Annotated in this window: 43 protein-coding genes and 1 pseudogene (2 of these 44 running past the window's edge); 23 read left to right on the top strand and 21 right to left on the bottom strand. The window is 73.9% G+C overall.

The genetic code is table 11. The annotated features are described in order from the left end of the window. Together AC067U_RS33720 and AC067U_RS33715 are read right to left on the bottom strand one after the other, a co-directional pair. Nucleotides 1-1,385, bottom strand: the 5' portion of a protein-coding gene (locus AC067U_RS33720) for a phospholipase D family protein (protein ID WP_478833635.1). 355 nt of this gene lie to the left of the window's left edge; the window shows 1,385 of its 1,740 coding nt (coding positions 1-1,385); it begins with the start codon at nucleotides 1,383-1,385; its stop codon lies beyond the left edge, outside the window. A 103-nt stretch (nucleotides 1,386-1,488) separates the two neighbouring features. Then, the gene (locus tag AC067U_RS33715) at nucleotides 1,489-2,052 is read right to left on the bottom strand and encodes a TetR/AcrR family transcriptional regulator (RefSeq protein ID WP_478833634.1); all 564 of its coding nucleotides are present in this window, start codon (nucleotides 2,050-2,052) and stop codon (nucleotides 1,489-1,491) included. A 139-nt stretch (nucleotides 2,053-2,191) separates the two neighbouring features. Between AC067U_RS33715 and AC067U_RS33710 the strand changes: the two genes are divergently transcribed. Next, nucleotides 2,192-3,004 carry an SDR family NAD(P)-dependent oxidoreductase gene (locus tag AC067U_RS33710; protein ID WP_478833633.1) on the top strand — a complete coding sequence of 271 codons (813 nt, stop codon included), beginning with the start codon at nucleotides 2,192-2,194 and terminating at the stop codon, nucleotides 3,002-3,004. 128 nt (nucleotides 3,005-3,132) lie between these two features. Here the strand turns inward: AC067U_RS33710 and AC067U_RS33705 are convergent, their stop codons facing one another. Continuing rightward, the gene (locus tag AC067U_RS33705) at nucleotides 3,133-6,621 is read right to left on the bottom strand and encodes a CehA/McbA family metallohydrolase (protein ID WP_478833632.1); all 3,489 of its coding nucleotides are present in this window, start codon (nucleotides 6,619-6,621) and stop codon (nucleotides 3,133-3,135) included. 567 nt (nucleotides 6,622-7,188) lie between these two features. On the opposite strand from AC067U_RS33705, the gene AC067U_RS33700 reads away from it, so the two are divergent. The 4 genes from AC067U_RS33700 to AC067U_RS33685 all read left to right on the top strand — a co-directional run bounded on the left by AC067U_RS33700 (nucleotide 7,189) and on the right by AC067U_RS33685 (nucleotide 12,850). After that, nucleotides 7,189-7,737: a hypothetical protein gene (locus AC067U_RS33700; protein WP_478833631.1), complete on the top strand. Its 549-nt coding sequence runs from the start codon at nucleotides 7,189-7,191 to the stop codon at nucleotides 7,735-7,737. A 467-nt stretch (nucleotides 7,738-8,204) separates the two neighbouring features. Continuing rightward, entirely contained in the window at nucleotides 8,205-10,436 is a 2,232-nt protein-coding gene (locus AC067U_RS33695) for a PIG-L family deacetylase (protein ID WP_478833630.1), read from the top strand. Nucleotides 10,437-10,634: 198 nt separating this feature from the next. Continuing rightward, complete coding sequence (locus AC067U_RS33690) at nucleotides 10,635-11,102, top strand: hypothetical protein (RefSeq protein WP_478833629.1); 468 nt, start codon at nucleotides 10,635-10,637, stop codon at nucleotides 11,100-11,102. A gap of 155 nt (nucleotides 11,103-11,257) precedes the next feature. Next, nucleotides 11,258-12,850 carry a DUF6056 family protein gene (locus AC067U_RS33685; protein WP_478833628.1) on the top strand — a complete coding sequence of 531 codons (1,593 nt, stop codon included), beginning with the start codon at nucleotides 11,258-11,260 and terminating at the stop codon, nucleotides 12,848-12,850. A gap of 7 nt (nucleotides 12,851-12,857) precedes the next feature. On the opposite strand, the gene AC067U_RS33680 is transcribed toward AC067U_RS33685, so the two are convergent. Continuing rightward, the gene (locus AC067U_RS33680) at nucleotides 12,858-13,508 is read right to left on the bottom strand and encodes a DinB family protein (protein WP_478833627.1); all 651 of its coding nucleotides are present in this window, start codon (nucleotides 13,506-13,508) and stop codon (nucleotides 12,858-12,860) included. A gap of 74 nt (nucleotides 13,509-13,582) precedes the next feature. Then, nucleotides 13,583-13,930 carry a cupin domain-containing protein gene (locus tag AC067U_RS33675; protein WP_478833626.1) on the bottom strand — a complete coding sequence of 116 codons (348 nt, stop codon included), beginning with the start codon at nucleotides 13,928-13,930 and terminating at the stop codon, nucleotides 13,583-13,585. A gap of 71 nt (nucleotides 13,931-14,001) precedes the next feature. Between AC067U_RS33675 and AC067U_RS33670 the strand changes: the two genes are divergently transcribed. Then, complete coding sequence (locus tag AC067U_RS33670) at nucleotides 14,002-15,009, top strand: helix-turn-helix domain-containing protein (RefSeq protein ID WP_478833625.1); 1,008 nt, start codon at nucleotides 14,002-14,004, stop codon at nucleotides 15,007-15,009. Between the two features lie 121 nt (nucleotides 15,010-15,130). Here AC067U_RS33670 and AC067U_RS33665 read toward each other — a convergent pair whose 3' ends face one another. After that, nucleotides 15,131-19,921: a hypothetical protein gene (locus AC067U_RS33665; protein ID WP_478833624.1), complete on the bottom strand. Its 4,791-nt coding sequence runs from the start codon at nucleotides 19,919-19,921 to the stop codon at nucleotides 15,131-15,133. 214 nt (nucleotides 19,922-20,135) lie between these two features. Between AC067U_RS33665 and AC067U_RS33660 the strand changes: the two genes are divergently transcribed. After that, a complete protein-coding gene (locus AC067U_RS33660; RefSeq protein ID WP_478833623.1) occupies nucleotides 20,136-20,351 on the top strand; it encodes a hypothetical protein in 216 nt (71 codons plus the stop codon). 193 nt (nucleotides 20,352-20,544) lie between these two features. Further along, entirely contained in the window at nucleotides 20,545-22,527 is a 1,983-nt protein-coding gene (locus tag AC067U_RS33655) for an APC family permease (protein WP_478833622.1), read from the top strand. Nucleotides 22,528-22,605: 78 nt separating this feature from the next. Here the strand turns inward: AC067U_RS33655 and AC067U_RS33650 are convergent, their stop codons facing one another. Genes AC067U_RS33650 through AC067U_RS33630 form a run of 5 tightly spaced genes read right to left on the bottom strand, consistent with a single transcriptional unit; the run spans nucleotide 22,606 to nucleotide 30,122 of the window. Next, nucleotides 22,606-25,182 (bottom strand): acyl-CoA reductase, encoded by a 2,577-nt coding sequence (locus AC067U_RS33650; protein ID WP_478833621.1) that lies wholly within the window; start codon nucleotides 25,180-25,182, stop codon nucleotides 22,606-22,608. Beyond that, complete coding sequence (locus tag AC067U_RS33645; RefSeq protein ID WP_478833620.1) at nucleotides 25,182-26,369, bottom strand: LuxE/PaaK family acyltransferase; 1,188 nt, start codon at nucleotides 26,367-26,369, stop codon at nucleotides 25,182-25,184. The genes AC067U_RS33650 and AC067U_RS33645 overlap by 1 nt, the downstream gene beginning before the upstream one ends. Beyond that, a complete protein-coding gene (locus tag AC067U_RS33640; RefSeq protein WP_478833619.1) occupies nucleotides 26,366-27,535 on the bottom strand; it encodes a GNAT family N-acetyltransferase in 1,170 nt (389 codons plus the stop codon). Before AC067U_RS33640 ends, AC067U_RS33645 begins: the two co-directional genes overlap by 4 nt. Continuing rightward, a complete protein-coding gene (locus tag AC067U_RS33635) occupies nucleotides 27,532-28,854 on the bottom strand; it encodes an MFS transporter (RefSeq protein ID WP_478833618.1) in 1,323 nt (440 codons plus the stop codon). The genes AC067U_RS33640 and AC067U_RS33635 overlap by 4 nt, the downstream gene beginning before the upstream one ends. Then, complete coding sequence (locus AC067U_RS33630) at nucleotides 28,851-30,122, bottom strand: phenylacetate--CoA ligase family protein (RefSeq protein ID WP_478833617.1); 1,272 nt, start codon at nucleotides 30,120-30,122, stop codon at nucleotides 28,851-28,853. The genes AC067U_RS33635 and AC067U_RS33630 overlap by 4 nt, the downstream gene beginning before the upstream one ends. A 251-nt stretch (nucleotides 30,123-30,373) precedes the next feature. Here AC067U_RS33630 and AC067U_RS33625 point away from each other — a divergent pair, with 251 nt between their 5' ends. Together AC067U_RS33625 and AC067U_RS33620 are read left to right on the top strand one after the other, a co-directional pair. Further along, nucleotides 30,374-30,739 (top strand): hypothetical protein, encoded by a 366-nt coding sequence (locus AC067U_RS33625; protein WP_478833616.1) that lies wholly within the window; start codon nucleotides 30,374-30,376, stop codon nucleotides 30,737-30,739. Between the two features lie 64 nt (nucleotides 30,740-30,803). After that, on the top strand, nucleotides 30,804-32,258 hold the full coding sequence (locus AC067U_RS33620) for an amino acid permease (RefSeq protein WP_478833615.1): 1,455 nt from the start codon (nucleotides 30,804-30,806) through the stop codon (nucleotides 32,256-32,258). Between the two features lie 88 nt (nucleotides 32,259-32,346). Here the strand turns inward: AC067U_RS33620 and AC067U_RS33615 are convergent, their stop codons facing one another. The 3 genes from AC067U_RS33615 to AC067U_RS33605 form a co-directional block, all read right to left on the bottom strand. Next, a complete protein-coding gene (locus tag AC067U_RS33615) occupies nucleotides 32,347-32,949 on the bottom strand; it encodes a hypothetical protein (protein ID WP_478833614.1) in 603 nt (200 codons plus the stop codon). 77 nt (nucleotides 32,950-33,026) lie between these two features. Further along, nucleotides 33,027-33,260, bottom strand: a complete 234-nt coding sequence (locus AC067U_RS33610) for a DUF6296 family protein (protein WP_478833613.1) — start codon at nucleotides 33,258-33,260, stop codon at nucleotides 33,027-33,029. Between the two features lie 64 nt (nucleotides 33,261-33,324). Further along, entirely contained in the window at nucleotides 33,325-33,888 is a 564-nt protein-coding gene (locus AC067U_RS33605; protein WP_478833612.1) for a metallophosphoesterase family protein, read from the bottom strand. A 228-nt stretch (nucleotides 33,889-34,116) separates the two neighbouring features. On the opposite strand from AC067U_RS33605, the gene AC067U_RS33600 reads away from it, so the two are divergent. The 4 genes from AC067U_RS33600 to AC067U_RS33585 all read left to right on the top strand — a co-directional run bounded on the left by AC067U_RS33600 (nucleotide 34,117) and on the right by AC067U_RS33585 (nucleotide 37,437). Further along, the gene (locus AC067U_RS33600) at nucleotides 34,117-35,385 is read left to right on the top strand and encodes an MFS transporter (protein ID WP_478833611.1); all 1,269 of its coding nucleotides are present in this window, start codon (nucleotides 34,117-34,119) and stop codon (nucleotides 35,383-35,385) included. A gap of 32 nt (nucleotides 35,386-35,417) precedes the next feature. Next, on the top strand, nucleotides 35,418-35,693 hold the full coding sequence (locus AC067U_RS33595; protein ID WP_478833610.1) for a DUF6400 family protein: 276 nt from the start codon (nucleotides 35,418-35,420) through the stop codon (nucleotides 35,691-35,693). Then, nucleotides 35,680-35,922, top strand: coding sequence for a hypothetical protein (locus AC067U_RS33590; RefSeq protein WP_478833609.1), 243 nt, complete (start codon nucleotides 35,680-35,682; stop codon nucleotides 35,920-35,922). Before AC067U_RS33595 ends, AC067U_RS33590 begins: the two co-directional genes overlap by 14 nt. Nucleotides 35,923-36,516: 594 nt before the next feature. Further along, entirely contained in the window at nucleotides 36,517-37,437 is a 921-nt protein-coding gene (locus AC067U_RS33585) for a DUF4344 domain-containing metallopeptidase (protein ID WP_478833649.1), read from the top strand. 49 nt (nucleotides 37,438-37,486) lie between these two features. On the opposite strand, the gene helR is transcribed toward AC067U_RS33585, so the two are convergent. Next, on the bottom strand, nucleotides 37,487-39,634 hold the full coding sequence (gene helR / locus AC067U_RS33580; RefSeq protein ID WP_478833608.1) for an RNA polymerase recycling motor ATPase HelR: 2,148 nt from the start codon (nucleotides 39,632-39,634) through the stop codon (nucleotides 37,487-37,489). Between the two features lie 247 nt (nucleotides 39,635-39,881). Beyond that, complete coding sequence (locus tag AC067U_RS33575) at nucleotides 39,882-41,510, bottom strand: ADP-ribosyltransferase domain-containing protein (RefSeq protein ID WP_478833607.1); 1,629 nt, start codon at nucleotides 41,508-41,510, stop codon at nucleotides 39,882-39,884. A 307-nt stretch (nucleotides 41,511-41,817) separates the two neighbouring features. Between AC067U_RS33575 and AC067U_RS33570 the strand changes: the two genes are divergently transcribed. Continuing rightward, entirely contained in the window at nucleotides 41,818-42,495 is a 678-nt protein-coding gene (locus AC067U_RS33570; protein WP_478833606.1) for a macro domain-containing protein, read from the top strand. Nucleotides 42,496-42,536: 41 nt separating this feature from the next. Here the strand turns inward: AC067U_RS33570 and AC067U_RS33565 are convergent, their stop codons facing one another. Further along, the gene (locus AC067U_RS33565) at nucleotides 42,537-43,898 is read right to left on the bottom strand and encodes an FAD-dependent oxidoreductase (RefSeq protein ID WP_478833605.1); all 1,362 of its coding nucleotides are present in this window, start codon (nucleotides 43,896-43,898) and stop codon (nucleotides 42,537-42,539) included. A 353-nt stretch (nucleotides 43,899-44,251) separates the two neighbouring features. On the opposite strand from AC067U_RS33565, the gene AC067U_RS33560 reads away from it, so the two are divergent. The 8 genes and pseudogenes from AC067U_RS33560 to AC067U_RS33525 all read left to right on the top strand — a co-directional run bounded on the left by AC067U_RS33560 (nucleotide 44,252) and on the right by AC067U_RS33525 (nucleotide 53,026). Then, nucleotides 44,252-45,190 (top strand): amidohydrolase family protein, encoded by a 939-nt coding sequence (locus AC067U_RS33560; protein WP_478833604.1) that lies wholly within the window; start codon nucleotides 44,252-44,254, stop codon nucleotides 45,188-45,190. A 299-nt stretch (nucleotides 45,191-45,489) separates the two neighbouring features. Then, complete coding sequence (locus tag AC067U_RS33555; protein WP_478833603.1) at nucleotides 45,490-46,302, top strand: CPBP family intramembrane glutamic endopeptidase; 813 nt, start codon at nucleotides 45,490-45,492, stop codon at nucleotides 46,300-46,302. After that, nucleotides 46,292-47,647, top strand: coding sequence for a sensor histidine kinase (locus AC067U_RS33550; RefSeq protein WP_478833602.1), 1,356 nt, complete (start codon nucleotides 46,292-46,294; stop codon nucleotides 47,645-47,647). Before AC067U_RS33555 ends, AC067U_RS33550 begins: the two co-directional genes overlap by 11 nt. Next, nucleotides 47,611-48,261 (top strand): response regulator transcription factor, encoded by a 651-nt coding sequence (locus AC067U_RS33545; RefSeq protein WP_478833601.1) that lies wholly within the window; start codon nucleotides 47,611-47,613, stop codon nucleotides 48,259-48,261. Before AC067U_RS33550 ends, AC067U_RS33545 begins: the two co-directional genes overlap by 37 nt. A gap of 66 nt (nucleotides 48,262-48,327) precedes the next feature. Next, a pseudogene (locus tag AC067U_RS33540) lies at nucleotides 48,328-48,894 on the top strand (class I SAM-dependent methyltransferase); the annotation flags it as partial. A 319-nt stretch (nucleotides 48,895-49,213) separates the two neighbouring features. Continuing rightward, entirely contained in the window at nucleotides 49,214-49,606 is a 393-nt protein-coding gene (locus AC067U_RS33535; protein WP_478833650.1) for a hypothetical protein, read from the top strand. Further along, nucleotides 49,603-51,933 carry a tetratricopeptide repeat protein gene (locus AC067U_RS33530; protein ID WP_478833648.1) on the top strand — a complete coding sequence of 777 codons (2,331 nt, stop codon included), beginning with the start codon at nucleotides 49,603-49,605 and terminating at the stop codon, nucleotides 51,931-51,933. The genes AC067U_RS33535 and AC067U_RS33530 overlap by 4 nt, the downstream gene beginning before the upstream one ends. A gap of 85 nt (nucleotides 51,934-52,018) precedes the next feature. Next, nucleotides 52,019-53,026 carry a WG repeat-containing protein gene (locus tag AC067U_RS33525; RefSeq protein ID WP_478833600.1) on the top strand — a complete coding sequence of 336 codons (1,008 nt, stop codon included), beginning with the start codon at nucleotides 52,019-52,021 and terminating at the stop codon, nucleotides 53,024-53,026. Nucleotides 53,027-53,033: 7 nt separating this feature from the next. Here the strand turns inward: AC067U_RS33525 and AC067U_RS33520 are convergent, their stop codons facing one another. The 4 genes from AC067U_RS33520 to AC067U_RS33505 form a co-directional block, all read right to left on the bottom strand. Beyond that, entirely contained in the window at nucleotides 53,034-53,849 is an 816-nt protein-coding gene (locus AC067U_RS33520) for an ABC transporter permease (protein WP_478833599.1), read from the bottom strand. Next, nucleotides 53,846-54,922 (bottom strand): ATP-binding cassette domain-containing protein, encoded by a 1,077-nt coding sequence (locus tag AC067U_RS33515; protein ID WP_478833598.1) that lies wholly within the window; start codon nucleotides 54,920-54,922, stop codon nucleotides 53,846-53,848. The genes AC067U_RS33520 and AC067U_RS33515 overlap by 4 nt, the downstream gene beginning before the upstream one ends. A gap of 142 nt (nucleotides 54,923-55,064) precedes the next feature. Next, nucleotides 55,065-56,234, bottom strand: coding sequence for a PP2C family protein-serine/threonine phosphatase (locus AC067U_RS33510; protein ID WP_478833597.1), 1,170 nt, complete (start codon nucleotides 56,232-56,234; stop codon nucleotides 55,065-55,067). A gap of 261 nt (nucleotides 56,235-56,495) precedes the next feature. Further along, a protein-coding gene (locus AC067U_RS33505) for a hypothetical protein (RefSeq protein ID WP_478833596.1) crosses the window boundary here: on the bottom strand, nucleotides 56,496-57,671 show its 3' portion. 303 nt of this gene lie beyond the right edge of the window; only the last 1,176 of its 1,479 coding nucleotides appear in the window; its start codon lies off the right edge, out of view; the stop codon is at nucleotides 56,496-56,498.

The raw sequence follows: 57,671 nt of genomic DNA, 5'->3' as shown, positions 1-57,671 counted from the left end.
CGGGCGCCGTCGCCGAGTCCGCCCGGGTCGAGCGGTCCGCGCGGGTCCCGGGTCCGGTCCAGGACGGCGCAACTGAGTTCCGAATCGTGAGTCCAGGAGCGGAGGTTGACGTTGTCGGAGCCGACGGACGCCCACACGTCGTCGATGACGCACACCTTGGCGTGCACGTACACCGGCGTGCCTGCATGGTTCTCCAGCCCGTAGACCGCGACCCGGGAGCCCGCCGCCCGGCGCAGTGCCTCCAGGGCGGTGATCCGTCCGATCAGGTTCATGGGCAGGGTCAGCCGGCCGTCCTGCTCGGGGACGGACGGGATGACGGCGATCAACCGGAGCTCCTCGTTGGCGCGCAGGGCGTCCGCGAACGCCTCCACGACCCGCGGCGACCACAGGTACTGGTCCTCCAGGTAGACGAGCGAGCGGGCCCGCCGCAGGGCCTTGAGGTAGCCGCGGGCGATGCTCCGCTCGCCGTCGGGGGCGAACGGGTAGCCGTGCAGCAGGCGGTTCGGGTACGTACGCAGCACCTGGACGGTGTGCGTGCCGCAGGACGCCGGGTTCAGGCCCTGCGGAGGCAGGGGGTCCGCGTGGGTGTCCTCGTGGTGCAGGAGGGCCCGGAGACGGTTCAGCGGACTCCGGCTCAGCGGCGCGGGATCCTGCCAGCGCTCGCGGAAGACGGCCTCGACGTCGCCGACCACCGGGCCGCGGAGCGCGAGCTGTACGTCGTGCCAGGGCGGGTGCGGACCGTAGGCCCCGGCCATCGGCAGCGACTGGGGATCGCCGAGATGGCGGCGGTCGTCCCTGCGGTTGTGGCACAGGTCGATTCCGCCGACGTAGGCGATGTCGAGCCAGGGACGGCCGCGGTGGCGCAGGACGACCAGCTTCTGGTGGTGCGCGCCGCCGGGCCGGATCCGCATGTCGAGCAGGCACTCGCCGCCGGCCTCCTCGATCTCCTCGCCGAGGTGCCGGTTCTCACTCTCGCTGAACCGGAGGCTGTCCAGGTGGGACCGCCACACCAGTCCCTTGACGACGACACCGCGCTCGGCGGCACGGCTCAGCACGGCGCCGATCGCGGTGCCGTCCGGGTCTCCGGCGTCCAGCTCCCCGGCGTTCCGGTCTCCGGTGTCGCGGTCCCCGGCGTCCCGGTCGGGAGGGCGCCGGCCCAGGCGTTCGTCGGGGTCGCCGCGCCAGTCGGTGAACAGGAACAGGTCACCCGGCCGCTGGTCCTCGATCCGTTCGAGGAGCTCGGCGAAATAGGCGGCACCGTGCACCACGGGTCGGGCGTCGTTCCCTTCCGACCATGCCGCGCCGCGCGGGCGGCGGCGGTCGAGGCGGGTGGCGGGGTTGCCGCGCTCCGGTGAGGTCAGCAACCAGTCGTCGGTCCGGTCCATGACACGGGTCCTCCGCCCCGCTTCTACCCCGGCACCCCGCCCCACTACCCCTCACCGCCGGTGACCGGCCGGTCACCGGGGCCCCGAGGCCTGCGCCGCTCCCTCAGTCGGCGACGCGCTGCGTCAGGACCAGCAGGGCGTCGACGAGGTCCTCCATGGGCGCGCCGGTGGCCAGGCGCCGCAGCTGCTGGCCGAAGACCACGGCCACGGCGACGCCGGCCAGGCGCTCGGCGTCCGGCAGGCCGAGCCGGGCGAGGATGCGCGCCGCCAGGCGGTCGTAGGCGGCGAAGCACTCGGCCGCGGCGGCGCGCAGCCGTTCGTCCCGCCCCGCCTGGACGTAGAGTTCGAAGGGGGCTATGTGGCGGCTGTCGAAACCGTCGACGCCCGCGACCGACCCCACCACCTCCGCCGCCTGCCGGATGTCGAGCCATTCGTCGTCGCACTCGTTGGCGAGCGAGGTGAAGTGTCGGGTCTCCTCGGCCACGAACAACAGCAGGCTCTCCCGCAGGAGTTCGTGCTGGGTGGCGAAGTGGTAGGTGATGGAGCCGAGGGAGACCCCGGCCTCCTTCGCGATGCGGCGATTGGACACCGCGGCGATCCCGTCCTGCCCGATGATCCGCAGCACGGCGTCGATGATGTTCTGGCGGGTGTCGGAGGCACTGGGCATGACGGCATTCTGCCTCAGCTCCCGACGGCGCCACCGCCGCCCCTGTGGCCCCCGCGGACGACCGTCGAAATGGAGGTCGACCGTTCCGCGCTATGGACAGACCTCCGCCCTCTCCCTACTGTTCGTTCGAACGACCAAGATGAGAAGGGGAGTTGTCGTGGACGTACGCGGATCGAAGGTTCTGCTCACGGGCGCCACCGGAGGGATCGGGATGGCATTGGCCGCGGCCATGGCCGCGCACGGCGCCGACCTCGTGGTCACCGGACGGCGGGAGGGCGCGCTGAAGGCTGCCGCGGACGCGTACGGCGCGCGCACCGTGCTCGCCGATCTCGCCGACCGGGACGACGTCGCCCGCCTCGCCCGGGCGTGCGCCGACACGGACCTGCTGATCGCGAACGCGGCCCTGCCGGCGAGCGGTGAACTCCTCGACTACACCGAGGACCAGATCGACCGCGCCCTCGACGTCAACCTGCGCGCCCCCGTGATGCTGTGCCGCCTGCTCGCGGAGCCGATGGTGGCGCGCGGCCGGGGCCACATCGTGCTGGTCGGCTCCATAAGCGGCAAGGCCGCGACCCGTTCCTCCTCCCTGTACAACGCCACGAAGTTCGGGCTGCGCGGCTTCGCCCTGGCGTTGCGCCAGGATCTCGCCGGCACCGGCGTCGGGGTGTCCCTGGTCCAGCCCGGATTCGTCCGCGACGCGGGCATGTTCGCCGCGACCGGCGCCGCCACGCCGAACCGCATCCGCACCGTCAGCCCCGCGCAGGTGGCCGAAGGTGTCGTCGCGGCCGTCCGGCGTGACCTGTGCGAGGTCAACGTGGCACCGCTGGAACTCCGGCTGCTGAGCGCGATCGCCGGGCAGTTCCCCCGCTTCGCGGAGTGGGTCCAGGGCCGGGCGTCCGGTGCGGACGGCACGGTCCGGCAGCTCGTCGAGGCACAGCGCGGCCTTCGCTAGCAGCCGGACGGTCGCACACCCCCCACGGCCGCCCGGCCCTCCCCGTCGCCGGGCCGCGGCTCCGAAGGGCCTCGACGCTCCCACCCGTCGACGTGCCCTCCGGAGCCGCACACATGCCGGCCGACGGGTCAGCGGATCCGCCACAGCCCGCTCTCGGAGCCGTGTCCGGCGGACTGCGTGATCCCGGCGCCGTCCGCGGTCGAATCCCCTTCCACCTCCAGCGCCTCGCCGGAGTCGGCGTCGACGAGGCGGAAGCAGCCGGCACCGGCGTGGAGGAGCCGCCATCGGTGCGCGCCCGGGCCGTCGTCCGTGAACTGGGCCGCTCGGGCGCCCTCGGCGGCGGACGCCGCCTGGACGCCGAGCGCCTTGCCGGAGCGCGCGTTGCGGATGCCGAACCGGCCCTCCTCGTCCGCCAGGAACGTCCACAGCCGGTCCTCGCCGACGTCGCCCCCGCTGCCGCTGCCGCTGCCGCTGCCGCCCCCGCCTTCGCGCCCGTCGCCGTCCCGGTCGGCGTACTGCACGACCCGGACGCCATCCGCGGTGGACGTCCCCTCCAGGCCGAGCACCTTCCCGGAGCGGCGGTTCTCGACGCGCACCGCGCCGTCGGGGTGGAGCAGCCACAGCCGGTCGTCGGCTCCGCCGTCCGCCCGCTGCACGACGCGGGCGCCGTCGGCCGTGGACCGGCCGTCCACGGCGAGCACCTTGCCGGAGTGCTTGTTGCGGAGCCGGTACCAGCCGTCGTCCCCGCCGACCGGCTGCCACAACTGGTCGTCCGTACCGACGGAGCGGTCGCCGCGCTGGACGACCCGGGCGCCCTCGGCGGTGGACATCCCGTCGACGCCCAGGACCTTCCCGGAGTGCCGATTGCGCAGCACGTACCAGCCCTCGCCGCGGTCAACCAGCTCCCAGCGGTGGTCCCCGGTGCCGTGGTCGGTGCACTGGACGACCCCCGCCCGGTCCGCCCTGGACATGCCCGCGAGCCCGAGGACCTTGCCGGAACGGCGGTTGCGGAGCCGGAACGCCGGGAGGGCGGGACGGGCGGTGTCCCCGGCGGCGACCGTGGCGGCGGGCGCCGCGCCCTGACCGGCCGAAATCCCGACGACGCGCGCGCTGTTGTCGGACATGCCGGCGATGCGGACCTGCCGGGCGGGGAACGGGTCCCGGCCGTTCGGGCCCTTCACCTGGCCCCACGGGGTCCAGCCGTGCGGGTAGCGGATCCGGTGCCACGCGTTCCCGTCCAGTCCCACCGCCACCACCTGCGCGCCGCCGTCCGGCATCCCGGCGATATCGACGGAACTCGCCCCCATCACGGCGGTGGTGACCCCGGTCGGGGGCTGGAACCCGTCCCAGGCGCCGTTCGGGTGGCGGACCTGGTGGTACACCACCCCGTCGAGGCCGATCGCCAGGACCTGCGAGGAGCCGTCGGGCAGCCCGGTGATCCGCAGCGCCGGCCCGGAGAAGGACGCGGCTCCGTGCGCCCCGCCGAGCCGGCCCCAGGCGGTCCAGTTCCCGCGGGCGTCCCGGACGCAGTGGTACGCGGCTCCGTCCGAGCCGTAACTCACCACCTGCGCGCTGCCGTCCCGCATCCCGGCGATCGAGGCCTTCGTCGCACCCCAGCGGGCGGCCCCGCCGTTGCCCGGCACGGGACGGAACCCCGTCAGGGTGCCGTCCGCGCGGCGCTGCTGGTGGTACAGGGTGCTGTCCGCGCCGATGGCGAGGATCTGGCTGGTCCCGTCCCGCAGGCCGGCGATCGCCGCGTCCCGTACGGTGAACGGCCCGTCGCCGCCGGGCCCGGCCAGGCGCTCCCACACCCGCACCGTGGTACCGGTACGGCCGGAGGCCATGCACCACAGGCCGCCGTCCGGCCCGATGCCCAGGACCTCCACGGTGCCGTCGGGCATCCCGGCCACATCGGCCTGCACCCCGTCGAAGGACGCGGCACCGCCGGCTCCGGGCAGCGGACGCATGCTGCTCCAACTGCCGTCCGCGGAGCGCCCCGTCAGGAACAGGGTGCGCTGCTCGATCGGGTAGGGCGGGAGCTGTCGGCCGTAGAGCCACACCGGGTTGGTGACCGCGACCATCTGGTTCGGCACCGTCCACGCGGGTTCCGGACGGCGCACCTCGGCCCGGGCGAACAGGGAGGCCTTGCCCCAGCCCCGCCAGTGCAGTCGGGTACTGCCGCCGGCCCCGATCCAGGCCGCGGCCATGATGCCCCACTCGGTGTGGAGCAGGGCGAAGGTGTTCGGGGCGCCGCTGACCCGCACGTCCACCTCGACCGCGTCGAAGAAGCCCAGCGGGAGCTCCTCGCCGGGGCCGACGGTCACCCCGTTCGCGGAGGCGGTGAAGTCCACCGTCACGGCGGACGACTCCACGGCGTACGAACGGCCCACGCGCAGCGAGTCCAGCAGGGCCGTGGTGGACAGGGCCCCGGCGCGCACCACGTTGTGGGGCCGCCCGATGGCGTCACCGGGTGAGTGCGCGTCGCTGTTGCCCACCCCCGCGAGGCGTTTGCCGAGGCAGAGCCGCAGGTGCCAGAGGGCGACGTTCGCCTCGTCGTCCAGCGTCCACGGGCCGTTCCAGATCTCCATGGCGTCGACGGTGTCGAGGCCGAAGGTCCAGAAGGAGCCCACCGCCGGTGTCATCGGGTGCGCGGCGATCACGAGACCGCCGAGGCTGTGCACGCGCCGGACGTGCTGGTCGAACACCCCGTCGGCGGGGCCGTAGTGCCAGTCCACCCACTCGCCCTGGGGGATGCCGACCGCAAGCCAGTGCCCGTGCCGGGTGGTCACCTCCTCGGCGTTGACGACCAGGAGGTCGGCGGGGACGTTGCCGCGCCAGGACACCCCGGTCGAGCTGGTGTTGTGGTCCGAGGTGGCGATGAAGTGCAGTCCGGCGGCGCGGGCGTCGGCGACGAGCTTCTCCACCGTGCGCTGCCCGTCGGAGTGTTCGGTGTGCAGGTGCAGGTCGCCGCGGTACCAGCCGGCCCCGCGTCCGGCCACCGCCGCCGGGAGCAGGTCGTAGGGCGCGGTGGGCAGCGGGTCGCCGTACTCCAGGGTGACGCTCACCTCCCAGCCCATGCCCGCCGGGTCGCCGACCATCGGTCCGAGGGCCACCGACCACTTGCCCTGCTGGATGGGCCCGGGTACGTACCCGGGGGTCGCGTCCGAAGCCGACAGGGTGAACTCCCGCCGGGCCCCGCCCGACCAGCCGCGGAATCCGGTCGGCCCGAAGATGCCGATGTCCAGCATGTTGGACCAGGTGCCGGGCAGCGGCGGCGACTTGGCGGGATCGAAGCGGGAGTTCACGGATATCCGCCGGACCCCGGCCGGTACGTCGAAGTCGACGGAGGCCCACTGGTCGAAGCCGAAGGGGGAGTGGCCCCGGTAGGTCGTCGTCACGGTCCGGCCCGGCTCCCCGCCGGTCACGGCGGAGGCGACGTCCGCCGGCACCAGGGCGGCCAGGCCGCCGGCGGCGAGCAGTGTCCCGAGTCGCAGTACGTCCCGGCGGCCCGGTCCCTCCCGGTGGCCGGGCGGGTCAGGGTGGCCCGCCCGGCCCTCTCCGGCACGGCCGGGGGCGGCGGATGCGAGCGGATGACCGGTACGGAGCGGATCGTTCACGTCTTGGTCCTCTCGTCTTCGGCCACGCCGGTGCGCGCCCGCGGTCGGCGGGGTCAGGGCCGCCGGCGCGCGGGGGTCTGGCGCGCTGGGCGTGTGGCGTGGTGCGTGGGGGGCGGGGTGGCGTGTGGGACACGGGCACGGGGCACGGTTGATGGGGCATGGAGCACGGAACGGGCCCGCGTTCGTTCGACCGAACAGTAGGGCACCGGGAGAGGGCTGGGAATGACCCGGGCATGCCAACTCCCGCCGTGTTGCGCGTCCGTGCCGCGCCGCGGGAACGGTCTTTTCGATTCACTGCTGTGACGGAGCGTCAGTCCGCCCCCGCCCGGTTCCGCGGGCGGTTGGCCGTCCGGTGCGCTACGCGTGCTCCGCCCGCGTGCGGCGGGGTGCGTGCCGACCGGATCCGCTTTCCGGCTGCGAATGCGCCGGATATGCACCTACCTTCACACCGTCACCTCCCCTTCTGCAGCAGAACCGTCACAGTCGGGGGGTGCGGTACCGGCTAGGGTGACGTGCGCCCGTCAAGGCGGGCGGTATTTGATCACCGATTTTCAACGGGAATTGAACGTGAAACTTCGTCACGTCCGCGCCATCGCCGTCTTCGGCATCGCGATCGTCGCCCTCACCGGAGCCCGCGGCTCCCACGGCGGCAGCTGCGGCGGCGGTCACGGCAGTAGCAGTAGCCACGGTTCCGACTCGGGCTCCGGCTCCAGCGGATCCACCACGGGGGGCACCACCGGCGGAAGCCACGACAGCGACAGCACCACCACCGGCAGCACCTCGGGAGGCACCTCCGTCACCGGCGGTTCCCGCAGGGACCAGGCCGAGCGGGACATCCGCATCGACGGGTGCAAGCTGGACGACTCCAGGAAGAACCTGGTCGCCCGGCTGACCGTCACCAACAACAGCTCCTTGGACTACACGTACGACATCACCATGAAGTTCCGCGGCAAGGCCGGCTCGAACGCCAACCTCGCCCTGGCCGAGGTGGACGACCTCAAGGTCAAGGCCGGCGCCTCGCAGCAGACCAAGGCCACCACGCCGTACACCGGCAAGGGTGACGGCACCGAGTACAAGGAGTGTGTCGTCCAGTTCGCCTCCAAGAGCGCGCTCTGACGATCCCCGGCCGCGCACGGGCGGCGTCGACCGAGATCCGGCGACGCTGACCCACGCGCTGCGGTGCGGCAGGGTGCGCGTGGTGTGGGAGGCGGCGGTTCCGAAACGGCTGCCGCCGCCCGCCGCCCGCCGCCCGCCGCCCGCCGCCCGCCGCCCGCCGCCCGCCGCCCGCCGCCCGCCGCCTGTCCGCCGGCCTCCGCCCGCCGCTGCTTCGGGCGTGACCAACGCCACATCCCGCGCTGCGGCGCCTCGTTGGTCCGAATTGCACTAACAGCCACAAATCGGGCAAATAGTTACATCATCCATGTAACTCACTTTCCTTTCATATGCCCCTTGAGGGTGTGTCAGTCGAAATCGGGCGAGGCATAATCGCCGCCGGTCGTCTCCGGAAGCGGTGGAGCCATCGGGGCACCGACTGACCTCCACGGCGGAACCCCGCACCGGACCCGATCCTCAAGGCGTTGTAGATGTCCCTGGCCAGCCGTCCCCGCCTCGCGGCCCTGCTCGCGGCGCTGTCCGTCAGCGCCGCCGGGGTCTCGACCTGGGCCTGGGGCTACGGGCCGTACAGGACCGCCGAACAGCCCGCCGCCCCCGCGGCGGCCGTCCGCCCCAGCGTCACCGAGGGCTCCGTCGTCCAGGTCGTCGCCCATCCCGACGACGACCTGTTCTTCATGAACCCCGACCTCAGCCGTTCCATAGCCGCCGGCATCAAGGTCACCACCGTCTACCTGACCTCCGGCGAGTCCGACGGCAGGAACGAGGCCCACAGCCCGCACCTGGACGACGCCGCGCAGCCGGCCGACCGCGCCGCCTACGCCGAGGCCCGGCAGAACGGCATCCGGGGCGCCTACGCGCAGATGGCCACCGGCGACCGCACCAGCGCCTGGCAGCGGAAGTCCGTACCCACTGCCGGCGGCGGGAGCGCGGAGGTGGACGTCCTCCTGGCCCGGCCCGAGGTCAACCTGGTGTGGATGCAGCTCCGCGAGGCCCGCAGCATCTCCGACGACAACCCGGACAGCCTCCGCGGCCTGTGGGACGGCAGGACCGCCGCCCTGGGTGCCCAGCTGACCTCCGGCACCCCGGTCACGAGCTGGTTCTCGTACAGCAGGGACCAGGCCGTCGAGGCCATCACCCGGGTCTTCGAGGCGTACCGGCCGACCACGATACGGACCCAGGACCCGACCCCGGGCCTGTACGAGGACAGCGGCGTCCTCGCCGACCACCAGGACCACATGTACGGCGCCCGCTTCGTGCAGGCGGCGGTCGAACGCTACGCGCTGTCCACGGACCGGCCGCACTTCTCGGTCCAGAACTACGTGAGCTACCCCAACAGCGCGCTGCCTCCGACGCTCGCCCCCGAGACAGCCCGGGAGAAGCTCGGCTACCTCGAAACGTATGCCTGGCTGGACCACCGGAACTGGTGCGGCAGCCCCGCCGGCTGCGGCGACCGCAAGGCGGCCACCCGTCCCACCGGTGCCGGCTGGAACCAGACCATCCGCTACAGCCGGGGCGAGGGCACCTCCTGGATGGCCGAGGGCAGCTCCGGCCGCCTCTGGGCCTTCGCCGTCCTGGACGGCCGGATGGCGTACTGGTCGCGCAGCGGCCCACGGGCCGCCTGGCGGGGTCCCCGCTTCCTGCCCGGCACCGGCCTCGACACCGGGGCCACGGCCGCCCGCCTCCCCGACGGCCGGATCGCCGTCTTCGGCACCCGTACGACCCTCGGCGCGACCCCGCAGGAGTACGGCCGGGAGGTCGTGTACGCCGTCCAGGCCGCGGCCGACGGAGCGTTCGGCCCGTGGCGGTCACTGGGCACCCCGGACACCGGGGACACGGCGGTCACCTCGGCACTGAGCGGTCCGGCCGTCGCCGTGGACCCGGCGGGCCGGATGACCGTGTACGTCCGCGACTCCCGGCGCACCCTGCGCGGCAGCAGCCAGGACACCCCGGGCGGTCCCTTCGGCGCATGGGCGGAACTGGGCGGCTCGGGCCTCCAGGGCGACCCGGTGACCGCGACGGACGCGGCGGGGCGGCGCCACGTGTACGCGACGACGCTCGACGGCGTGCTCGCCTGGGACCAGCCCGCACCGGACGCCCCGCTTGGCGGCCCCTTCCCGACCGGACTGCCGCAGACCACGGGTGCGCTCTCGGTGAGCCCGGAGGGCGACGGCGTCCGTGTCTACTTTCGCCGGCCCGGCACCGGCACCGTCGGCACGAGCCTGGCCACGGCCGGCCCGGAGGCCCCGGAGTACTCCCCGGTCACCGAGGCGGGCGGCGGGGCCGGCTACGGCGCCGTCGGCGTGGCGGGCGGCGTGCTCGCCGGCCGCGCGGACACCGGCACGGTCGGGACCTCGGCCCTGCCGGGGCCGTCCGGCGCCGAGGGTGACGGTGAGGCCGCCGGTGCGGATGCGGATGCGGTTGCGGCTGCTGCGCCCGGCGCGGGCGACGAGCCGCGGTCCTGGAGCGAGTCCGAGATCCTCTACACGGGCGCACCGGCGCTCGTGGCCGGGGCGGCCGGTACGGCGGCCGTCGCGGCGGCACTCGGCCTGGACGCCGGCCTCCACATCACCTCGGCCGCTCCGGCCGGCCCGGGCCGGCCCGGCGGCGGTGCTGCCTCCGTGTGGCAGCGGGCGGTCCCGCCGTGGAAGGCCGGCCCCGCCGGGCGCACCGGTCCGGCATTCCTCGGGGGACCGCTGCCGTAGGGCCGGTGCGCGGGCCACGGCGGGAGTGCGCCGGGAGGGTGTGCCGGGGGAGTCGGCCGGGGGAGTCAGCCGGGTGGCAGGCCGGCTCCGCGCGGGCGAGGATGGCCGTCGGACCGCACGGCTCAGCCGAGGGCGGCCGGTTCCTGACCCGCAGGCGATCGGGACCCCATGACCCCCTGTTCCACCCCGTGCGGGCGCGTGAGACCCGGAACGGTCCGCGCCGTGGTCTCCGCCGCGGTCCTGGCCACCCTCGCGGCCGTCGCGACGGGGTGCCGGCACGAGCCCGCGCCGGCCTGGGGGTACCCCGAGCTGAAGACCACCCTGGAGGCGTTCTCCGGAGCGCTCGGCGAACGGTGCGACGAGGCGACCCCCGCGAGCTGTGCGGCCGGGCTCGACCGGCTCGCCGCGGTCGCGGAGCGCGCCTTCGAGCAGGTCCTCGACCACCGGCTCCTCGACGACGGCTACGTCGAGGCGAGGAGCCGCGCGGACCGGGCGAGGGCGACCCGCCTCGCCGCCGCCCGGGAGGCCCGGTCACGGCACGCCCCGCAGCACCCGCCGTTCCGGCGCGCGGTGGCGGCGGAACGGCGGGCGTACGAACGCCTCCTGGCCGAACTGGAGCGCGTCCGCACCACCCCGCCGCCGGGTGACGGCGCGGACCCCGTCTGACACGGACCGTCTGACACGCATCCCGTCCGGCACGGGCCCGGATGCCTGTTCCGTCCGGGCCCCCGTCCAGGCCCCTCCCGGATGCCGGGGCGCACGAGCCGTGCACATCATGGGATCTCCCGGCCCGTCCTGGCCGCAAGGGAGGTGAACGACCAGTGCTCCGACCGGAGGAGAGGACCGCCGGAGACCATTCTCCGCAGCCGCCGGAGCATGCCGTCCATGCCGCCGCCCCCGCCCCGCGCTTCTCCGCCTCCGTCCGCCGCGGGCTGTTGCCCGCCACGGCCGGCACCCTGGTGGCGGCCGCCGGAGCGCTGGTCGCCGTCGGCTGTTTCCTCGGGCTCTACGTGCGCCCCACCTCCGACGACTGGTGCGCCGGCTGGAAGGCCCGCGATCTGGGAGTCCTCGGAATCACCGCCGACTTCTACACCACCCAGAACGGCCGGATCACGAACGCCTTCCTCAGCGGCGTCATCTACCGCGACGGACTCGCCGGGACCAAGATCCTGCCCACGGTCATCGCCGTGACCTTCACCCTGGGCCTGGTCCTGCTCGGCCGCGAACTCGTCCGCTTCCTCGGCGGAAGGCCCCGGGCGCTGCTCCTCCTGGCCTGCGCCCTGGTCCTCCAGGCCCTGCTCTACTTCGCGGGCCCCCGTGCCTATCAAGTGCTCCTGTGGGCTCCGGCCACGATCTCGCACACCGTGCCCGCCGTCATCGGCGTATGGGCGCTCCTGCTCGCCCTGGTGACGGTCCGCCATCCCCGGACCGGGGTACGCGCCGCCGGATGCGCCGCGGCGTTCTTCACCGGGGCCGCGCTCGGCACCCTGAGCGAGCCGTTCGCACTCGTCAGCGGCCTGCTCGCGGCCGCCGTCGGACTGCTGGCCCTGCCCCGCCTCGGGCTCGCGCGGACCTGGCGCCCGTTCACCTGGTGCCTGCTCTGGTGCTCCGGTCTCCTCTGCGGCCTGATCCTGCTCTACACCTCTCCCGGTGCCCGCTGGCGCCGGGCCCAGCAGCCGGCCGGGGAATCCCTGCTCTCCGCGAACGGCCTCCGGGGCACCCTCGACGGCTGGCTGCACATGTGGGGCTCGATCACCGGCCAGTGGGCCTACCTCGGAGCCGCCGCCGTGGGCGTGGTCCTGGGCCTGGGGTGCCGGCTCGGCGCCCCGGCCCGGGGCGAGCGGGAAGCCCGCCGGGCCGTCCCCCGCCACCTGCGGCTCGCCGTGCTGCTGCTCCCCGTGCCCGTGGTGCTGCTGGGATCGTTCGCCGTGGCGCTGGGCCTGCGCAGCGGATACGGCCCCAGTGGCTGGACGTACGCCCGTACCTGGACGAGTCACCTCGTGCTCATGGAACTGGCGCTGTGTGGCTACGGCGCACTGCTGGGGGACCGACTCGGCCGGCTCCTGGCCGGCCCGTGGCCCGCCGGCGCCGCCCGGACGGGCAGGCCCGCGGGCGCGGCCCTGCCCGCCGCCGTCCTCGTGGCGGGCTGCCTGGCGCTGGCCTCGGTGGCCGCGCTGGTCCCGAGCGTCCAGCGGCTCACGACCACCACCGTCACCCGCGCGGTCGCCTGGGACGCCCAGAACGCCCGTATCCGGGCCGAGGCGGCACGGGGCGCCACGGACGTGGGCTACCGCCCCCTGTACATCGGAAACCTGGCCGAGCCCTTCTACACCTCCCGCTACGACCAGGACTGGGTCGCCGCGTGCGTGTCGAAGTGGTACGGCGTCGACCGGATCCACCGCCTGCGGAGGTAGGGCGGTGTCAGACGATCCGCTGCTCCGCCCCTGCTGTCTGTGCCGTCCCTGCCGTCCCTGCCGCCCCTGCCGCCCGTTCGGCCGCCGCGGCCGCTTGCTCCAGACGGCCGCGGTACTCCTCCCACCAGTCCGGGTCGCCCGACGGCATGCTGGTGTTGCGCTCGTTCATCCCCACGGCGCCGTCCAGGAGTTCCCGGATGATGTCGGCGTGGCCGGCGTGCCGGTGCGTGTCGGCGATCACCCGCACCACGGCGTGGTGCAGCGTCACCTCGTCCTTGCCGTCCGGCCACCACGGCACCTTGCCGACCGTGTCCAGCGGCAGCGCGTCGAGCGTCGCGTCCGCGTGCGCCCACGCCCGGCGGTACAGATCGGTGATGTCCGCGCGGGACTCGTCGGCGGTGGCCCACATGTCCGCGTTGTCCTCGGCGGCGTCCTCGAGCCAGGGCAGCAGCTCACCCGACGGCCGTCCGAAGGTGTCTCCGAGATAGCCCAGCTCCACGCCCGCCGCGTGCTTCACCAGCCCCAGCAGGTTGGTGCCGGTCGGCGTCGACGGGCGCCGGATCTCGTACTCGGAAAGCCCTTCGAGTTTCCAGAGCAGGGCGTCCCGGGCGGACTGCAGGTAGAAGCGGAGGTCCGTTGTGGCGTCCGATGCACTCATGGGGCCAGTCTGCGGCAGGCGGCGACGTTGATCCACCGGTTCGCGGAGTCCGGGCAGGGCCTCTCCTGCCCTTCTCACGCACCCGGTTCCGCGTCGTGGAGCAGCGAGATGCCGAGCATCCGGGCGCCGGTATCGGTCCGCGGCCGGTGCCGGCTCCCCGCGGCGAACACCACGTACGTGCCCGGTCCGTGGCGCTCCTCGCCCTCGATGACCTCCCCGCTCAGTACGTAGTACCGCTCCTCGGCCGCGTGGACGTCCACCGCGGGCCACTCGGTGCCCGCGGCGAAGTCGATCACCCAGCCGCGGGCGTGCCGGGTCGCCGGCAGCCTGCGGCGGAGGATGCCCGGGGCCACCTCGTGCGGTGTGATCTCGTCCACCTGGACGACGGTCTTGAGCGGGTACGTGCCCGTGTGCTCGTTCATGAAGCCCACGATCGCCCGGAGCCCGCGCCACGGCGAGTGTCCGGAACGACGTCCACGGGTACTTTCCTGCCATGCCCCGACACCGCGTGGTGGCGCTCCTCAACGAGCCGCAGTCGCCCTTCGAACTCGCCTGTGCCGCCGAGGTCTTCGGCGGCGTCCGACCGGGCCTGCCCGACCACTACGAATTCCGGGTGTGCGCCGCGGAGCCCGGACCGCTGCGGACCACGGTCGGCTACGCCATGCTCGTGGATGCCGGCCCGGAGGCGCTGGCGGAGGCGGACACGGTGGTCGTCCCGGGCTGGCAGCCGCCGGGCGGCACCGTGCCCCCGCCCGTCCTCGACGCGCTGCGGGCGGCGCACGCGCGCGGCGCACGCATCGCCTCGATCTGCACCGGCGCGTTCGTCCTCGCCCAGGCGGGCCTGCTCGACGGCCGCCGCGCCACCACCCACTGGCGCCGCACCGGCCTGCTCGCCGCCCGCCACCCCCGGATCGAGGTCGACGCCGACGTGCTCTACGTCGATCACGGTGACGTGGCCACGAGCGCAGGCAGCGGCGCGGGCATCGACCTGTGCCTGCACCTGGTGCGCACCGACCACGGCTCGGCCCACGCCGCCGAGGTCGCACGCAGCATGGTCCTGCCCCCACACCGTGAGGGCAGCCAGCTTCAGTACGTCCCGCGGCCCGCCCCGTCCGGAACCGACACCTCCCTGGCCCCCGTACTCCAATGGGCACTCACCCGGCTGGAGTCCGACCTGACCGTCGACCGGCTCGCCGAGCGGGCCGGGCTCTCCAACCGCACGCTGGCCCGCCGGTTCGCCGGTCAGCTCGGCATCAGCCCCGGCCAGTGGCTGCTCGGCCACCGGCTCGACGCCGCCCGGTCCCTCCTCGAACAGACCGATCTGCCGGTGGAGACGATCGCGACCAGGGTGGGTCTCTCCTCCGCGGTCAACCTGCGCCGCCGGTTCAGGACCGCCTTCGGCACCACCCCCGGGTCCTATCGGCGGGTCTTCGGGGAATCCCGGCGCCGGGAAGACCCGACACCGGCCCACACCGTCGGGCGCGGTAGCGGACGAGCGTGATCCCGGTGCCCGGTGCCCGGTGCCCGGTGCCCGGTGCCCGGTGCGGTCCGGTCGGGATCGGTCGGGCGACCCGCGTGCTGCTCGTACGGGTCGCCCGACCGCCGGGTGCCCGCCCCCGTGGTCAGTCCGTGCCGCCGTCCTGTGCGCACAGCCGCTCCCACGCCGCCGCGAACATCTCGTGCAGCGGTGCCGTCGGCAGCACCCGCCCGAACGGGGAGCGGATGCTGTTCCCCCACAGCGGGCGCACCCCGTGCGATGCCAGCTTCACCGTCTCCAACGGCAGGTGCGGGGCCTTGAGCTCCGTCCACTCCCCGGGCACGAACAGGGTCCGGCCGGCCCGCGCCCGCTTGGCCTCCACCACCGCGCCCGCGCCGAGCAGTTCCGCCCGGACCTCGGCGTGCCGCTTGGTCGTCCAGCCGTTCCACCGCCGTACGTTCCGGTCGGTGGGCGTCGCCAGTGTCGCCAGCTGGAGGTACAGCGCGGCCGCGTCGGTCCCCGTTCCCAGCCGCTCCGCCACCCGGGCGACCAGCTCGGGGCAGGACTGCCGCGGATCCGCCTCGTACGCCCCGGCCGGCACCGCTCCCGAGCCGGCCCGGCGCATCATCCGCTCCAGTCCGCCGCCGGCCACCAGCGGCGCCACCCGGTCCAGTTCCTCGGTCAGGTCGGTGAGCTCCCGCACCTGCTGCCACACCTCGGGGTCGGCGACCGCCGCCGGCCGGAGGAAGGAGGCACCACCGGGCGCGCACACCACGAGCGGTCCCGAGTCGTACGCGGTCACCGGGACGGGCCCCTCCTCCTTCCGGGAGTCCGTCGCCACCGGAAGCAGCCCGGGCCCGAACCGCTCCGCGATCCCCGCCGAGGTGTCCTGGACCCGTCCGCCCCCCAGCGGCAGCAGCAGCTCCGGCCGGTCCAGCTCGGCCCGCAGCCGCTCGTACAGGGCCGCCGCTCCGGCCACCGCCGGATCACCCGCCGGCCGGTCCGTCCACGCCCACACCAGCGCGCTCGCGATCTGCCCGAGGTCGAGGCCGATCGGGGTGCGGTACGGCAGCTCCGGCCCGGCCGGCGGCACCGGCCGGACCTCCACGCCGATGCCGTACGGGGTCGCCGCCAGCTCCCAGCCGGCCGCCTCCACGGTCGTGTCCGTGGCGGCCCCGTACCCGCCTGCGAGCCGCCGCGCCCACACCCCGGAGAGCCCCAGCGCGTCCTCCAGGGCGTCGGCAGCCTCGTCGTGCACGGCGGGCAGCACCCCGATCAGCTCCCGCCACACCCCGGCCATCCGCTCCACCGCCGCGGTGACCCCGCCCGGTCGCCACAGCTCGACCGGGTCCTCGGGCAGTGCCGCCGCCAGGACGGCCCGCCGGCCCGCGCCGCCGAGCCGGGCGCGCAGCCGGTCGTACTCCTCGGCCGTCATCGGCGTGGCCTTGTACGGCGCCTTGCACACCAGGGAGCGGTCCTCCTTCTCGTCGGACCGGCCGACCAGGCCGGCCACCACGAGCCGGGCCACCGCCCGGCGGACACCGGTCAGTTCGGCGAACCGCGCCGCCGCCGACTCCGGCACGGGCACCGGCCCGTGCTCCTCCACGGCCTCGACCAGGGCCCGCAGCCGCGCGGCGTCGTCCCGCTCCACCCGGACGAGCCGGGCCTGTGGAACCGCCGCCCGCACCGGGTCACCCTCCGCGTCCCCGGCCGCGGCCGCCACGAACCAGCATTCCGAGCCGCCGGGCCGTACCGCGGCCGACACCACCGCGCTGCCGCCCGCACGCAGTCCGTCCAGGACCTCACCGGCCGCCCGGCCGACCCACCACCGGCCGCCCGCCCGGGCGAACGGCTGGTCCGCCCAGGTCTCCAGCAGCGCCATGAGCGCGGCCCGTGCCCCGTCCGGGGTCGGTGCCACCGCCGCCCGCCAGGCCGCCGCGTCGACCGTGCCCAGCAGCTGCGACCAGTCCTGCGGCGGCGCGGGCGGCGAGAGCCGCCGCACCTCCTCGACGACGCTGCCCGCCAGGCAGTCGCCGTCGGCGGCCAGCGCGCTGATCGTGGCCGGCAGTGCCACGTCCGGGGTGCGCCGCCACCGGTCCTTCTCCGCGTACGAGACCAGCCCGTGCAGCGCGGGCATCAGCTCGCTGTCCGGCGCGGAGCGGCGCGGCAGGGGCGGGGCCTCCGCCAGCAGGGCCACCCGCCGGTGCAGGGCGAGCCGGCGCTCCTCCACCCGGGCGGCCCGGGCGGCCACCGCCGCCACGGCCTCGGCCAGCACCGGGTCGGTGACGGCCGGCAACTCCCGGGCCACGGCGGCCCGCAGCTCCTCCGCACCGCCGGCGGCGGCCGCCAGCAACGCGTCCGCCGTCTCCTGCGTCACGGTCCGCAGCGCCCGGGACCCGGCCGCGTCCCGGGTCCGCAGCAGGTACCAGAACGCGGGTGGCAGGGCCACGCCGCCCGACACGGTCGCCCTCCGCCGCGGCTTCACCCGCGGATGCCGGGGCGAGGCGTGCCCGTCCAGCTCCCACAACAGGACCCCGTCCGCGGTGTAGGCGCGCACGCCCGTCCGGGTCTCCGCCTCGGCGAGGACCACGTCCTCCGCGGCGCCTTCCGGCGGCGCCCACAGGGCCCACGGCTCCTGCCCCTGCCGGTCGATGTCGAAGCGGGCCTTGCGTCCGTCGATGCTCTCCACCAGGTAGTGGTCCGGGGCGTTGAAACGGTGTCCGGTGCGGAACAGTACGCGGGTGCCCACCAGCCCGTCCCGGCTGCCCAGCGGGGAGCCGGTCAGCCCGGCGGGCAGCGGCGCCAGCTGCAGGGCCTCCACCGTCAGGGCCATCCCGGCCTCGGACGGCTCCGCGGCCGGATCGGCCCCCGCTGCACGGCCCGGGAAGTCGGGCAGGGCCGACGCACCCTGCGGCTCGCCGGTGACCGGGTCGACCGCCTGCCAGGCCCGGTGGCCGAAGACGGCGTTGGTCCAGATCCGCGAACCGTCACCGAGCTGCAGCTCGTCCCCGTCGATGCCCTCCCGGCCACCCGGCCGCAGGACCCGCTCCCCCGAGTGCCGCCCGCCCCCGTCGGCCGTCTCGAACTGGAAGCCGTACCCCCCGTCCAGGCTGCCGCCGAACGGCACCAGCCCCCGCGTCTGCTCCGGCTCGAACTCCTCCTCGGGCCGGTCGGCCCACGCGGCGGTGTCGCAGGTGTAGGGGTCCGGCTTGAGCGTCCAGCTCACCAGGAAGGAGCCGCCCACGTAGTGCACCGCGAACATGGTCGCGTCCTCGGGCACCGTGAACCGGCAGGAGCCCCGTACCCCGTCCGGGGCGACGGCGACCGCCCGGTCCCGCCCGAACACCGTCAGCACCGGCCAGGTCGTCGTCACGCCGGACACACCCGGCAGCGCCCCGCTCCCGGTACCCTCCTCGCCGTCGGCGCCCGCGCCGGAAACGGCGTCCGCACCCGAACCGGCGTCCGCCGCGAACTCCGCGTACACCGACTCCAGCTCGGGCCAGGCCAGTTCCTCCGGCAGGCCGGCCGCCAGCGAACGCCGCAGCGCACCCGCCGCGCCCGCCCCGGCCAGGGCGTCGCCGATCCCGGCGAGCGCCGCGACCGTGGGCCGGTCCAGGATGGTCTCCAGCTCCGGCAGGGCCTCCTCGGCCCCCGCCATACCTCCGCCGCCGACGGCGTCGACCAGCTTGCCGACGCGCGCGGCGACCCCCTGCGCGATGCCCTCGTTGCCCGGCAGCAGCGTCACCGCCGACCCGGACCGGCGGGTACGCGCCGGGGACCAGTTCGGCAGCAGGTGCTCGTGCACCGTGCCCTCCAGCCGGGGACCGAACACCGGGTCGGCTGCCAGTGCGACCAGGTCGCGCCGGGACTTCTCGGCCCAGAAGCGCATCCGCATCCCCGGGCCGGGGTCGACGACCGCCACCCCGGCCGCGAGCAGGGAGTCCAGCACGTCCGCGTCGAGGCCCTGGTAGTGGTGCCGGGTCGTGTGCAGCGTCACCGGGCTGCCCTCCGCCCGCAGCCGGGGCCCCAACTCGCCCACCACGTCGAAGAACTCACCGGGCAGCGGCTGCCGGGTCACCCCGTCGCCCGACCGGGTGTACTGGTACATGTGCACGAAGTGCCCCACCCAGCGGGTCAGTCCGCCGTCCGGCACCACCCGTCCGGCCGCCATCGCCCCTACCGCTCCGCAGCCGGTCAGCAGGCGCAGCCAGGCCCCGCCGTCGGTGACACCCTCCGGGAAGACCTCCACCAGACCTGCGGACACCGCGTCCGTGGACGGATGGGCCGTCAGGACCGCGCAGGCCGCGTCCAGCAGGGCGTCGGGCGCCGACTTCTTCCGCGTGACGGACAGGATCGCGCCCGTCATCCGCGCGGTCTCGGCGTCGCCGTGCCCGGCGGCCTTGGCGGAGGCCCGGACCCGCCGCACCAGGTCCGCCGGCAGGTCCGCCCGCGAGCCGGCCCACGCGGTCAGGAACTTCTCCAGTTCCGTGTGCGCGTCGGAGGGCTCCAGCGTCGCGGTGAGGAACTTCTGATGGGCCCCGAACTCCTTGGCCGGCATCGCCCCGCCCGCCGCGAACAGCAGCGCGTTGGCCCGGCGGTAGCCGGGATCCACCGGCAGCCCGTGCTCGGCCTCGGCCGCCCGCGCCGCCGCGTACGCCCGCCCGCCCGGACGGCTCCCGTAGCCGATGAGCCGGTGGCCCACCGTGTCCCAGAACCACGGCAGGTGCGCCGGCGGCAGCTGCCGCGCCCGGTACGTCATCGTGTCCACGAAACGGCCGGGCTTGCCGTAGGACTGGCCGAGCTCGGCGTACATGGCCTCGACCAGCTCGCGTGCGGCCGGGGCCGCGCCCGGGTCGTGGGCCGCGACCCAGTCGGCGTAGGTGGTCGAGGCGTGCGTACCGCCGGCGGGCAGCAGGGATTCCAACGAGACGATCATGGAAGGGATCGTCCCACGCCCCACTGACAGCCCGTCGGCCGCCCGGACCGGGCTGTGGACGAACGGCAGCGGGTACCAACGCGTGCGTTTGGCGGGAGGAATGCCGGTCATACGCGTGGAGTCCGGCGGTGAATCCCCCAGCGGCGGCTGCTTCAGCAGACGCACCTGGGCTCGGGGCGGCCGGACGACCCGATCCGAGGAGGAGGCAACGCGGATGGCCGGCATAGGCGGTTGCATCGCGCTGATCACGGTGGGGGCCGTCCTCACCTTCGCCAGCGACTGGAAGATGGAGAGCGTCAACCTGGACGCGGTCGGACTGATCATGATGGGCGTCGGCCTGCTCGGCCTCGGTGTGTACGCCAGCGTCCTGCGCAGGCGGCGCGTCTCGACCGCCCTGCCGGTGGTCGACGAGACCCGCGACCGGACCTGACGGTCACGCAGGAAGCGGCAGGCGCACCGGACGGCCCTCCGGGGACACTCTTGTGCGGCGCGCCGCAGAGGAGTGCCCCGGACGCGGTCGTCTACCGTAAGGGCGGGAAGATCGCGGTAAATGTCCGGGTCCTCGCTTGCCGACGCTGTTCCGTGCCGGCGCGCCCGGTGGGCTGCAAGGGCGGAATCGGGACATGGGCGGAGCGGATCGGCCGGCGGTGCCGGAGGTGGTCGACACCCCTCACCGGCGTGGACTGCCGACCGGAAGGCTGGCACGGTGGCTGCTGCGCCACCAGGTGCAGCCGGTGGGACCGGAGTCGGAGGAGAGCCACGCGCAGCCGCACGCCTGGTGGAAGGTGATGTGCCTGACCGGCGTGGACTACTTCTCCAGCCTCGCCTACGTCCCCGCGATCGCCGCCCTGGCCGCCGGAGCGGTCTCCCCGCTGGCCACCCTGCTGATCGTCGCGCTGACGCTGCTGGGCATGCTGCCGATGTACCGGCGGGTGGCGAAGGAGAGCCCGCACGGCGCCGGGTCGGTGGCCATGCTGGAGGACCTGCTGCCGTTCTGGTGGGGCAAGCTGTTCGTGCTGGTCCTGCTGGGCTTCGTGGCCACGTCCTGGATCATCACCATCACCCTGTCGACGGCGGACGCCTCCGTCCACGTGGTCGAGAACCCCTTCTTCCCGGCCGCCCTGCACGGCCACGAGGTCGCCCTCACGGTGGCGCTGCTGCTGGTGCTCGGGGGAGTGTTCCTGCTCGGGTTCAGCGAAGCGGTCGGCGTGGCCATCCCCCTGGTCGCGGTGTTCCTCGTGCTCAACGCGGTGGTCATCGGCGTCAGCCTCGCCCACGTGTTCACCACGCCCGGCGCCTGGACGGACTGGACCGACGCCCTCGCCGGGCCCGGCGGCGGTTTCGGGCACCTGCTGGGCCCGGCCCTGCTGGCCTTCCCCCTGCTGGTGCTCGGCCTGTCCGGCTTCGAGACCGGGGTGAGCATGATGCCGCTCGTCGCCGCCGAGGGAGCCGACGAGGAACAGCGGCTGCGCTCGCGGATCCGCAACACGCGGATGCTGCTGACCGCCGCCGCCGCCATCATGAGCGTCTACCTGCTGACCGCGAGCTTCGTCACCACCCTCCTCATCCCGCACGAGGAGTTCGAGCCGGGCGGCGCCGCCAACGGCCGTGCCCTGGCCTGGCTGGCCCACGAACACGTCGGCGAGGGGTTCGGCACCGTCTACGACATCAGCACCATCCTGATCCTGTGGTTCGCCGGCGCGTCCGCCATGGCCGGACTGGTCAACATCGTTCCCCGCTACCTGCCCGACTACGGGATGGCCCCCGAATGGGGACGGGCCGTCCGCCCCGTCGTACTCGTCTACACCGCCCTGTGCATCGTCATCACGATCGCCTTCGACGCCGACGTCGACGAGCAGGCCGGCGCCTACGCCACCGGCATCCTGGCCATGATGGTCTCCGCCGCCTTCGCCGTCACGGTCTCCGTCGCCGGCCGCCGACAGCGGGCCGCCACCGTCGGCTTCGCCCTGCTCACCCTGGTCCTGCTCTACGCGCTGATCGCCAACGTCGTGGACAAGCCCGACGGCATCGTGATCTCGGGGTTCTTCATCGCCGGAATCGTCCTCGTCTCGCTGGTCTCCAGGGTCTCCCGCACCACCGAGCTGCGCGCCGACCGCATCGTCTTCGACGGCGACGCCCGCCGGTTCATCGAGGACACCCTCGCCCACGACAACGCCATCAACATCGTCGCCAACCGCCGACAGGCCGGCGACATCGGCGAGTACAGCGCCAAGGAACAGGAACAGCGCGGGGTCAATCCGGTGCCCGGCTTCGCCGACGTGCTCTTCCTGGAAATCGACGTCGTCGACCCCTCGGACTTCAGCGACACCCTCACCGTGCACGGCGTGGAGGTGGGCGGACACCGCATCCTGCGCGCCGAGGCGCCGGCCGCCCCCAACGCCATCGCCGCCGTGCTCCTCGCCCTGCGCGACGCCACCGGGGTCCTGCCGCAGTGCCATTTCGCCTGGGCGGAAGGCAGCCCCCTGGTGCACATGGTCCGCTATTTCCTCCTCGGACGCGGCGATACGGCGCCGGTCACCCGCGAGATCATCCGCAGCCACGAACGCGACCCCGCGCGCCGCCCGGGCATCCACGTCGGCGGCTGACCGGGGGAGGCACGGGGCCGGCCGACGCCGGCCGGCCCCGCGTCCGCCCCGCGTCCGCGCCCGCCTTCAGCCCCGCGCTCAGCGCCGGGCGTCCACCACCGAGAGGAGTTTGCCGCTCGCCGGACTGCGTTCCATCGACGCCCCGTCCACCGCCTCGACGGCCAGTTCCAGCAGCCCCTCGTCCACCGCGGACCGCAGCTCCGGATAACCGGTCAGGAACACCTCGCGCAGCCGCTCCGGGTCCGTGCCCCCGGTGCGCCCCGTGCCCTCCGCGCCCGCCGTCCGCTCCACCCGCACGGTCAGCCGTTCCCGCGCCTCCGTCCGTCCCAGCAGCACCTGCAACTCGCCGCGGTGGCCGCCCTGCTCCCCGGCCAGTGCCACGAAGCGGCGCTGGTTCAGGAAGTACGTCGCCACCCGCATGACGTCGCCGGTCCGCCCCTGGAGCTCGAAGCGGGGCGCCAGGCTGCCGCAGGGGCAGCGGCCCGGCACCTCCCGCCCGAGGTCACCGATGACGTAGCGGCCCAGCCGCTGCCCCCGCCGCGCGTGCGTGCTGAACACCAGCCGACCCGTCTCCCCGGACGTGACCGGCCGGTCCTCCTCCGGGTCGAGGATCTCCAAGGCGTGCAGATCCGCGTGCAGGTGGTGGACGCCGCCCTCGCTCTCCGTGCACTGGTAGCCCAGCGGACCGAGGTCGGTGCTGCCGTAGGTGATCGACCGGACCACCTCGATGCCGAACTCCTCCGCCAGCGTGCGCCGCTGTTCCGGGGTGAAGTGCTCCCCGCCGTAGAACACTTTCCGCAGGCCGCCGTAGGCGCGCAGCGCGTCCGCCTCCGCGTGCAGCAGCTGCCACAGGTACGAGGGCATCCCGAAGAGGGTGTCCGCCCGGTGATCGATCAGCGCCTGCGCCGTCGCCCGGTGGTCCGGGCCCGCCGACAGCGGCAGCTGCACCCCGCCGAGCCGCTCCAGCACGGAGAAGAAGCTGATGAAGCCGCCGTACATGCCGCCGCAGTAGAAGAGGTTGGCGGTGCGGTCCGAGGCCGGGTCGTAACCGGCGGCGAGCAGCCCGCGCGCCGCCGCGTGCATCTGCGTGTCGTAGTCCTCGTAGGTGAACAGCGACAGCGCGGGCGCGCCGGTGCTGCCGCCGCTGCGGAAGTACAGCTCGGCGTCGGCCGGCGCCACCCGCCCGTTGAGCTCCTGCACCTCCTCCTTGCCCAGCAGCGGACCCTCCGGCCGAGGTAGGACCACGGGCTGCGCCAGGTCGTCCAGGCAGGCGGTGGACGGGAAGAGGTCCGGGTCGGCCTGCACCGCGACACGGCGGCTGTAGCGCTGGAGCGCGTACACCCCGTCGTGCGGCTCGCCCGCGTAGCTGTCCAGCATGGCACCGACCGGAGTGACCCGGGTGACCCCGGCCGCCAGCACCGTACGGGACAGCTCCGCGACATCGGTCCGGCTGCCCGCGATGCCGGCCGTCTGGAGGTAGCGGCGCATCGGCCGCAGGGTGGCGATCAGCCGCTTGCGGGGCAGCGGCTTGACCCACACGCTGCGGTGCAGCGGCGAGGCGGTCAGCGCGGAACGCACGTCGGCCATCACCCGCCACGCACCGTCCGGCGCCGCGAACACCCGGGTCAGACCGAGGTGTTCCTCCAGTCGGGCCACCAGCTCGGTCGTGGTGAGCTCGGCCTCCTCCGCCGGATCCCGGCGGACGCCCGCGGCCTCCGCGCCCACCAGCGCCGGCGGCCGCGCCCCGAGGACGGCCGCGAACCGCTCCGCGAACGCGAACACCTCGCGCTCGTCCTCGGTGTCCAGGTAGACCACCTGCGGGCTGGAGCAGGCCTGCTGGTCCAGCAGGCACACGTCGTCCGCGAGCGCCTCCAGCGTCACCCCGTCCGACCAGGCGTCGGCCGTCAGGTAGGCGAAGGAGATCCGGTGCCCCCATTCCACCAGCCGGCAGCCCGCGGGTACGTACGCCGCCACCCCTTCGACAGCGGTCTCCCCGCCCCACACGGCGACGGCGTCGGCGGGCGCGCACATCAGGCCCAGCCACTCCTGCCGCGAGGAAGGGAACCGCAGGACGACGATCCGCGCGGCCAGCATGCCTCCGGGATCGCGGCCGGCCAGCTCGGCCATCAGGTGCTGCGCCAGGAGCGTGTCGGAGCCGCTGGTCTTCAGGACGTTGACGTTCCCGGCGAGCAGGCCCTCCACGATGCTCATCGGGGCCACCGTGGCGGCGTTGCCCGGGGCGATGTGGGCGACCATGCCGACCGGCGCCCACGCCTCGTACACGGTCTCCCGCGGATCGGGCCGGTTCAGCCGGCCGGGGGCGGCACCGCCGAGCTCCCGGCGGAGCTTGCGGGTGAGCTCCCGGCGGGAGAGGAGCCGGCCGAGTTCGGCGAGCACGGCCGGGTCCTCGCCGGCCGGCAGGTGGGGGGCGAGCCGGGCGTGCACCGGGTCGTCCGGGTCGAGCAGGGCCGCGGACAGGGACTCACAGGCGGCGAGGACCGTCCCTGTCTCCAGCGGCGAGGCGAGCGCCGCCTCCACCGCGTCGGGCAGCCCGGCCAGCCGCCGGCCGGTCTCCTCGTCCCCGACGAAGGAGCCCTGCCAGAAGTGCGGGGCGGAGGTGATCACCGGAGTCGTCGTGCCGGTCGTGGTCGTCATCAGGACATGCCCTTCATCAGTTCCGCCGCGGCCACCGCGCAGCTCCGGTTGCGGCTCACCCCGGCACGGCCGTGCACGGTGAACCAGGGGGTCCCCAGCCCGCACCCGCAGGCGTCCCCCGGTCGCAGCGAGGCCAGATCGCCCATCACCACGCTCTGCGCCGGCACCGAGGTGATGTACGGGGACACCAGGTGCAGGTAGCCCGGCTCCCCGTACGGGAGCGGCTCCAGGGTGCGGGTGGAGCGGATCGTCACCCGCGACCAGACGGGCGCGTGCAGCCGGTGCCGGTCGCACTCGACGTAGGGGACGCAGTGCTCCACCGAGCCGAAGGTGTCCCGGATCCGCTCGCCGGGGATGCCGAGCTGCTCGGTGACCCGCGCGTACAGGTCCTCCTTGGCGATCCGCCGGTCGGCGTGGCCCTTCCAGCCGCCGCCCAGGACCACCAGGGAACCCTCGGGCAGCCGCAGCGGCGGCAGGCCCATGGCCCGCATCCGCTCCAGCGTGAAGAAGAGGAAGGCGGGGAAGCCCAGGATGCGGACCGGCGCGTCGTCCTCCTCGAACCGCCGCAGCGCCGCGATGCAGCCGAACGGGTCGAACTCGTGGCCGCCGCCCGCACCGCCGCTGCCGGCGCTGCCGGTATCTCCGGTGTGGCGGAGGGCGTACGCCACCTCGCGCGCCGGGGCGAAGTCGCACAGGTAGTTGTCGGTGAAGGCGGTGCCCAGGTTCAGCGAGAGCGCCGGCTCATAGCTGTAGAGCAGGTAGTTCACCTCCTGCCCGGGGGTGATCCAGCCGTTGCGCTCGAAGATCCGGGCGACCATGCGCTGCGCGGAGCGGATGGTCCAGTGGTCGAAGAACATCTGTGACTTCTGCCCGGTGGTGCCCGAGGAGGTCAGGTGCAGCTCCACGTCCTCGCGCGGGACGGACAGTACTTCGTGGCGTTTGAAGAAATTCGCGTGGACCAGCGGGGCGCGGTACGGCTCGCCCGGCACGGGCGGCGTCGCCTCGTACAGGGAGCGGAAGAACGGGGAGCGTTCCGCGTGCCAGGCGTTGGTCTCCGCCATGGCCGCGGCGAACAGCTCGTCCACGGCGGGCCCGCTGGCGTACGGGTCGGTCAGGTCGCACAACTGCTGCACGTGTGGCAGGAGGGCCGGATCGGGCACGGCGACGGGCGCGAGATGGGGGTTCATGAGGCAACCTCGGATGGGGTGGGCAGGTGTGTCGACGCCCAGGCCGACACGTAGCAGTCCAGAAAGGGCTGGAGGGACGGTTCGACGGCGACGCCGCGGAAGTCGATCCGCTCCGTCGAGCGGGACAGGACGGCGTAGTCGTGGAAGCCGTCGCCGTCCGCGCGCATCGCCGGGTAGACCGCCCCGGCGACGAACCCCTGGGCCAGGAAGGCCCCCAGGGCTTCGTGGTGCGCGAGCGGTACGAGGGCCTCCACGTAGCCGGCGCCCGCCCGGGACAGGGCCCGGGTGACGGGTTCCAGGTGCGCGGCGGCCGCCGCCGGATCGGGGTGGGCGGTCAGCAGGGAGCAGTACCCGCCCGCCCGGTTGAGGTAGGCGTACACCTCGAACGCGCCGTCCTCGGGCGTCAGCAGCACGTTCGGGGTGTGCAGCGGGTAGAACCAGCCCTCCCGGCCGGGGAACCGCTCGCGGAACCGGCGGCGGACGAAGGCCGGAGCCTCGATCAGCTCCAGCCGCCCGACCGCGCCGTGGGGCGGCGCGGCGACGGCGGCGGGTCCGGGGGAGGGGAGCGGTCCCGGGGCCGACGCCCGGACGTCCTCGTAGCCGATGCCCAGCGTTCGCCCGGCGGTGCGCAGCAACGGCAGCAGCGGGGCCGGGACTTCGGCGACGGGCAGCCGGCGGTCGAGCACCCCCGCGGAATGACGCGCGTAGAGCGCGAGGCTCTCGCGGTTCCGCAGATCCACGGCGTTGGGCAGGATGCCCAGCGGGCGGAAGCCGTTGCGGGAGACCACCCGCTGGGGTCCGGCACTGACCGTCCGCACGGTGGCGTACACCGAGTCCAGCCGCCCGGTGCCGAGCATCCGGGCACACAGTGCCTCGGTGAGGGCGGCGGCCAGGCCCGCGGAGCGGTGCTCGGGGTGGACGGCGATGCCCTCCAGTCGGCCGATACGGCTGCCGGCCTCGCCGTGGATGGCCGCGGAGGCGGCCAGGGCCCCGGTATCCGCGCAGCGGCCCACCAGCCACAGGGAGTGCGGGTCTTCGATGAGCCGGGCCATCTCGGCGGGGTCGGTGCCCAGGGCCACCGGGTAGTGCGGTCCGTACACGGCGTAGTAGAGCTGACGCAGTTCGGCGATGTCCGCCTGCGCCGCGCGGCTGATCACGGGGTTCACCGGGTACCTCCGGCTGCCGGCACGCCGACGGCCGCGCCGGGCTCGACGCAGGCGCCGGACTCGACGGCCGCGCCGGATGCGACGGCCGGCTCCGGCTCCGGCTCCGCCGGAGGGTCGCCGCCGAGCAGGGCCAGGGCGCAGGCGGCCGGGACCAGGCCGATGCCCTGCACCAGGCACAGCGTCTGCGGCGAGAGGACGTCGCCAGCGGAGCCGAAGACCAGCGAGGCCACCGGCAGGGAGGCGCCGAGCACGGCCTGCATCACCGCGAAGAACCCGGGCTTGTCGGCCGGCGGCACCAGCCGCTGGAACAGCGCCACGAAGCGGACGCTCACCGCCCCGGCACACCAGCCCGTCACCGCCAGGCAGCCCGCGACCGCCGGCGGCGAGGAGGTCAGACCGGGCCCCGCCAGCGCGAGGGCCATCAGCGCCAGGCAGCAGGAGCCGACCGTGCCGGGCCGCCCGGGGAGCCGGGTGCCGGTGAACGCGCCGACGAGTGCGCCGCTGCCCAGCGAGGCCTCCAGCAGGGCCACCGTGCCGCCCGAACCGTGCAGCACGGACCGGGTGTACAGGGGGATGATGACGAACACGGCGGCGGTGAACAGGTTCGCCGCGGTGAAACACACCAGGACCCGCCGCACATAGGGCAGTTCGCGCAGGACGCGGCGGAGCGTACGCCGCTCGCCATGGTCCGCCGAGCCACCGGGGCCCGGGCTGCCGTCGGAGGCGGGCGCGCTCCGGAAACGCGCGGCCGATACGAGCAGCGCGGCGCCGAAGTAGGCCGCCGCGCAGCCGGCGGCCAGCCCGGCCACGCCGATCCGGTCCACGGCCAGGGCACCGAGCAGGGCTCCGCCCAGGCCCGCCAGGGACTGGGTGGACAGCTCGAAGCCGGTGGCGGTCTCGATGTCGGCGTCGTCGACGAGTGCGGGCACCGAGGTGGTCAGGCACGGGTCGAAGAAGGCCTGGCAGCCGGCCAGGGCGAGGGCGGCGGCGTAGACGGCGGGCAGCGGCAGTCCGCTGCCGTACGCCCACAGCCCGAGCCCGGACGCGGCCAGTCCCGCCAGGGCGGCCGAACTCCGCAGCACCGTGCGGTGCGGGAACCGGGCGAGGGCCTTGGCGACCACGGCCGCCAGCACCACGGCGGGCAGCGTGCACACCGCCATGAACAGCCCGGAGGCCGGCCCGGCGGCGTCGGGTACGGCGTGCGCGACCAGCCACCAGGCCACCCCGACCTGGAACATCCGCACGGCGGCCTGGGTCAGGACCTGGCCCAGCCACACCGCCCCGAAGGCCCGGTTGCGGAGGACGAGCGGGGTACTCATGCGGTCGGCCTCTCGTCGAGGACCCGGACCAGCTTGCCCGAGCGCGGGTTGACGGCGAGATCGCGGTGCCGCCCCCACTCCACCGACAGCGGGTGCACGAACCCGGCCCGGACGCTGTCCGGATACAGCGGACGTACGGTCTCCAGCTCGGCGACGACGGCCCCGGCCAGCAGGTCCAGTGCTCCCGGAGCGGCGTCCGCGGCCGTGGCGAGCCGCAGGACGAGTCCGTCCCGGCCGTCCCACCGGCGGACCACGAGCTGCACGCCGACGACGAGCCCGTCGGTGTCCGCCGCGGTGACGGCGTCCTGCGCGTCCTGGGTGTACAGCGACACCGGACCGACCCGCACGCCTTCCTCGGCGCGGCCGAGGATCCGGAAGTGCCCCGGCCCGGTGCCGGTCCATTCGGCGCGGTCGCCCGCCGGGTAGCGGATGATCGGCATGAGCCGCCGGAAGAGGCTGGTGACGACGACCCGGCCGGGCCGCCCGGGCTCGGTGACCGGCTCGCCGGTGGTGTCGTCGAGGATCTCCACCACCGCGTACGGTGTGAAGGCGCGGTGCACGCGGGCGTCGGGGCCCGGTACGGGCCGCCCGAGCAGGCCGGCGTCCACGCTGGCGTACCCGATGGACCGCGCCTCGGCGCGCGGGAACGCGCGGGCCAGCAGCCGCCGTTGGTCATCGAACAGGGCCTCGCCGCCGAACAGCAGCAGCTCCACGGAATCCGGCCGGCCGCCCGGGGAGGCGAGGAGGTGTTCGGCGAGCCTGCACAGCGTGGTCGGAGTACCGGCGACGACCTGCGCGGAGAGGTCGCACAAGGTGGAGACGGTGGACTCCAGGGGTGCGCCCCCGCCGACGGGCAGCCGTACGTTGTCCACCGGCGCGTGGGCGAGGGAGTCGAGGACGAACAGGAAACTGGCGTACAGCTCCCCGGCGTAGAACAGGTCGGCGACCCGGTGCCCCGGACGCAGTCCCGCGTCCACCAGGCCCTGCCCGAACGAGGTGACGAAGGTGCGCCACTCCTCGCGCGTGTAGACCGAGAACTTGGGGGAGCCGGTGGTGCCTCCGGTCTTGTAGACGGTGGCTTCGCTGAGCGGGCCGGTCAGCACCCTGCTGCCGGGGAAGGTGTTGGCCGCCCAGAACTCCTCCTGGTCGACCACCGGCAGGTCGGTGAGGTGGTCGGCGTCCGGCGGCAGGGACGCGTAGAGGTCGCGGTAGTAGGGCGAGTTGTTTCGGGCGAAACGTATGAGGTCCGAAAGTTGCTGCGCGGACATGGGCCTTTGCCTGGACGGAAACGGAAACGAACGGTGTGAACGGGGGAACCCCCGCACCCCCGCATCCGCGACGCCTGGAAATTGACGCGCAGTCACGATAATGAAACATCAGTGCGCCAGTCGCAAAACGAAGCCAGAATTTCCGGCCAGTGCAACGTCATTCAACAATTTCTTCGCCAAACCCTGAAGTGTCCTAAGTTCACGTCGATGGCGGGCACCGCCGGCGGGGCGGCCGGAGGGCGGGGGAGCGCATGACGGACGAGGCGCGGCGGGAACACTGGATCATCACCGCCGAGAAGGTCAACGAGCGCGGCGGGGAGGACGGCGGCGCCCTCGAGGCCGTACGGGAGCTCGACGGCACCCGGGAGGAGGCCGAACGGGCTCTGGAGGAGGCCGCGCGGACCGTCCGGATGGGCGTGTTCTTCCAGGAACGGCGCAGGCTCGTCTACCGCCGGCTGGACGGTTCCCATCTGGTCCGCTGCACGGGGTCCCCGGGCGGCCGGCACGCGCGCGTGCTGCGCGCATCCGCGCTGGTCTGGGATTCGCAGGCGCAGGACGCCGACACGGCCCGCGATCCACTGCCCGGTCCTCCCCCGGGAACTTTCCGGAGCGCCTAATTCCGCCGGTGCGGGCGTTCCGCGATGATGAGCGCCCGTCACCCTCCGCGGAAAGGAACGGAACATGGCACCGCTGCGGTCGGGGCAGGGCGTACTGCGTCGTAAACCGATCGAGCACATCGAGGAACCCGAAGGCCCGCCCAGCGAACAGCTCACCCGCACCCTGGGCCTGTGGCAGCTCACCGCCATCGGCGTCGGCGGGATCATCGGCGCCGGCATCTTCACCCTCGCGGGGACGGTCGCCAACGGGGTGGCCGGACCCGCCGTGCTGGTCTCCTTCCTCATCGCCGGCGTGGCCAGTGCTGCCGCGGCCTTCTCGTACGCGGAATTCGCCGGGATGATCCCGAAGGCCGGTTCGGCCTACACCTACGGGTACGCGGTCCTCGGTGAGCTGGCGGGCTGGCTCATCGGCTGGGACCTGCTGCTGGAGTACACCGCCATCGTCGCGGTGGTCGCCATCGGCATCTCCGGGTACTTCAACTTCCTTCTGGAGAACACCGGTGTCGGACTCCCCACCTGGATGCTCGGAGCACCGGGTACCGGGGAGGGGCACCACTTCGATCTCATCGCCGCCGTCCTCTGCCTGTTCACCGCCTACCTGCTCAACCTGGGCATGAAGAGCGCGGCGCGTTTCGAGACGGCCGTCGTGGTCCTCAAGGTGGCGGTGGTGGTGCTCGTCATCGTCGTGGGCTTCTTCCACATCAACACCGACAACTACACGCCCTTCTTCCCGTTCGGGATCGGCGGCGCCATCACCGGCGCGGCCACGGTGTTCTTCGCCGTCTTCGGCTACGACGCGATGAGTACGGCGGCGGAGGAGTCCAAGGACGCGCAGCGGCACATGCCCAGGGCGATCCTCTACTCGCTCGGCATCTCCATGGTGCTGTACGTGCTCGCCTGCCTGGTCCTGACGGGTATGCAGAAGTACACCGAGATCGACCCGGAGAGCGGCTTCTCCTCCGCCTTCCAGTCGGTCGGACTCCCCGTGCTCGCCGACGTCATCGCGGTGGGCGCGATCATCGGCATCCTCACCGTGATGTTCACCTTCATGCTCGGCGTGACCCGCGTGTGGTTCTCCATGAGCCGCGACGGACTGCTGCCGCACTGGTTCGCCAAGACCCACCCGACCCGGCACGTCCCGACCCGCGTCACCTGGATCGTCGGCGTGGCCTCGGCCGCCATCGCCGGGTTCGTACCGATCGGGGAGGCTGCCGAGCTCACCAACATCGGCATCCTGCTGGCCTTCGCGGTCGTGTGCACCTCGGTGATCGTGCTCCGTTACCGGCGGCCGGAACTGCCCCGTTCGTTCCACACCCCCCTCATGCCCTTCACCCCCGCCGTCGGCGTGATCGCATCGATCTGGCTCATCACCTACCTGCGCGTGGAGACGTGGATCCGCTTCGCGATCTGGTTCCTGATCGGCCTGGTCATCTACTTCGCGTACTCCTACAAGCACTCCAAACTGGCCGGGAACGGCGCGGACGACACGACCGCCGCCACCGGGGGTCCGCCGGCGTAGGGGTGGGCGCATGACGCACGGAGCACAGGACGAGGGCCGGGGCCGGGCCGGTCCGGCACACGGTCACCCGGTCAGCGGGTCAACCGGGTCACCAGGGGAGCCCGATCAGTCCCCAGCCGCGCCGGGCGGCCTCGTCCACGACCCCGCCCCATTCGCGCAGCAATGCGGCGGTGTCGTCGAAGATCCGGGGCCGGCCCGCCCAGCGCGCGACCTCCGCGTCGAACGGCTCGCGGAGTTCCTCGAGCCGCGGCGCGGCCCGCTCCCAGGAACGGGCCAGCACGGCCACCCTCTCCGGCGGGGAGTACAGCAGCAAACGGGCCCGCCACGGTTCCGTCGAGTCCCCGGAGGCCTCCCCGACGAGACCGCCGAGGAAGGTGTCGAGGGCCTCGCGCAGAGCGGGCTCGGTGAACTCCCGGACGCACTCCCAGGCGCCGTCCAGCTGGAAGTGCCAGGAGTACGAGCCGGTGGTCCCGAAGAACCGGTACTCGGCGCACCACGGCTGCCGATCCGTCTCCTGGTGGTGCGTCCCTTGCCACACCCACCCGCCCGTCACCGCCAAGTCGGCCTCCTCGCAGGCGGCACAGGAGAAGTCCGGGTACGCCGCGTCGGTCAGCGCGTCGAGACGCTCGGCGGCGGGGATCCGCGCCAGTCGCTCCCAGTCGGTCATCAGCACGGTCAGGTCCAGTCCCATACCGGCAGGCTACGGGCGCGCGTACGACTCGAAGCGGGGGTTGCGCGCGGAAACGGGGGCAGGGGCGCGGGCGGGCGTCAGGGCACCGCGCGGGCCCGCAGGACGCGGGCCGGATCCTGCCCGCCGCCGGTCGCCAGCAGACGCACCTCGCCCGCGTCGCTGATCTCCGCCCGGACGATGCCGGTGGCGTCCTCGTAGACCGGGTGGCCGCCCGGCCCGGTCGCACTGGTGCGGGACATCCGGACCACGTCCTCCCCGGGCTGCCCGGAGGCCGCGAAGACCACCTCGTAGACCTCGGCCGGTGTGCTCATGCCCGACCCTCCTACCCTGACGTCCGCCATCCGCAGTCCGCTGGAAACCGCCCCCACTGCCACGCTATGCCCCGTCCGGCACTCTGTCCTGAGCGGGCGGCGCGGTCCGGCTCCGCTCACCCGCGGGCCCCCGCCCGGGGAGCCGGTGGAGGGTGACCTCGCGCAGCCTGCCGTCCAGGACGGTCAGGGTCAGGAAGGTGTGGTGGGGCTGCCGCCGGCGGTCGGTGGGGGACCCCGGATTGAGCAGACGGAGCCCGCCCGGGGCCGTGGAGTCCCACGGGACATGGCTGTGCCCGAACACCAGGACGTCCACATCGGGGAAGCGCTCGGCGCAGCGCCGCTCGCGGCCGGCGGCCGGGCCGGAATCGTGCACGACCGCGAAACGCAGCCCGCCCAGCCGGGCACGGGCGACCTCCGGCAGCCGGCGCCGCAGCCCGGGCCCGTCGTTGTTGCCGTACACGGCGACCAGACGCCGCGCCCTCGACTCCAGCAGGTCCAGGGTGGCTTCGTCGGTCCAGTCCCCGGCGTGGATCACCACGTCGGCCTGATCGACGGCCGTCAGCAGTGTCTCCGGCAGACGTTTCGCCCGCGCGGGCACGTGCGTGTCCGAGGTGACCAGCAACCGCATACCACCACCGTAGCCGCCGGACGGCTCTGCACCCGGCTCTGTATCCGGCTCTGCACCCGGCGCGGCGCAGGCCGGGGGCGGCGCCGAATCCCGGATGACGCCGGACGGTGCCGGGACTAGCATCGGCGCATGAGCCGTCGACGACATTGATCCCTGCCCTCCCCCTCCCGCGGGCCGCCGCGGACGCCCTGCATCCGGCGTCCGAACCACGTCCCCGCGGGAAGGCCCATGACCCCCTCATCACCTGCGCGCGTGCCCGGCATCCGGGCACGGCGGCGGCTCACCGCCGCCCTGTACGGCTACTCGTTCCTCGACGACTTCGTCCTCCTCTACCCGGTGTACGCGCTGCTGTTCGGCGACACCGGCCTGTCCGTGTGGCAGATCTCCTCGCTGTTCGTGCTCTGGTCGCTCACCGGCGTCCTGCTCGAACTCCCCTCCGGCGCCTGGGCCGACGCCTTCTCACGGCGCACGCTGCTGTGCCTCGGCCCGCTGCTCACCGCCGCCGGCTTCGCCCTCTGGGTGCTGGTCCCGTCCTACGGCGCCTTCGCCGTCGGCTTCCTGCTCTGGGGTGCCAAGGGCGCCCTCGGCTCCGGTGCCCTGGAGGCCCTGGTCTACGAGGAACTCGACCGGCTCGGGGCGGCCGACCGGTACGCGCGCACCATGGGCCGTGCCAGGGCCGCCGGAACCACGGCGGTGGTGGCCGCCATCGGTCTGGCCGGGCCGGTGCTCGACGCCGGCGGGTACCCGGCCGTCGGGGCCGCGAGCGTACTGGCCTGCCTGCTCGCCGCGGCCACGGCCGCCTGCCTCCCGGAGCACCGGCCCCCGCAGCCGACCGGGTCCCGTTCCGGACCGGGCCCCACGCGTGGCGGCTGGCTGCCGACGCTGCGCGCCGGTCTGGCCCAGGCGCGGTCCGACCGGCCGCTCCGCGGCGCGCTGCTGCTCGTACCGGCCGTCACGGCGGTCTGGGGCGCCCTCGACGAGTACACCCCGCTGCTGGTCCGCGACACCGGCGTCGCCGACGCGACCGTGCCCTACCTGCTGCTCCTGCTGTGGGCGGGGGTCGCGGTCGGCGGCCTGCTGGCCGGCCCCGCCGAACGCCTCGGGACCGGCGCGCAGACCGGCCTCCTCACGGCCTCGGCGCTCGCCCTCGCCGTCGGCGCCCTGCTGCGCGTCCCGGCCGGCACCGCCCTGCTCGCGCTCGCCTTCTGCGGCTTCCAGATGGCGACCGTGCTCGCCGACGCACGCCTGCAGGACCGCATCGAGGGACCGAACCGGGCCACCCTGACCTCCCTGGCCGGAATGGCCACCGACCTCGGCACCATCGCCGTCTACGGCGCCTACGCGGCCGCCGCGGCGGCCCTCACGCACGCCCAGGTCTTCGCCCTGGCAGCCGCCCCGTACCTGCTGACGGCCCTGCTGCTGTCCCGCCGCCGCCCCCGCCGCCACCGCCACCGGCCGGGGACGGCGTCGGCTGTGACTCTTCCCACCCGGCCTTGACCTGCGAAAAAGGGGTTTCCTAACGTCGATGTATGGCCCCCCACGACGCTCCTGAACCAGCCCGCCCGGCCGCCCCGGCGGACCTCGTCGACTTCTCCGTCGACCTCACCTCCCACGAGGTGCACCGGCGCGCCCAGGTGCTGGCCGCGGTCGGCCCGGACTGGGACCCGCTCCAGGCCCTCCTCGGCGAGGAGGCCGCGTACGACCTGCTGTACGGCGGTCTCGACGCCGAGCAGCAGCGCATCCACGACGAACTGGTGGCGGCCGGGGTGCTGCCCGTGCGAGGGGGCGGCCGTGCTGCCCCTTGACCCACAGGCCGACCCCGGCCGCCGGGCCTGGGCGGACTGCCCGAACTGCGAGGACACCCGGGGCTGCGTGCCGTGCGCGGAGCAGCGGAACTGCTCCGCGCACTGGCGCTACATGCTCACCCACACGGGGAGCCTGCTCCACCTCCAGTGCCCCGGCTGCACCCACGTCTGGGCCCACGAGACGGGCTTCGGCGCCACCCGCTCCTCCTGGCACCGACCGGGGACCTGACCGGAGTACCTCTCAGGACTCCGCCACCGCCTCCAGCGGGCTGAGCGAGGCGGCCCGGCGGGCGGGGACCGCCGCGGCGAGCGCGCCGACGCCAGGGACACCAGGCAGACCAGCAGCAGCGTTTCCCAGGGCACGGCCGGGGCGTACTGCGCCACGGCGCCGTTGGCCAGGGCGCCGACCGCCCACGTCGCGAACAGCCCGCCGGCCAGGCCCAGCAGCGCGCCGAAGGCGGCGATCATCAGGGACTCCAGCCGGGCCGTACGGTTCCGGGGGGAGGCCGGGGCCCCGGCCGGGGTGTCCGGCCGCCCGGCGGCCTGAGCGGCGCCGGGCTCGCCCGGCAGCACGGCGTCCAGCCGGAATCGCGTCCCGGGTGGTACGCCGCACCAGCACGGCCTCCTCGCGCAGCTCGGGCGCGGAGCGGTAGAGACCGGGCGGGCGTCGACCCCACGCGAGGGGGACAATCTTCTTGAATCGTCCGTCGTGGCTCGGGGTCGTCGCCCGGTGACTCCGAGGCCATGACCGAGGACGGAGCTGATCAGGGTGCTGAGCAGGGGCCGAGGGCACGCCGCCGCGTCCAGGACCGCGGTGGCGGGAATGGTGCTCGTCGCCGGACTGGCCACCGCCTGGTACGGCGGCACCGCCGCCGCAGTGGACGACCCGGCCGACGGGACGAACGGCAAGGTCACCGTCGTCTACGAGGACGGTGCCGTCAAACCGGAGAACCGGCACGCCTACGATGCGATCCGGAAGTCCCGTGTCCTCGAACAGACGGCAGACTGGATGAACGAGAGGGTGGCCCTCCCGCACGACCTGGTCGTCAAGGTCACGGACAAGGTCCCGCCGGGGGTCACGGATGCCGTCACCCAGCCCGACGGCCGCACGGTCTACATGCCCCCGGCGTTCCTGACCGAGATCCGGGAAGGCGTCGGCGGCGTGGTCAAGAACGTCAAGCGGCCCGCCGTGTTCCCCGCGGACCAGTACAACGTCGACGACCTGACCGCGCTGTCGACCCAGTTCATCTTCGGCCACGAGCTGGGCCACGCGCTCCAGCGCCAGCTCATGCTGCCGAACCTCGGCCTGGAAGAGGACGCGGCCGACGGGTTCGCCTCGTTCCAGACCGTCAACGGGGCCGGAGCGAACCCGTCGCTGGCCGCCGCGCTCCTCTTCGACGAGATGGCCCGCAAGCAGGGCGAGCTGTCGCTGGAGGGGCTCTCCAGCGACCACCCCGTCACCCAGCAGCGGGTCTTCAACTTCCTCTGCTACCTCGACGGGAGCGACCCGAAGAAGTTCGACGGCCCCCTGGTCGCCACCGGCTACCTGCCGAAGAGCCGCGCCCCGCTGTGCCCGCAGGCGTGGGCCATGCTGGACCACGGCTGGTGGACCCAGCTCCAGCCGCACTTCGCCCGGGCGTTCAAGGCGCAGGGCGACAAGGACCAGGCCGCCGCGCGCGCCCGCCTGATCGCGGAGACCGAGGCCTTCGCCGAGAAGCTGGACGAGTACCGCACCGGCCAGTGAGCACCGCGGCGGACGCCGGCGTCAGGAACTCCGCGTCGGGAACTCCGCGTCAGGAGCTCCTCAGGATGACGAGCTGCCGGGTCGCCCGCGTCATCGCCACGTAGCGGTCGACCGCACCCGCTACGCCCTCGCCGAACCCCTCCGGATCGACGAGGACGACCAGGTCGAACTCCAGCCCCTTCGACAGCCCGGGCGTCAGCGACCGCACGCGGGGCCTGGCCCGGAACCCAGGACTGCCGATCACGCAGGCCGTTCCCTCGGCGTGCTCGGCGAGCCAGCCGTCGAGGACCGCGTCCAGCTCGTCCACGGATCCGTGGACGACGGGGATGCCGTTGCCGCGGATGGACGTCGGCACGTTGGCGTCGGGGAGCGCGGCCCGGATGACCGGCTCGGCTTCCGCCATGACCTCTTCCGGAGTCCGGTAGTTGATGCTCAGCGAGGCCACCTCGATCCGGCTGAGCCCGACCCGCCCCAGCCGTTCGCGCCAGGACTCCGTGAATCCGTGCCGGGCCTGGGCGCGGTCGCCGACGATGGTGAAGCTCCGGGACGGGCAGCGGAGCAGCAGCATCTGCCATTCCGCGTCGGTGAGTTCCTGCGCCTCGTCGACGACGACGTGCGCGAACGGCCCGGCGAGCAGATCCGGCTCGACGCGGGTCAGCGCGGCCTCGTCGACCAAGGTGGCCTGCAGGTCCTGCCCGTGCAGCATCGTCACCGCACCCTCACCGTCATCGTCGGCCGCGAGCACGCTGTCGATGACGCCGGCCATCCGCTCGCGTTCGGCGGCGACCGCGGCCCGCTGCCGGCGCTTCCGCCGGGCCGCCGCCGGGTCGCCGAGCCGCTGGCGCGCGGCGTCCAGCAGCGGCAGGTCGGACACCGTCCAGGCCTGCGGGTCCGCGCGCTGCAGCAGCCGGACCTCGTCGCGGCCGAGCCAGGGGGCGCACATCCGCAGGTAGGCGGGCACCGACCACAGGTCACCCACGAGATCGGCCGCTTCCAACAGCGGCCACGCCCGGTTGAGGGTCGTGACGAGCTCCTCGTCGTGCGCCAGGGCCTTCCGGAACCGGTCGGACGGGACGCCGCCGCCGTGCTTGTCCAGCAGGATCGTCAGCAGCTCGTCCCAGATCTGCTCGCGCGCCTCGTTGTGCGGCGTGCCGGGTTCCGGCGCTTCGAAGGCCTCGGCCCAGTCCTCGGCGGTCAGCCGGACCTCGGCCCACGGGGTGGTGACGGTCATCCCCTCGGTGGGCGGCGCCTCGTAGAAGCGGACGGCCGTCTCGATCGCCCGCACCATGTCCGCGGTCGACTTCAGCCGGGCCACCTCCGGATCGGCCTCGGCCACGGCGCCCGCTCCCTCGGCGACCAGGTCCCGCAGCGTGCAGGTCTGCACCCCCTCCTCCCCGAGGCTGGGCAGTACGTCGGCCACGTACGCCAGATAGGGCTGGTGCGGGCCGACGAACAGCACGCCGCCCCGGCGGTGCCCGAGACGGGGGTCGGAGTAGAGGAGGTAGGCGGAGCGGTGCAGGGCGACGACGGTCTTGCCGGTACCCGGCCCGCCGTCGACGACGAGCGCACCCCGGGAACCGGCGCGGATGACGGCGTCCTGGTCGGCCTGGATGGTGGTGAGCACGTCGCGCATCCGCGGCGACCGGCTGCCGCCCAGACTGGCGATGAAGGCCGACTGGTCGTCGAGGGCCGCGTGCCGCTCCAACCCGTCGGCGGTGAACACCTCGTCCCAGTAGTCGCTGATCCGGCGGCCGGTCCAGCGGTACCTGCGGCGGCTCGCCAGCCCCATCGGGCGTGCGTGGGTCGCGGCGAAGAACGGCTCGGCCGCGGGGGAGCGCCAGTCGACCAGCAGCCGGCGCCCCTCGCTGTCGGTGAGCCCGAGCCGCCCGATGTAGAGCGGCTCGGGGTCGTCCTCGCCGACGATGTGTCCGAGACACAGATCCAGGCCGAAGCGGCGCAGGGCACGCAGCCGGCCGGTGAGCCGGTGGATCTCCACGTCCCGCTCCATGGCGGCCCGGCCGACGCCGCCCGGCGCCCGGAGCTCCGCATCGAGCTGGTCGGACAGTTCGGCGATCGCCTGCTCCAGGCTCTCCTCGATGGCGGCGAAGTGCCGCTCGTCCGGGGCGATCAGTGCCGGGTCGGCCTTGGCGGACAGGCGGTCGGGCAGGGCGAACGCGCTGGTGGTCAGAGGCTTCATCGTTCAGCTCCCGTCCGTCGTCACCGTACGGCGCATGAACTGCCAATAGCGCACAAACATTGCAAAACTCCCGTTCCCGCAGGTTCTCGCCTAGGTGAGGGATTCTGCGGCACGAAGGGGCTCTTGCCGCAAGCCCCCCAGTGCGCTATAAATTCAGAGTGGGAAGAGGCGCGTACGCCCTCTCCACTTCCAGGTCGACCACAAGGTCGGCCTTTTCTGTTGGATCTTCTGTCCGACCAGCGGCCGTTCAGGAGACGAGCGGAGCCTCCTCCAGTTCCGTCAGCCGTACGGTGGTCAGGCCGCCCGGCCGGGTCTTCACGTCCGTGACCTTCAGCTGCGTTCCCGGCGCGAGGATGAACTCCTCCTCGTGCGTGAACGCGGAGAAGTCGCGGATGCCCACCGCCCGCTGGGGGACAACCTCGAACAGCGTCCGCTTGCCGCGGCTGCCGAGGAAGGCCCGCGCCACGCCCAGCTCGGGCGTGCACGAGGACACGCCCCACCAGGTCACCGTCCGGCCCAGCGGGTACTGCGAGCGCAGGTCCAGCGCCACGCCGCGCCACAGCGACTCCGTACGGGCGGGAAGAGCCGACATCGCCGAGAACAGCAGCCGCAGGTACGGCAGGTACGGGGCGACCCTGGAGCGGTCCGGGGAACGCAGTACGGCGTTGATCTCACGGTAGAACGCCGACTCGCAGGTGTAGAGGTGGAGCGCGGCGATCGCGTCGGCGGACAGGCCGCCGGCCTGCTCGTCCGCCCGCCGCTTGCCGAACTCGTGCGAACGGTCGACGTGTCCGCGGAGACCGGAGAGCAGCCGGGCGACCGGCTCGACGGCGTCCTGGAAGTCCATCAGCGGCGTGTCGAACACACCCGTGATCTCCGGGAGGACGAGACCCTCGTCCTTGACGCTCGACAGGCGCTCCAGATACAGCTGGTGCAGCTCCATCGTGGACGCGATGAACGCGCCCATGCGCTCGGCGACCGCGCCGTCCGTGCCGCCGTTCCCGGCCGGGGACTCGTTCCATCCCCTGCTCGGCAGCCAGTCGATCGGATCGGTACCCAGGGACGCCAGGGCGTCGTTCACCATCGCGAAGTGATCGCCCTCGCAGAAGATGTCGCCCTGCGCCGCGGGATTGGGGTGGTCGATGTGCCGGACCTCGACCTCCGGGTACTTCTTCTGGAGCCGGAGGACGACCCGCTTCAGACTGCGCGCATGGGCGCCCCACCAGGCGAAGACCACCCCGCGGTCCTCCTCGGCGGCCTCCTTCTTGGCCCGGAGGATCTCCTCCACGATCCGCTCGGCGACCGGGCGCCAGAACGAGGTGTGCCGGTCGGCCCCCATCGCGCCGTCACTGCTGGCGGTGAGCGCGGCGTTCAGCAAGAGCACGCCCTGTGTGAGCATCGCCTGGAACCACTCCGGCGGCTGGACGGTGTCCTGCTCCTTCAGCAGCTTGCGGACGTCGGCGATCGGGGTCTTCTTGGGGATGCCGTACTTCCACATCGCCGCGGCCTTGATGATGCAGCGGATGCTCACCACCCGGCCGAACTGGCTGTCCTTCCAGTCGTGGAAGGTGTTGTCGAACATGGCGATGCCGGTGGCGCTCTCGGGCCGCGGGTAGGGGTTCTGGCCGAAGACCACCACCTTCCACTTGTGCGGCGGGTTGGGCTTGAGCGCCTGGAAGGTGAGTTCGCGGGCGGGAACGACACCCGGGTCGCGGCCCGGCCCGATGAAGGTGTCCGCGTACGGCTGCGCCTCGATGACCGGCTTCAGCAGCGGAAGCCACGGCTCGCCGCCGCCCTTGAACAGGTCGGAGAGGGCGAGCAGGTCGTTCGGGTCGTGCTGGGGCTGGGAGTCGGCCGTGCTGTTGGCATCGCTCATGGGTGCGGGCACTCCGAAGGATCACACCGTGCCCGGCAGGGGACACGGCTGAGGTGAGGTGGTCGACGGCGTCCAGGCGCAGCAGCCGTGGACGGCGGAGAAGGACCCGGAGGAACCGTGCGGCGGGGCGGGTGGGCACACGTCGCCGGCGGTTCGTTCGTCCTGGATCCGGCGGCAGGCTAACACCGGTCGGCAGCCCTGGCAATCATGACGGCCGGTCAGTGATGTGTGCGGGCAGGGGCGTTGTCAGTGGCTCCCGCTAGCGTCGTCACCGGTGGGCAGACCTCGTGACGACAGGAGTCGAATCATGACCGTGAACCGTGTGGAACCGCAGCTCAGGGTGGTCCTGACGGACATCAACACCCGGGTGGTGGAATCGTGGCGGGCGGCGTTCGCCGACACCCCCGGGATCGAGATCCGGAAGGGGTCGATCCTCGACGAGGAGGTCGACGCCTGGGTCAGCCCGACCAACTCCCGCGGCCTGATGAACGGGGGAGTCGACGCGGCGATCAAGCGGCACCTCGGGGCCGGCATCCAGCTCCGCGTGCAGCGGGCGATCCGTGACCGGTTCGCGGGCGGTCTTCCCGTGGGCAGCGCGGTGTGCGTCCCCTCGGGGGCGGTCAACCCGCGGTTCCTGATCTCGACCCCGACGATGCGGACGTCCTCGCAGGACGTGAGCGAGACGCTGAACGTGGCCCTGGCGTGCGCCGCCGCCTTCCAGGCGATCCACCGGCAGAACGCGCTGACGCCGGGCGGCATCCGGTCGGTGGCCCTGGTCGGCATGGGCGCACAGACCGGGCGGGTACCGGCCCGGGTGTGCGCCAACCTGATGTGGACGGGCTACACCCTCTTCCACGACCACCGCTTCGAGGACGACGACGACCTGCGCGGCACGATCCTCGCGCAGCTCCGGGACATCGAGGACCTGCCGGTCGACACGCGGATACGCGTCGCGCCCCCGAAGCGTCCGGCCGCGCGTCGCTGACCGCTCCGGCGGCCCGGTGCGGGCCGCCGGAGGGGGCGGGGTCAGGCTCCGCTGGCGTCCAGCATCCCGTCCCGCTCGACGATCTTCACGCGCTCGCGGCCCTGCGGCTCGCCCAGTGCCTTCTCGGCGGCGTCCAGGCGGTACCAGCCCTCCCAGGTGGTGTAGCGCACGCCGCGCCCGGCGAGGAAGGCGTCCACGGCCTCCGGCGCCGGCGTGTCCGGCGTGAGCAGCCGGCCTTCGGCGTGATCGGCGAGCAGGTTCGCCACGGTCTCGTTGGCATCACCCTTGGTGTGCCCGATCAGACCGATGGGGCCGCGCCGGATCCAGCCCGTGACGTACGTCGACGGCACGGGCCGTCCCGCCTCGATCACCCGGCCGCCCTCGTCCGGGACCGTGCCCGACTCGACGTCCCAGGGGAGCTTGGGGAGTTCGTCCGACAGGTAGCCCACGGCACGGTAGACCGCCTGGACGTCCCAGGTCGTGAACTCGCCGGTGCCCTTGACGTTGCCGGTGCCGTCGAGCTCCGTGCGCTCCGTGCGCAGGCCCGTGACCCGGCCGTCCTCGCCGAGGATCTCGGCCGGCGATTCGAAGAAGTGGAGGAACAGCTTGTGCGGGCGGTCGCCGGTGTCGCGTATCGCCCAGTTCTCCAGGGTCTTGGCGACCATGTCGGCCTGCTTGTTGGAGCGGCGGGTGGTGATCGAGCCCTCGTCGTAGTCGATGTCCTCGGGGTTGACGATGACCTCGATGTTGGGGGAGTGGTCGAGTTCGCGCAGTTCCATCGGGCTGAACTTGGCCTGGGCCGGGCCGCGGCGCCCGAAGACGTGCACCTCCAGGGCCTTGTTGGCCTTGAGGCCGTCGTAGACGTTCGGCGGGATCTCCGTGGGCAGCAGTTCGTCGGCCGTCTTCGCCAGGATGCGTGCGACGTCGAGGGCCACGTTGCCGACGCCGAGCACCGCCACCTTTTCCGCCTCCAGCGGCCAGGTGCGCGGCACGTCCGGGTGGCCGTCGTACCAGGAGACGAAGTCGGCGGCGCCGTAGGAGCCGTCCAGGCCGATGCCCGGGACGTCCAGTGCGCGGTCGGCGGTGGCGCCGGTCGAGAAGATCACGGCGTCGTAGAAGGAACGCAGGTCGTCGAGCGAGACGTCCGTCGGATAGTCGACGTTGCCGAAGAGGCGGACCTGAGGCTTGTCGAGCACCTGGTGCAGCGCGGTGATGATGCCCTTGATGCGCGGGTGGTCCGGGGCGACGCCGTAGCGGATCAGCCCGAAGGGCGCGGGCATCCGCTCGAAGAGGTCGATGGACACACCGGGTTCGGCGGCAGCCTCGGACTTGAGCAGCGCGTCGGCGGCGTAGATACCCGCAGGACCGGCACCGACGATCGCTACGCGCAGGGGGCGAGGCATGACAGGTTCCCTTCGGACGTCAAGGACGTGATCAAGGGAAACCCTAAACTAAGGCTAACCTAAGTCGATACCCACTCCCTCTTTATGACCCCATAAGCCGGCCTTATGGGGTCATCCGGGGGCCGGCCGCGCGGGAACCCCGGGTACGGGGGCTCCGTGCCGAAGGGCTCGGGCGCGAGGGCTCCGGGTGCGGCCGGTGGGCCGGACGGGTGGACCGTCCGGTGCCCCGTACGCGTGTACCGGCGGCCGCAGGTGCCGCTGGACTCTCATGGACTGCGGCCGAGCCGCCGGGTCCCGTACGGACCCGTGGCGCCGGCCGCCCCGGAGAGCGGCGGGAGGAGACCCGGACCGGTATGAACGACCACGCACGCATCGATGTCCACCAGCACGTGATCCCGCCCGACCGCAGCCGCGCCATCGCCGACCGCGCCGTCGCCCTCGGCTGGCCCGCGCCCGCCTGGGACCGGCAGGGCGCGCTCGCGATGATGGACCGCCGGTCGATCGCCACCGGCATCCTCTCCTACGCCGCGCCCCTCTCCGCCCCCGACGACCCCGACGGGGCCCGCAGCGCGGCTCGCGCCGTGAACGAGTTCACCGCCGAGCTCGTCAAGGACCGGCCCGACCGCTTCGGCAACTTCGCCGTCCTCCCCCTGCCGGACGTGGACGGAGCGCTCGCCGAGGCCGCACACGCCCTGGACGAGCTGGACGCCGACGGCGTGATGGTCCTCTCCAACGCCCACGGCCGCTACCTCGGCGACCCCGGCTTCGAGCCGCTCTGGGCCGAACTGGACGCCCGTGCGGCCGTGGTCCTCGTCCACCCCACCGCGCCGCCCGGCGCCATCGTCCCCGGCCTGCCCAGCCCCCTCGTGGACTTCCCCTACGACACCGCCCGCACCGCCCTGCACCTGGCCCTCGCCGGGGTCCCGGGCCGGTACCCCGGGCTGAAGATGATCCTTCCCCACGCGGGCGGCTTCCTGCCCTACGCCGCCCAGCGCTTCGCGGCCGCCGCCCGGCTGCGCCCGGACACCACCCCCGGGGAACTCCTCGACGAGCTGCGGAGCTTCTACTTCGACACGGCCTTCTGCGCGGGCCCCGCCTCGCTGCCCTCGCTCCTCGCCTTCGCCGAGCCGGACCACCTGCTGTACGGCAGCGACTTCCCCATGGTCCCCGAGGAGTGGTGCGGCGACTACGACGACGGGCTCACCGGCTACCCGCACTGGCAGGACGGCCAGCTCCACGCCGTCCACCGCGGCAACGCCGAACGCCTCATCCCGCGCCTCGCCCGGAGCTGACGCCCCACGGCACGTCACGCAGCGCGTCCGCGGCGGTGATCGCCGCGATGCCGGGCACCATCCGCACCGACGCGTACCGACGCGCCCCGATGCAAGGTGCTGCTCCTCGGTGCCGGAGCCGCGCAGGCGTCCTCGGAGACCCCCATCCGGTGGTCGCGGTCGAGTGCGCCGAGCCCGTGCGTCCGCCCGAACGGCGGTGAGTGCTCGGGCTGGTCCCGGTGCGGGGTGTACCTGGGTGCACCCCGGCCGGGCATCTCGGTCCAAGGGCGGCGGCCCGGCCGGGCGGCATCGTCGACGTCATGCGAATGACACCTGTGGACATCAGGGTGACGGCCTCCTTCCTCACCGTCGCCTTCCTGGCAGCCGGCCTGCTGGGCGCCGTACAGCCCGCGACGGGCATCCCCGTCGAGGTCCTCCAGCTGACCCAGTTCGGGCCCGCCCTCGGGGTGGGCCTCGCGGCGGCGTTCTGGCCGCGGCGGGTGCGGGAGCTGCTCGTCGGCGGCCCGCCGGGCGACGGCGGCCGGGCCCGCCGGGGCGCGCTGCTGATCGCGACCGCGCCGCTGATCATCGCGGCGAGCGCGGGCGGGTACGCCGTGCTCGGCGGGCCCGCCCGGAGCGCGCCTCCCGAGGCCCCGTTCGCGCTGATCGCCGCGGCGCAGCTGCTCGGAGCGTGCGGCGAGGAGATCGGCTGGCGGTGCCTCCTCCAGCCCCTGCTGCGCGACCGCCTCGGTCCGCTCGCGGCCTCCGTCACGGTCGGCGCGGTATGGGGCGTCTGGCACGTCCAGGTGTTCGCCCAGCACCCCGGGTACGCCGTGGCGTTCCTGACGGCGGCGGTGTCCATGTCGGTCGTCATGGGCTGGGCCCTCGAAGGGGCGCCCGCCTCCCGGCTGTTCCTCGCGGGCGGCTTCCACACCCTGGTCAACCTCGGCATGCTGCTGTTCATGGACGAGGAGTCCGGAACCGTCCTGCCCATGGCGCTGTTCGGCCTGTCGTGCCTGACCGCGGCGGTCCTGTGGACCTGGTGGAGCAAGCGGGGGCGCGGGCGGGGGCGGCCGACGGCGGCCGGGCCCGCACCGGATAGGCTCACCGCGATCATGGAAGATGTCCGCTGAGCCGCGCACCGCACCGGAGTCCGCCGCACCGGCGCCCTCCGGCGCCGTGCCCGCCGACCCCGTGCCCGCCGCCAGGGCGGCCACCGTCCTGGCGCGCGCCTGCGCCGCCGTCGGCCGGTGCCAGCTGGCGAGCCTCCACGCGCTGGCCGCGTCCGCGGCCGGTTCGCTGGTGGTCCTCGCCGTGCTGCTGTTGCCGGTGGGCGCGGGCTTCCGGCTGCTGCCGCCCGCCGCAGGGGCCCTGCGCGCCCTGACCGACCGCTCCCGCGGGCGCGCCGAAGCATGGACGGGCCTGCGGATCAGCCCGCCCGATCCGCTGCCCGGAGCCCGGGGCACCGGCGGCGGCTCCCTCCGGCGGACGCGCGCGATCCTCGCCGACGAGGGGTTCTGGCGGGACCTGGCCTGGGCATGGCTGGAGCCGGTGACCGGCGGGCTCCTGGTCGCCGTCCCCCTCGCCCTCGTCGAGTACGGGGCGTTCGGGGCCCTCGTACAGCCGTTCGTCTGGCGGTACCTCGGCGACGGGAACTGGTACGCGTTCGTCCCCGTCCACACCACCGCGACCATGCTCGCCGCGCTGGTGCTGGGGCTCGCCCTCGCGGCCGCCGGCCTGCTCGCCGCGCCCGCCGTGCTCCGCCTGCACGCCCGCCTGGGCCGGCGGCTGCTGGAGGCACCGCGCAGCACCCGTCTCACCCGGCGGATCGAGCGGCTCACCGACACCCGCGGCCAGGCCCTGGACACCCTGGCGGCCGAACTGCGGCGCGTCGAACGCGACCTGCACGACGGCGCGCAGGCCCGGCTGGTCGCCCTGGGCATGACCCTCGACCGGGCCACCCGCCTGCTGGAGGAGGACCCGAGGACGGCACGCGCGCTCCTGGTCGACGTCCGCAGCACGGCCGAACGCGCCCTGCAGGACCTCCGCGACCTGGTCCACGGCATCCACCCGCCGGTCCTCGCCGACCGGGGCCTCGGCGACGCGGTCCGCTCGCTCGCGCTCGACAGCTTCCTCGACGTCCGGGTCGAGGCCCGCCTGCCGGGCCGGTTCCCGGCACCCGTGGAGTCCGCGGCCTACTTCGCGGTGAGCGAGGCGCTGACCAACGCGGCCAAGCACTCCGGAGCCCGCGAGGTCCGCATCGACCTGACGTACGGGGACGGTCTGCTGCGCGCGGCCGTCACCGACGACGGCCACGGCGGCGCCGACCCGTCCCGGGGCACCGGACTGTCCAGCGTACGAAGGCGGTTGGATACCTTCGACGGGACCCTCGCCCTGCACAGCCCGCGGGGCGGACCGACCACCGTGACGATGGAGATTCCGTGCGCGTTGTCCTCGCCGAAGACCTCTTCCTCCTGAGGGACGGGCTCAGCCGCACCCTCCGCGAGCACGGGTGCGAGGTCGTGGAGGTGGACAACGGCCCCTCCCTCAGGCGCGCGCTCCTGGCGGACGGGGACGCGGCACCGGACGTCGCGGTGGTGGACGTACGGCTGCCGCCCACCTTTACCGACGAGGGCCTGCAGGCGGCCCTGGAAGCCCGCCGCGTCCGGCCCGGCCTGCCCGTCCTCGTCCTCTCCCAGTACGTCGAGCAGCTGTACGCCAACGAGCTGCTGGCCGGGGGAGAAGGGGCCGTGGGATACCTCCTCAAGGACCGGGTCACCCACACCGAGCAGTTCGTCGACGCGGTCCGCCGCGTCGCCGCCGGGGGCACCGTGATGGACCCGCAGGTCATCTCCCGCCTCCTGGCTCGCGGTGACGCCCGCGGCACGATCGGCAGCTTGACCCCGCGCGAGCGCGAGGTCCTGGAACTGATGGCGGAGGGCAGGTCCAACGCGGCGATCGCGAGCGGCCTGCACATCAGCGAGAGCGCCGTCGCCAAGCACACGGCCGCCATCTTCACCAAGCTGCGGATCGGCCCGTCGGCGGACGACAACCGCAGGGTGCTGGCCGTCCTCGCCTACCTCAAGCGCTGACCCGGTCGACCGCCGGCGCCGGCGTGTCCGGAAGACCCGCCGGCACCCGCCGGGGATCGTGGGGCGATGAGGGAAGAGCGGTACGACACCTGGGCCCAAGGCCGCGCCTACGAACGGTACATGGGCAGGTGGAGCCGACCGGCCGCGGCCGGTTTCCTGACCTGGCTCGGCGCCGGAGACGGCCTGCGGTGGCTGGACGTGGGCTGCGGAACGGGCGCGCTGGCCGCGGCCGTCGCCGCCCGCTGCCGGCCCCGGACGGTGCTGGGGGTGGACCGGTCCGCCGGATTCGTGCGCGCGGCCCGCGCCGCGGCTCCCGCCCCGGTCCGCTTCGTGGTGGCCGACGCGCTGGCGCTGCCCGTGCGCGACGGGGCATGCGACGCGGCCGTGAGCGGACTGGCACTCAACTTCCTTCCGGCACCGGGCGCGGCGGTCGCCGAGGCGGCCCGTACGGTGCGGCGGGGCGGGGTGGTCGCCGCGTACGTGTGGGACTACGCCGAGCGCATGGAGTTCCTGCGCGCCTTCTGGGACGCCGCGGTGGCGGCGGACCCGGCGGCCGCCGCCCTGCACGAGGGCCGCCGCTTCACGGCGTGCCGCCCGGACCCGCTCCGGGCCCTGTGGGCGGGGGCGGGACTGACCGACGTGGCCGTGGCCCCGGTCGAGGTGCCCACCGTCTTCACCGGCTTCCCCGACCTGTGGGAGCCCTTCCTGGCCGGCCAGGGCCCCGCCCCCGGATACCTCGCCACCCTCGCCCCGGCCGCCCGGGACCGGCTGCGCGACGCGCTGGAGGCCGCCGTGCCCACCCGCCCGGACGGTTCCATCGCCTTGACCGCCCGCGCCTGGGCGGTCCGCGGACCCGGCCCGCCGGCACCGGCGCGGACCGGCCGGCCCGACCTTCGGGACCGGCTCCCGCGCCGGCCTTCCGCCGCGCCGCGCCCTCGTCCATCCTGGAGCCATGACGGGACGTCACTGGGCTTGGACCGGGGGCGCGGCCAGTGCGGTCGCCGCGGGGGCGCTGATCGCCTGGCTGGCCTCGGAAGGACTCGACCGGGCGGACAAGATCGCCGGGGTGGCGGGGCTGTTCGTGAGCCTCCTGGCACTGGGCGTGTCGGTGTGGCAGTTGTGGCGGTCGAGGCCGCAGGCCCCCGCCGCCACCCCCTTGGAGGTGGGCGGTTCGATGTCGCGGATCAAGGGCGTGGGCGGCGGCGTCCGCATCCGCCGGCGGGTGCCCAACGGTCCGCCGGGCCCCGCGGGAGCCCCGTCGCCCGCGCCGAGCGGCCGGATCGGCGGCCACTACGACGAGATCGAAGGCGTCCGGCGCGACGTGGAACTCACCGAGGAACCGTGACCCGGACCGGCCACGGGTGGCGGACGGGGCCCGAGGCCACCATCGTCGGCTCGACCGTCTTCGGCCCGGCCACCGTGATCAGCGGGGTGGGCGGCGACGTGGTGCTCAACCAACAGCCGCAGCCGCTCTACCACCTCGACCACGGGGTGCCGGCACCGCGCGTCTTCACCGTCGGGGAGGCCCGCGAGCAGCCGAGCCTCCTCCTCAACGCCCAGCACGAGCAGGTCGGGTTCGTCGGCCGTGCCGCCCTCCTGGAACGACTGCGGCACTGGCGGGACGCGACCGGGCCCGCGGTCTCCGTGCTCCTGCTCCACGGGCCCGGAGGACAGGGCAAATCCAGGCTGTCCGCCCGGTTCGCGAGGGCCTCGCAGGACGCGGACTGGACCGTCTTCCACGTCCGCCAGAGCGACGACTTCCGCACGGGGACGCACGGCGCGCCGGGGACACCGCCCGGTACCGGAGGCCCCGGTGTGCTCCTCGTCGTCGACTACGCCGAACGCTGGCCCGTCCCCGAACTCGTCACCTTCCTGCACGACTGCGGCCGGCAGACCCTCCCCGTCCGGGTCCTCCTGGTGGCCCGGCCGGCCGGCTGGTGGTGGGGCCGCCTGGCCCAGCGCATCCGGAAGCTCGACGTCACCGCCGCCGCCCTCGCGGTACCCGCACTCACCCTCGACGTCGGCCGGGACGTGCTCTTCGCCGGAGCACGGGACGCCTTCGCCCGGGCCCTCGACGTGCCGGCCGCCGCACACCTTCCCGTACCGGCCGAGCCGGGCGGCGACACCGACGCCACCGTCCTCGCAGTCCACATGGCCGCGCTCGCCGCCGTCGACTCCCTCCGGCGCGGCACCGCCGCCCCACGGGGCGGCGAGGAGATCTCGGCGTACCTGCTCGGCCGTGAGTCCGAGCACTGGGAGCGCCTCGCCGAACGCGGACGCACCCGCCTCACCGGCGAAGCCCTGGCCCAGACCGTGTTCACCGCGACCCTCACCGGGGCCCTGCCGTACGCCCAGGGGATCACGGCACTCGGCCGGGCGGGCATCGGCACGGCCGAACACCATGACCACGTCCTCAAGGACCACGCCGTGGCCTACCCGCCCGCGCGACCCGAACTGGTGCTGGAGCCCCTCTACCCGGACCGCCTGGGCGAGGACTTCATCGCGCTGATGATTCCCGGAGCCCCGGCGGACCCGGCCCTCTCGGACCCGTGGGCGGCGGGGGCCGTCGCCCGGCTGCTGTCCCCCGGCGCCGATGCCGAGGAGACCGGCGGACCCGGAGCGGCGGTCACCAGCGCGGGCCGGGGGCCCGCCTGGGCGCGGCGGACGATCGGCACGCTCGTCGAGACCGCCAAACGCTGGGACCACGTGGCCACGGGCGTGCTGGCACCGCTGCTCGCCGACCACCCCGACCTGATGCGGTCGGCCGGCCCGGTCGCCCTCGCGGGACTCGGCCGCGTCCCCGCCCTGCCGCTCGCCACCCTCCAGCGGTTCGAACGCGGCCTGGCCTGGCGCGACGCCGACACCGACGCCGGCGCGGCCGAACTCGCCCGCCGCCTCCACGGCGGCCGTATGCGTGCCGCGGCCGACGACACCGAGCGGGTCGCGCTCCTCGGCCACCTGGCGAGCCGCCTGCACCACGCCGGGCGGTACGACGACGCCCTGGCGCCGGTGGAGGAGGCCCTGCGGATCACCCGGTCGCAGGTCGCCGACGGGACGGCCCCACGAGCGGGCCTGGCCTCCATGCTGGACCTGGCGGGCATCCTGTACGACATGACGGGGCAGGAGGCCAAGGCCCTGGCCGCCAGCCGCCAGGCGGTCGACCACTACCGCCTGCTCGCCGCCGACGGCGACCCCAGGGCACGGGGCAAGCTCAGCTACGCCCTGGCCAACCTGGCGGCGCGGGGCCAGGACCCCGAGGACCGCCGGGCGGCCGCGCAGGAAGGCGCCGACCTCGCCCGGGAGCTCGCGGCGGACCCGGCCGCCCGGGAGAAGGGCGAACTCGCCGGATCCCTGCACAACCTCGGCAACGCGCTGCTCGCACTGGGCCGGCCCGAAGAGGCACGCGCCGCCCTGGCCGAGGCGGTGGAGCTCCGCCGGATCCAGGCGGGGCGGAACTTCGGCTACTACGCCGTGTACCTCCCTCCGGTGTTCATCGCGTACGCCACCGTCCTGATCCGCTGCGACCGGCCGGCGGACGCGGTGGCGGTGCTGACCGAGCGCGCGGAGGTGCTGCGCCGACTGGCCCGCTCCAACCCGGCCGCGTACGACGGACAACTGGCCCAGGCCCTGGCCGTCCTCGACCGGCTGGCGGAACGGCCGGTCACCGGCTGACGCGACGGGGCGGTGGCCGCCCGTGCCGCACAATGATCACCGTGACACACCGCCCCCCGCCCCCGGCGCGCCCTACGCCGTCCCGGTGGCAGGCGCAGACCCGTTCGGGACGAGGCGGGCGCTCGTCGACGGTACCGGGCAGCTCGTACGCCCGCCCGACCTCACCGCCGTCGGCCCGTTCCACGAGGACGCCGGGGGCGGTGTGACCGCCCCCGCCGCGGACCTGTCCGGGCGCTGGGGATACCTGGACGGGCGGGGCCGCTGGCTCACCGAACCCGGCCTGGAATGGGCGGGACCGTTCGACGGGGAGGGCCTCTCCCGGTTCCGCGCGGACGGGCTGTGGGGGTACGCGGACACCGCCGGCACGCCCGTGGTCCCCGTCCGGTTCACCGCCGCCCACACCTTCCACCACGGGCTGGCCGTCGTACACACCGACGAGGGCGCCGGGTTCACCGACCCGGCCGGCCGCATCGTGATCGGCGGCGGCTACCAGGCCGCAGGACCCTTCGGGTCCGTGGGCCTGGCCGGCGTACGGGCGGCCGCTACCGGCCGCTGCGGATACGTCGACCGTGAAGGGAACACGGTGATTCCCGCCCGGTTCGACGGGGCACGCCCGTTCGGTGCGGACGGGGCCGCCCCCGTACGGATCGGCGACCTGTGGGGCCTGCTGGACACCACGGGGGAGTGGATCGTCCGGCCGTCGTTCACCGTCCTGGAGCCCTTCGACGAGAACGGCCTGGCCTACGCCATCGGCGGGGCCACCGGCGCCGGCTTCCGGGGCTTCGTCGTGCGGTGCACCGGATCGCGAGCGTCTGCCTCGCCGCGGAGGCGCTGGCCGAGTACCCCTTCCTCCAGGATGGACGAACGACCGCTTCGAGGAGATCTTCGAAACCCTCCGGACCCGCCTGGACGCCCGGTACGGACCGCCGCTGCCGGACGCCGAGGCCGTCTTCCTGCGCACCGGCGACGGCGAGCGCTCCCGCACCTGGCGCGTGGGCACACGTCTGCTGGTCCTCCAGGAGTACGCGCTCGTGGGCGACGGCGATGTGGAACTCCAGATCTGCCTCGCCGCGATCGACGACTGAGGGCGTGATCCTCGGTCACTGGCCCCTGGAGCGGTAGGCGCGCAGGGCCAGCGGCATGAAGACCGCGGCGATGCCCGCAGCCCAGATCAGGGTCCACATCACCGACGATCCGACGGGGGTTCCCAGCAGCAGGGCGCGGAAGGCGTCCGACAACTGGGTCACCGGGTTGATCTCCACCCATGCCTGCAGCCAGCCGGGCATGGTCTCGACGCGGGCGAACGCGCTGCTGGTGAAGGTGAGGGGAAAGATGAAGGTGAAGGCGAAGACCTGCACCTTCTCCGCGTCACCGGCGAGCATTCCGGTCAGGACCGCCACCCACGAGACGGCGGCGGCGAAGGTCAGCAGCAACAGCGTCGCGCCGAGGAAGCCCGCCGCACTGCCGGTGAGCCGGAAGCCGAGCACCGTACCCAGCGCGATCATCAGCAGCATCGCCCAGAGCTGTTTCGCCAGGTCGGCCGTGATGCGCCCGAACAGGGGCGCCGAACGGGCGATGGGCAGGCTGCGGAGCCGGTCGAACACCCCCTTGGTGAGGTCGCTGTTCAGCGACATGGCGGTGTACACGCTCATGAACAGGGTGTTCTGCACGATGATGCCCGCCAGGGCGTACTGCAGGTACTCCTGGGGTGAGCCCGCCATCTGTCCGCCGAAGACATAGGTGAACAGGAAGACGAACATGATCGGCGTGATGCTGTAGTCGACGAGCTCGAGCGGGTTGTGCTTCACGGACACCAGACTGCGCCAGGCCATGGTGGCGGTCTGCCGCAGTGCCGCCACGGGATGTACCCGGCCGTGGCCTCCGATCGGTGTGCCGGTGACCGTAGCCGTGGTCATGACTGCCTCCCGGCCTTCTCGTACGCATCGTCCTCGTCGTCCCCCGCTCCCGGGTCCGGTGCTCCCGGGTCCGGCGCATCGCCGGGCCCGGCGTTCGCCCCGCTGCCTCCGCCCGCCGGGGCGCCGCCCGCCGGGGCGCCCGGCTCGGCCCGATGGCCGGTGAGCACCATGAACACCTCGTCCAGGGAGGAGCGGCGCAAGGTGAGCTCGCCCACCGCGATCCCCGCCTGGTCCAGTCTTCGCACCACGTTGGGCATCAGGCCCGGGTCGTTGACCGGCGCGGTGACCCCCTCGCCCTCGATCTTGGCCAGTGGACCGGCCTCCTCCACGACCACGGCGTGGGCCGCACCGAGGTCGGCGGCACGAACCGGGCGAAGCTCCAGTACCTGGCCTCCGACCTGCGATTTCAGCTCGTCCGGCGTGCCGTCGGCGATCACCCTGCCCTTGTCGATCACCACGATGTTGTCCGCGAGCCGGTCGGCCTCGTCCAGGTACTGCGTGGTCAGCAGCGCCGTCATGCCCTCCGCGACCAGACCGCGCACCATCTCCCAGACCTCACCGCGGCTGTGCGGGTCGAGCCCGGTGGTCGGCTCGTCCAGGAAGAGGATCCGGGGCCGCCCCACCAGGCTCGCCGCGAGGTCGAGCCGCCGCCTCATGCCGCCGGAGTAGGTCTTGGCCGCCCGCCCCGCCGCGTCGCCGAGCCCGAACCGGTCCAGAAGCCCGGCCGACCGGGCCCTTGCCTCCGGCCGGGACATGCCGAGCAGCCGGCCGATCATGAGTAGGTTCTCCGTGCCGGTCAGGTTCTCGTCGACCGCGGCGTACTGCCCGGTGAGCCCGATCAGGGAGCGGACCCGTCCGGCCTGCCGCACGACGTCGTACCCCCCGACCTCGGCCCGCCCGCCGTCCGGTCGCAGGAGGGTGGCGAAGATGCGGACCGCGGTCGTCTTGCCCGCACCGTTGGGGCCGAGCAGGCCGAGTACGGTGCCCGCGGGGACCCGGAGGTCCACGCCCGTCAGGGCGCGGGTCTCCTTGAACCGTTTGGCCAGGCCCTCGGCCTGGATCGCGTACGTCATGGGATCACTCCGGTTCCGTTCGGCCGGTCACGCCACTCCTCTCCACTGTGACCCACGCCACTGACAATGCCTTGCCCGGGCTCGGCATGACGGCGCATGACCGGCACAAGGGCCCGGCGGCCGACCGCCGGCGTCGTCCGGGTCAGGGATGCCATTCGGTCAGCAGGATGGTGGCGTCGTCGTGGAGGCGCTGGTCCTGGTGGTGCAGCACGTCCTGGACGAGTCGGCGCAAGGCCTCGGGGGCGCTGTCACCGGACGCCGTGGAGCGGATGACGGTGTCGGCCAGCCGCTGTTCGCCGAAGAGTTCGCCGTCGCGGGAACGCGCCTCGGTGACACCGTCGCTGTAGAGCAGGACGCGGTCGCCGGGCTGGAGCCGGGCGTGGTGGAGCACGGGCGCGGAATCGGAGTGGAAGGCGAACCCCAGGGGCAGCTGGGGATGCCGTTCCAGTGCGTGGGGGAGGACCCGTCCCTCACGGATGAGCAGGGGTGGCGGATGTCCGCAGTTGATCCAGGTGAACTCCCCGCCGGCGGAGTCGAGGTGCGCGAAGACCGCCGTCATCAGCCGCTGCGGCATCCACTGGGCCAGGGTGCGGTCGATGGTGGTGGCGATGTCCGTGAGGGAACCGCCCGCGCGCCGGGTGGACCGGCAGACGGCCAGCCCGACGGCGCTGGCGCCGCCGGAGGCCAGGTCGTGGCCCATCGCGTCCAGCAGCGTCAGGTGCAGGATCCCGTCGGTGAAGCTGTGGTCGAAGGCGTCACCGCCGATGTCGTACGCCGGTTCCAGGACGGCGCTGGAGGTGATCCGGGCGGTCCCGATGGTGCGCGGAGGCAGGAACGCCCAGAGCAGTTCGGCCTGGATGCTCATCCGCCGGGTGCGTTCCCGCTGGACCAGCAGGTCGCTGAAAGCGCCCTTGGACACCACCAGGAGAGTGGCCAGGCCGGCCAGCGCCCGACAAGCCTCCAGCGCGCCCGGGGTGAACACGGAGGCCGTGGCCTTCATGACGCCCACGCGTTCGATCCCGTCGTTCATCGGCACCCAGGCCGTGGTGCCGTCCCGCGACTGCCGGATCTCCTCGGTCCGGTAGGCGAGCCCGCCCAGCGAGGAGTCGATCGCCAGCTCCGCGTCCTCTTCCGTACCTCCCGGCTGCGGCAGCGCGATGAGCAGTGTCTGCTGGACGTCGCTCACGTACAGGCGGGTACGGAGCAACCCCAGGCGCCGGGCAGCGGTCTCGATCAGTAGGGGGATGTCCCGGGCCGTCGCCTGGTGGGAGGTCTCCAGAAGGTCCGCCAGCACGGCATCGGCATCGTTCACTGTCAGCGTGCCTCCCGGTCCTGGCCCTGCCGACCGGACCATCGGACGCGACCATAACCGCCGACGCGGGCACCCGGCCCGTCCGACACGGCGGAACGCCCGGCCGCGCCGCGAGGGCCACGAAGCGGAACCCCCGGCGGGAGGCGGACCGGGCGGGCGAGGGCCGCGCCGCCACGAGCGAGCCGGCCACGGGGGACCGCACGGCCACGAGCGAGCCGGCCACTGGGCCCGTGCCGCGCAAGGGCGGGTGCCGAGTTCCCCTCAGCGACCCGCCGCCGCGGCGGCACCCGGGGCCCGGCCCGCGAGCGCGGCGCTCAGCCGCCGCGCCCCGGCGACGGTCCGGGAGGACCCGGGACGGGCCGCGACCGCCGCCACCCCGGCCGGGACCGGGCCCGCCGCCCCGCACCGCTCCACGCACTCTGCGGCGACGCCCAGCACCTCACCCGCACCCCGCACCGATGGCAGCAGGACCGGCAGCACCTCGGCGAGGACTTCCCACACCGTCCGGTACGCCCCCGCCTCCGCAGCCCAACGGGCAGCATCGGCAAGCCGGTTGGGCTTGACGGTGCCCAGCGCGGCCATCGCCGCCAGCTCCCGCCCGAGCAGCCCGGTGTCCAGCTCACCGCGGGCCGCCAGCACCAGTAGTGCCTCCACCGCCGGGCGATGGCTCTCGGGGGACCGTCCGCCCAGCCCCGCCGCCACCGCGGCGTGCAGCGCCGGCCCCGCGGGCCCGCCCAGCCGGGCGAGGTGCGGCAGCATCCACGCGCCTCCGTGGTCGCCCGCCGTCGCGGCCAGCGTCACGCCGGGCAGCAGCCACGCGGCCTGGGACTCGCGATCCCCGGGCAGCACCGAGGCCCGGACGGCATGGCCCGCGTGCCAGTGATAGCACTGGGTGAATCCCTCGTGCGGACGGCCCAGCCAGTGGAACGCATCAGGGAACTCCCGTGACACCACCGGTCGTTCACCACTGGCGAAGGCGACCTGTGGGACGGCGGCACCGGTCCGCGCCCAAGCCCGGTGCGCCCCCGGATCAGGCGTGACCACCCGGCGCAGTGCCGTACCGGGCTCCCCGTCCACACCGAGCCAGGCCGCGAGCCGATCGCCCTCCACGGTCCCGAGCCGCGCCGCCGCCGCGGCGGCCCCCGGGGCCGACGGATCCCCACGGCGTAAGCGCAGCAGCGCCTGCGCGAAGTCGGCGGGTCCGGGCCGAGCCCCCAGCCGCGCGTACTCCTCCAGCCGCCCGACCAGCTCGGCCGGGTCCAGTGCGCCCGTGTCCCAGGTAGGCGTGGCCAGCAGGAACGGCAGGGGCCGGCCGTGCAGCAGCGCGTACCCGGCCTCGCGCACCCGCGCGGCCACCACCAGCTCCAACCCGCCCTGCGCACAGCCTTCGTGCCCCCGGTCCCGCCGTACGTACTCGGGCCTGAGGCTGTAGCCCGG

This window comes from Streptomyces sp. NPDC043853, from assembly GCF_056436025.1.
This window is presented reverse-complemented; position numbering and strand designations above follow the sequence as displayed.

Bases quoted from the DNA above. Each gene is read 5' to 3' on its own strand.
- AC067U_RS33715 (WP_478833634.1), bottom strand. From the start codon at position 2,052: ATGCCCAGTGCCTCCGACACCCGCCAGAACATCATCGACGCCGTGCTG.
- AC067U_RS33710 (WP_478833633.1), top strand. From the start codon at position 2,192: ATGAGAAGGGGAGTTGTCGTGGACGTACGCGGATCGAAGGTTCTGCTC.
- AC067U_RS33695 (WP_478833630.1), top strand. From the start codon at position 8,205: ATGTCCCTGGCCAGCCGTCCCCGCCTCGCGGCCCTGCTCGCGGCGCTG.
- AC067U_RS33680 (WP_478833627.1), bottom strand. From the start codon at position 13,508: ATGAGTGCATCGGACGCCACAACGGACCTCCGCTTCTACCTGCAGTCC.
- AC067U_RS33675 (WP_478833626.1), bottom strand. From the start codon at position 13,930: ATGAACGAGCACACGGGCACGTACCCGCTCAAGACCGTCGTCCAGGTG.
- AC067U_RS33670 (WP_478833625.1), top strand. From the start codon at position 14,002: ATGCCCCGACACCGCGTGGTGGCGCTCCTCAACGAGCCGCAGTCGCCC.
- AC067U_RS33665 (WP_478833624.1), bottom strand. From the start codon at position 19,921: ATGATCGTCTCGTTGGAATCCCTGCTGCCCGCCGGCGGTACGCACGCC.
- AC067U_RS33660 (WP_478833623.1), top strand. From the start codon at position 20,136: ATGGCCGGCATAGGCGGTTGCATCGCGCTGATCACGGTGGGGGCCGTC.
- AC067U_RS33655 (WP_478833622.1), top strand. From the start codon at position 20,545: ATGGGCGGAGCGGATCGGCCGGCGGTGCCGGAGGTGGTCGACACCCCT.
- AC067U_RS33650 (WP_478833621.1), bottom strand. From the start codon at position 25,182: ATGACGACCACGACCGGCACGACGACTCCGGTGATCACCTCCGCCCCG.
- AC067U_RS33645 (WP_478833620.1), bottom strand. From the start codon at position 26,369: ATGAACCCCCATCTCGCGCCCGTCGCCGTGCCCGATCCGGCCCTCCTG.
- AC067U_RS33635 (WP_478833618.1), bottom strand. From the start codon at position 28,854: ATGAGTACCCCGCTCGTCCTCCGCAACCGGGCCTTCGGGGCGGTGTGG.
- AC067U_RS33630 (WP_478833617.1), bottom strand. From the start codon at position 30,122: ATGTCCGCGCAGCAACTTTCGGACCTCATACGTTTCGCCCGAAACAAC.
- AC067U_RS33625 (WP_478833616.1), top strand. From the start codon at position 30,374: ATGACGGACGAGGCGCGGCGGGAACACTGGATCATCACCGCCGAGAAG.
- AC067U_RS33620 (WP_478833615.1), top strand. From the start codon at position 30,804: ATGGCACCGCTGCGGTCGGGGCAGGGCGTACTGCGTCGTAAACCGATC.
- AC067U_RS33615 (WP_478833614.1), bottom strand. From the start codon at position 32,949: ATGGGACTGGACCTGACCGTGCTGATGACCGACTGGGAGCGACTGGCG.
- AC067U_RS33610 (WP_478833613.1), bottom strand. From the start codon at position 33,260: ATGAGCACACCGGCCGAGGTCTACGAGGTGGTCTTCGCGGCCTCCGGG.
- AC067U_RS33605 (WP_478833612.1), bottom strand. From the start codon at position 33,888: ATGCGGTTGCTGGTCACCTCGGACACGCACGTGCCCGCGCGGGCGAAA.
- AC067U_RS33600 (WP_478833611.1), top strand. From the start codon at position 34,117: ATGACCCCCTCATCACCTGCGCGCGTGCCCGGCATCCGGGCACGGCGG.
- AC067U_RS33595 (WP_478833610.1), top strand. From the start codon at position 35,418: ATGGCCCCCCACGACGCTCCTGAACCAGCCCGCCCGGCCGCCCCGGCG.
- AC067U_RS33585 (WP_478833649.1), top strand. From the start codon at position 36,517: ATGGTGCTCGTCGCCGGACTGGCCACCGCCTGGTACGGCGGCACCGCC.
- helR (WP_478833608.1), bottom strand. From the start codon at position 39,634: ATGAAGCCTCTGACCACCAGCGCGTTCGCCCTGCCCGACCGCCTGTCC.
- AC067U_RS33575 (WP_478833607.1), bottom strand. From the start codon at position 41,510: ATGAGCGATGCCAACAGCACGGCCGACTCCCAGCCCCAGCACGACCCG.
- AC067U_RS33570 (WP_478833606.1), top strand. From the start codon at position 41,818: ATGACCGTGAACCGTGTGGAACCGCAGCTCAGGGTGGTCCTGACGGAC.
- AC067U_RS33565 (WP_478833605.1), bottom strand. From the start codon at position 43,898: ATGCCTCGCCCCCTGCGCGTAGCGATCGTCGGTGCCGGTCCTGCGGGT.
- AC067U_RS33560 (WP_478833604.1), top strand. From the start codon at position 44,252: ATGAACGACCACGCACGCATCGATGTCCACCAGCACGTGATCCCGCCC.
- AC067U_RS33555 (WP_478833603.1), top strand. From the start codon at position 45,490: ATGCGAATGACACCTGTGGACATCAGGGTGACGGCCTCCTTCCTCACC.
- AC067U_RS33550 (WP_478833602.1), top strand. From the start codon at position 46,292: ATGTCCGCTGAGCCGCGCACCGCACCGGAGTCCGCCGCACCGGCGCCC.
- AC067U_RS33535 (WP_478833650.1), top strand. From the start codon at position 49,214: ATGACGGGACGTCACTGGGCTTGGACCGGGGGCGCGGCCAGTGCGGTC.
- AC067U_RS33520 (WP_478833599.1), bottom strand. From the start codon at position 53,849: ATGACCACGGCTACGGTCACCGGCACACCGATCGGAGGCCACGGCCGG.
- AC067U_RS33515 (WP_478833598.1), bottom strand. From the start codon at position 54,922: ATGACGTACGCGATCCAGGCCGAGGGCCTGGCCAAACGGTTCAAGGAG.